The 56852-nt window shown below is 67.3% G+C and carries 54 protein-coding genes, 1 pseudogene and 1 riboswitch (2 of these 56 running past the window's edge); of the genes and pseudogenes, 26 read left to right on the plus strand and 29 right to left on the minus strand.

All coding sequences use genetic code 11. The features are described 5' to 3' along the window. From PY310_RS05560 to PY310_RS05575, 4 genes are all read right to left on the minus strand, one after another. Window positions 1–410 carry the 5' end (the start) of a 1,4-dihydroxy-2-naphthoyl-CoA synthase gene (locus PY310_RS05560; protein WP_275213273.1) on the minus strand. Its footprint begins 544 nt before the window's first position, so the window shows 410 of its 954 coding nt (coding positions 1–410); the start codon lies at window positions 408–410; its stop codon lies off the left edge, out of view. A gap of 21 nt (window positions 411–431) precedes the next feature. Further along, window positions 432–872 carry a VOC family protein gene (locus PY310_RS05565; RefSeq protein ID WP_275213274.1) on the minus strand — a complete coding sequence of 147 codons (441 nt, stop codon included), beginning with the start codon at window positions 870–872 and terminating at the stop codon, window positions 432–434. Between the two features lie 82 nt (window positions 873–954). Then, window positions 955–1716: a CPBP family intramembrane glutamic endopeptidase gene (locus PY310_RS05570; protein ID WP_275213275.1), complete on the minus strand. Its 762-nt coding sequence runs from the start codon at window positions 1714–1716 to the stop codon at window positions 955–957. A gap of 37 nt (window positions 1717–1753) precedes the next feature. Beyond that, the gene (locus PY310_RS05575; protein WP_275213475.1) at window positions 1754–3004 is read right to left on the minus strand and encodes an Nramp family divalent metal transporter; all 1251 of its coding nucleotides are present in this window, start codon (window positions 3002–3004) and stop codon (window positions 1754–1756) included. A gap of 54 nt (window positions 3005–3058) precedes the next feature. Here PY310_RS05575 and PY310_RS05580 point away from each other — a divergent pair, with 54 nt between their 5' ends. The 3 genes from PY310_RS05580 to PY310_RS05590 all read left to right on the plus strand — a co-directional run bounded on the left by PY310_RS05580 (window position 3059) and on the right by PY310_RS05590 (window position 6634). Next, window positions 3059–3256 (plus strand): hypothetical protein, encoded by a 198-nt coding sequence (locus PY310_RS05580; RefSeq protein WP_275213276.1) that lies wholly within the window; start codon window positions 3059–3061, stop codon window positions 3254–3256. Next, window positions 3253–4938 (plus strand): ABC-F family ATP-binding cassette domain-containing protein, encoded by a 1686-nt coding sequence (locus PY310_RS05585; RefSeq protein WP_275213278.1) that lies wholly within the window; start codon window positions 3253–3255, stop codon window positions 4936–4938. Before PY310_RS05580 ends, PY310_RS05585 begins: the two co-directional genes overlap by 4 nt. Before the next feature lie 235 nt (window positions 4939–5173). Beyond that, window positions 5174–6634: an amino acid permease gene (locus PY310_RS05590; RefSeq protein ID WP_275213279.1), complete on the plus strand. Its 1461-nt coding sequence runs from the start codon at window positions 5174–5176 to the stop codon at window positions 6632–6634. Between the two features lie 104 nt (window positions 6635–6738). On the opposite strand, the gene PY310_RS05595 is transcribed toward PY310_RS05590, so the two are convergent. Together PY310_RS05595 and PY310_RS05600 are read right to left on the minus strand one after the other, a co-directional pair. Next, complete coding sequence (locus tag PY310_RS05595) at window positions 6739–7476, minus strand: dienelactone hydrolase family protein (protein ID WP_275213281.1); 738 nt, start codon at window positions 7474–7476, stop codon at window positions 6739–6741. A 92-nt stretch (window positions 7477–7568) separates the two neighbouring features. Further along, window positions 7569–7745, minus strand: coding sequence for a CsbD family protein (locus tag PY310_RS05600; RefSeq protein ID WP_275213282.1), 177 nt, complete (start codon window positions 7743–7745; stop codon window positions 7569–7571). A 246-nt stretch (window positions 7746–7991) separates the two neighbouring features. On the opposite strand from PY310_RS05600, the gene PY310_RS05605 reads away from it, so the two are divergent. Beyond that, window positions 7992–8654 carry a pentapeptide repeat-containing protein gene (locus PY310_RS05605; RefSeq protein ID WP_275213283.1) on the plus strand — a complete coding sequence of 221 codons (663 nt, stop codon included), beginning with the start codon at window positions 7992–7994 and terminating at the stop codon, window positions 8652–8654. Between the two features lie 23 nt (window positions 8655–8677). Here PY310_RS05605 and PY310_RS05610 read toward each other — a convergent pair whose 3' ends face one another. Next, window positions 8678–8911: a DUF6480 family protein gene (locus PY310_RS05610; RefSeq protein WP_275213284.1), complete on the minus strand. Its 234-nt coding sequence runs from the start codon at window positions 8909–8911 to the stop codon at window positions 8678–8680. Between the two features lie 86 nt (window positions 8912–8997). Here PY310_RS05610 and PY310_RS05615 point away from each other — a divergent pair, with 86 nt between their 5' ends. Beyond that, complete coding sequence (locus PY310_RS05615; protein ID WP_275213285.1) at window positions 8998–9606, plus strand: GNAT family N-acetyltransferase; 609 nt, start codon at window positions 8998–9000, stop codon at window positions 9604–9606. Between the two features lie 28 nt (window positions 9607–9634). Here the strand turns inward: PY310_RS05615 and PY310_RS05620 are convergent, their stop codons facing one another. Beyond that, on the minus strand, window positions 9635–10486 hold the full coding sequence (locus tag PY310_RS05620) for an SGNH/GDSL hydrolase family protein (protein WP_275213286.1): 852 nt from the start codon (window positions 10484–10486) through the stop codon (window positions 9635–9637). Between the two features lie 179 nt (window positions 10487–10665). On the opposite strand from PY310_RS05620, the gene PY310_RS05625 reads away from it, so the two are divergent. From PY310_RS05625 to PY310_RS05635, 3 genes are all read left to right on the plus strand, one after another. Beyond that, entirely contained in the window at window positions 10666–11382 is a 717-nt protein-coding gene (locus PY310_RS05625; RefSeq protein ID WP_275213287.1) for a tyrosine-protein phosphatase, read from the plus strand. 104 nt (window positions 11383–11486) lie between these two features. Then, entirely contained in the window at window positions 11487–13664 is a 2178-nt protein-coding gene (locus PY310_RS05630; protein ID WP_275213288.1) for a S1 family peptidase, read from the plus strand. A gap of 63 nt (window positions 13665–13727) precedes the next feature. Beyond that, window positions 13728–14135, plus strand: a complete 408-nt coding sequence (locus tag PY310_RS05635; protein ID WP_275213289.1) for a VOC family protein — start codon at window positions 13728–13730, stop codon at window positions 14133–14135. A gap of 73 nt (window positions 14136–14208) precedes the next feature. Here PY310_RS05635 and PY310_RS05640 read toward each other — a convergent pair whose 3' ends face one another. Then, window positions 14209–14496 carry a hypothetical protein gene (locus tag PY310_RS05640; RefSeq protein ID WP_275213291.1) on the minus strand — a complete coding sequence of 96 codons (288 nt, stop codon included), beginning with the start codon at window positions 14494–14496 and terminating at the stop codon, window positions 14209–14211. A gap of 135 nt (window positions 14497–14631) precedes the next feature. Continuing rightward, on the minus strand, window positions 14632–15984 hold the full coding sequence (locus PY310_RS05645) for an MFS transporter (RefSeq protein ID WP_275213292.1): 1353 nt from the start codon (window positions 15982–15984) through the stop codon (window positions 14632–14634). Window positions 15985–16407: 423 nt separating this feature from the next. On the opposite strand from PY310_RS05645, the gene pta reads away from it, so the two are divergent. The 4 genes from pta (at window position 16408) to PY310_RS05665 (ending at window position 22494) form a co-directional block, all read left to right on the plus strand. Then, a complete protein-coding gene (gene pta / locus PY310_RS05650; RefSeq protein WP_275213293.1) occupies window positions 16408–18534 on the plus strand; it encodes a phosphate acetyltransferase in 2127 nt (708 codons plus the stop codon). Window positions 18535–18629: 95 nt separating this feature from the next. Next, complete coding sequence (locus PY310_RS05655; protein ID WP_275213294.1) at window positions 18630–21392, plus strand: winged helix-turn-helix domain-containing protein; 2763 nt, start codon at window positions 18630–18632, stop codon at window positions 21390–21392. A gap of 132 nt (window positions 21393–21524) precedes the next feature. Further along, on the plus strand, window positions 21525–22223 hold the full coding sequence (locus tag PY310_RS05660; protein WP_275213295.1) for a hypothetical protein: 699 nt from the start codon (window positions 21525–21527) through the stop codon (window positions 22221–22223). Further along, a complete protein-coding gene (locus PY310_RS05665; RefSeq protein WP_275213296.1) occupies window positions 22213–22494 on the plus strand; it encodes a hypothetical protein in 282 nt (93 codons plus the stop codon). The genes PY310_RS05660 and PY310_RS05665 overlap by 11 nt, the downstream gene beginning before the upstream one ends. Here PY310_RS05665 and PY310_RS05670 read toward each other — a convergent pair. After that, window positions 22491–22757: a hypothetical protein gene (locus PY310_RS05670; RefSeq protein WP_275213297.1), complete on the minus strand. Its 267-nt coding sequence runs from the start codon at window positions 22755–22757 to the stop codon at window positions 22491–22493. The two genes, PY310_RS05665 and PY310_RS05670, sit on opposite strands and share 4 nt — an antisense overlap. Before the next feature lie 148 nt (window positions 22758–22905). Between PY310_RS05670 and PY310_RS05675 the strand changes: the two genes are divergently transcribed. From PY310_RS05675 to PY310_RS05690, 4 genes are all read left to right on the plus strand, one after another. After that, complete coding sequence (locus tag PY310_RS05675; protein WP_275213299.1) at window positions 22906–23349, plus strand: hypothetical protein; 444 nt, start codon at window positions 22906–22908, stop codon at window positions 23347–23349. Continuing rightward, window positions 23346–23651, plus strand: coding sequence for a winged helix-turn-helix domain-containing protein (locus PY310_RS05680; RefSeq protein WP_275213300.1), 306 nt, complete (start codon window positions 23346–23348; stop codon window positions 23649–23651). Before PY310_RS05675 ends, PY310_RS05680 begins: the two co-directional genes overlap by 4 nt. 84 nt (window positions 23652–23735) lie before the next feature. Then, window positions 23736–24896 (plus strand): acetate kinase, encoded by a 1161-nt coding sequence (locus PY310_RS05685; RefSeq protein WP_275213301.1) that lies wholly within the window; start codon window positions 23736–23738, stop codon window positions 24894–24896. Between the two features lie 117 nt (window positions 24897–25013). Then, window positions 25014–26198 carry a metallophosphoesterase family protein gene (locus PY310_RS05690; RefSeq protein ID WP_275213302.1) on the plus strand — a complete coding sequence of 395 codons (1185 nt, stop codon included), beginning with the start codon at window positions 25014–25016 and terminating at the stop codon, window positions 26196–26198. A gap of 25 nt (window positions 26199–26223) precedes the next feature. Here PY310_RS05690 and PY310_RS05695 read toward each other — a convergent pair whose 3' ends face one another. The 4 genes from PY310_RS05695 to PY310_RS05710 form a co-directional block, all read right to left on the minus strand. Continuing rightward, on the minus strand, window positions 26224–26592 hold the full coding sequence (locus PY310_RS05695; protein ID WP_275213303.1) for a hypothetical protein: 369 nt from the start codon (window positions 26590–26592) through the stop codon (window positions 26224–26226). 13 nt (window positions 26593–26605) lie between these two features. After that, window positions 26606–28582, minus strand: coding sequence for an APC family permease (locus PY310_RS05700; RefSeq protein WP_275213305.1), 1977 nt, complete (start codon window positions 28580–28582; stop codon window positions 26606–26608). Between the two features lie 102 nt (window positions 28583–28684). Continuing rightward, window positions 28685–29368 carry a response regulator gene (locus tag PY310_RS05705; RefSeq protein ID WP_275213306.1) on the minus strand — a complete coding sequence of 228 codons (684 nt, stop codon included), beginning with the start codon at window positions 29366–29368 and terminating at the stop codon, window positions 28685–28687. Beyond that, window positions 29365–30990 carry a DUF4118 domain-containing protein gene (locus tag PY310_RS05710; RefSeq protein ID WP_275213307.1) on the minus strand — a complete coding sequence of 542 codons (1626 nt, stop codon included), beginning with the start codon at window positions 30988–30990 and terminating at the stop codon, window positions 29365–29367. The genes PY310_RS05705 and PY310_RS05710 overlap by 4 nt, the downstream gene beginning before the upstream one ends. A gap of 56 nt (window positions 30991–31046) precedes the next feature. On the opposite strand from PY310_RS05710, the gene PY310_RS05715 reads away from it, so the two are divergent. Then, window positions 31047–31598, plus strand: a complete 552-nt coding sequence (locus PY310_RS05715; RefSeq protein ID WP_275213308.1) for a GNAT family N-acetyltransferase — start codon at window positions 31047–31049, stop codon at window positions 31596–31598. A gap of 37 nt (window positions 31599–31635) precedes the next feature. Here PY310_RS05715 and PY310_RS05720 read toward each other — a convergent pair whose 3' ends face one another. The 5 genes from PY310_RS05720 to PY310_RS05740 form a co-directional block, all read right to left on the minus strand. Continuing rightward, window positions 31636–32835, minus strand: coding sequence for an NAD(P)/FAD-dependent oxidoreductase (locus tag PY310_RS05720; protein ID WP_275213309.1), 1200 nt, complete (start codon window positions 32833–32835; stop codon window positions 31636–31638). Window positions 32836–32839: 4 nt separating this feature from the next. Continuing rightward, window positions 32840–33046: a hypervirulence associated TUDOR domain-containing protein gene (locus PY310_RS05725; RefSeq protein WP_275213310.1), complete on the minus strand. Its 207-nt coding sequence runs from the start codon at window positions 33044–33046 to the stop codon at window positions 32840–32842. Window positions 33047–33206: 160 nt separating this feature from the next. Then, a complete protein-coding gene (locus PY310_RS05730; RefSeq protein WP_275213311.1) occupies window positions 33207–35636 on the minus strand; it encodes a zinc metalloprotease in 2430 nt (809 codons plus the stop codon). 6 nt (window positions 35637–35642) lie between these two features. Next, a complete protein-coding gene (locus PY310_RS05735; protein WP_275213312.1) occupies window positions 35643–36290 on the minus strand; it encodes a peptidoglycan-binding protein in 648 nt (215 codons plus the stop codon). Window positions 36291–36545: 255 nt separating this feature from the next. Then, complete coding sequence (locus PY310_RS05740; RefSeq protein ID WP_275213313.1) at window positions 36546–38789, minus strand: S9 family peptidase; 2244 nt, start codon at window positions 38787–38789, stop codon at window positions 36546–36548. Between the two features lie 619 nt (window positions 38790–39408). Between PY310_RS05740 and PY310_RS05745 the strand changes: the two genes are divergently transcribed. Next, complete coding sequence (locus PY310_RS05745) at window positions 39409–39831, plus strand: Hsp20/alpha crystallin family protein (RefSeq protein WP_275213314.1); 423 nt, start codon at window positions 39409–39411, stop codon at window positions 39829–39831. Between the two features lie 10 nt (window positions 39832–39841). Here PY310_RS05745 and PY310_RS05750 read toward each other — a convergent pair whose 3' ends face one another. Further along, a complete protein-coding gene (locus PY310_RS05750) occupies window positions 39842–40777 on the minus strand; it encodes an NAD(P)H-hydrate dehydratase (protein ID WP_275213315.1) in 936 nt (311 codons plus the stop codon). After that, window positions 40761–41537: a histidine phosphatase family protein gene (locus PY310_RS05755; RefSeq protein ID WP_275213316.1), complete on the minus strand. Its 777-nt coding sequence runs from the start codon at window positions 41535–41537 to the stop codon at window positions 40761–40763. Before PY310_RS05755 ends, PY310_RS05750 begins: the two co-directional genes overlap by 17 nt. Window positions 41538–41749: 212 nt before the next feature. Between PY310_RS05755 and PY310_RS05760 the strand changes: the two genes are divergently transcribed. Further along, on the plus strand, window positions 41750–42127 hold the full coding sequence (locus PY310_RS05760; protein WP_275213318.1) for a hypothetical protein: 378 nt from the start codon (window positions 41750–41752) through the stop codon (window positions 42125–42127). 581 nt (window positions 42128–42708) lie between these two features. On the opposite strand, the gene PY310_RS05765 is transcribed toward PY310_RS05760, so the two are convergent. The 7 genes from PY310_RS05765 to PY310_RS05795 all read right to left on the minus strand — a co-directional run bounded on the left by PY310_RS05765 (window position 42709) and on the right by PY310_RS05795 (window position 50850). Continuing rightward, entirely contained in the window at window positions 42709–44388 is a 1680-nt protein-coding gene (locus PY310_RS05765) for an alkaline phosphatase D family protein (RefSeq protein ID WP_275213319.1), read from the minus strand. A gap of 143 nt (window positions 44389–44531) precedes the next feature. Further along, entirely contained in the window at window positions 44532–45629 is a 1098-nt protein-coding gene (locus PY310_RS05770; protein ID WP_275213320.1) for an LCP family protein, read from the minus strand. Between the two features lie 131 nt (window positions 45630–45760). Continuing rightward, window positions 45761–46414, minus strand: coding sequence for an arsenate reductase/protein-tyrosine-phosphatase family protein (locus tag PY310_RS05775; protein ID WP_275213321.1), 654 nt, complete (start codon window positions 46412–46414; stop codon window positions 45761–45763). 115 nt (window positions 46415–46529) lie between these two features. Next, complete coding sequence (locus PY310_RS05780; RefSeq protein WP_342755734.1) at window positions 46530–47438, minus strand: F510_1955 family glycosylhydrolase; 909 nt, start codon at window positions 47436–47438, stop codon at window positions 46530–46532. Window positions 47439–47490: 52 nt separating this feature from the next. Further along, on the minus strand, window positions 47491–48117 hold the full coding sequence (locus PY310_RS05785; protein ID WP_275213323.1) for a DUF305 domain-containing protein: 627 nt from the start codon (window positions 48115–48117) through the stop codon (window positions 47491–47493). Between the two features lie 55 nt (window positions 48118–48172). Beyond that, a complete protein-coding gene (locus PY310_RS05790) occupies window positions 48173–48712 on the minus strand; it encodes a hypothetical protein (RefSeq protein ID WP_275213324.1) in 540 nt (179 codons plus the stop codon). Beyond that, window positions 48709–50850 (minus strand): heavy metal translocating P-type ATPase, encoded by a 2142-nt coding sequence (locus tag PY310_RS05795; protein WP_275213325.1) that lies wholly within the window; start codon window positions 50848–50850, stop codon window positions 48709–48711. The genes PY310_RS05790 and PY310_RS05795 overlap by 4 nt, the downstream gene beginning before the upstream one ends. A 326-nt stretch (window positions 50851–51176) precedes the next feature. Between PY310_RS05795 and PY310_RS05800 the strand changes: the two genes are divergently transcribed. The 7 genes and pseudogenes from PY310_RS05800 to gcvP all read left to right on the plus strand — a co-directional run. After that, window positions 51177–51893, plus strand: coding sequence for a PAS and ANTAR domain-containing protein (locus PY310_RS05800; protein ID WP_275213326.1), 717 nt, complete (start codon window positions 51177–51179; stop codon window positions 51891–51893). Between the two features lie 42 nt (window positions 51894–51935). Next, window positions 51936–52310, plus strand: coding sequence for an ArsR/SmtB family transcription factor (locus PY310_RS05805; protein ID WP_275213327.1), 375 nt, complete (start codon window positions 51936–51938; stop codon window positions 52308–52310). A 245-nt stretch (window positions 52311–52555) separates the two neighbouring features. Then, window positions 52556–53479, plus strand: a pseudogene (locus PY310_RS05810) (cation diffusion facilitator family transporter). A gap of 88 nt (window positions 53480–53567) precedes the next feature. After that, complete coding sequence (locus PY310_RS05815) at window positions 53568–54869, plus strand: alpha/beta hydrolase (RefSeq protein ID WP_275213328.1); 1302 nt, start codon at window positions 53568–53570, stop codon at window positions 54867–54869. Window positions 54870–54980: 111 nt separating this feature from the next. Further along, entirely contained in the window at window positions 54981–55565 is a 585-nt protein-coding gene (locus PY310_RS05820) for a histidine phosphatase family protein (RefSeq protein ID WP_275213329.1), read from the plus strand. A gap of 80 nt (window positions 55566–55645) precedes the next feature. Further along, the gene (locus tag PY310_RS05825; protein WP_275213330.1) at window positions 55646–56068 is read left to right on the plus strand and encodes a LapA family protein; all 423 of its coding nucleotides are present in this window, start codon (window positions 55646–55648) and stop codon (window positions 56066–56068) included. 188 nt (window positions 56069–56256) lie between these two features. Beyond that, window positions 56257–56354, plus strand: a riboswitch (glycine riboswitch). Between the two features lie 158 nt (window positions 56355–56512). Continuing rightward, on the plus strand, window positions 56513–56852 hold the start of the coding sequence (gene gcvP, locus PY310_RS05830; protein ID WP_275213331.1) for an aminomethyl-transferring glycine dehydrogenase. Its footprint extends 2522 nt past the window's final position; only the first 340 of its 2862 coding nucleotides appear in the window; its start codon is at window positions 56513–56515; its stop codon lies beyond the right edge, outside the window.

Genomic DNA, 56852 nt, shown 5'->3' on the forward strand with positions numbered 1-56852 from the left:
AGGCGGCCGGCGCGGGCGGGGTCAATGGTTTCCTGGGTCTCGCCGTCCGCATAGCGGTACCCGTCGCGTCCACGGATCCGCTGGTCCCCGCCGGAGCAGAAGGAGTGGCCGCCGTCCTTGGGGGAGGGCCCGTTGCCGGTGAGCAGGACCGTGGCCACGTCCGGCGTCATGCGGGCGTGGTCCATGGCACGGTAGAGCTCGTCCACCGTGCCGGGGCGGAACGCGTTCCGGACTTCGGGGCGGTTGAAGGCAATCCGGACGGTGGGCAGATCTTTCGCCACGGTGCCGTCCGCGGAGCGCTCCACCTGCCGGTGGTACGTCATGTCCTGGAAGTCATCAAAGCCGGAGACGCTGCGCCAGCGGGTGGGGTCAAAGACGTCGGACACCTTGGCGGGAATTTGGTTGCTCACCGGACAAGTCTAGTAATCGGGTCAGCTGATGCAGAACTCGTTGCCTTCGGGATCGGCCATGGTGTGCCATCCGTGCGGGCCTTCGTGGGCGGACCAGAGGAAGGTGGCCCCGCGGGCTTCCAGTTGCTTCCGGACCTCATCCTTGTCCAGGCCGTCCAGGCGGACGTCCCAATGGACACGGTTCTTGACGGTTTTTCCTTCCGGGACCGCCTGGAACAGGACCCGGTGGGCGGGTGCCTTTGCCTCGAGTTCCTCCGCCGGCCGGATGGCCTGTCCTGTCCGCCACACAAGTTTGCCGCGGTGGATGAGGGTTTCCTCTTCGGTGGCGTAGCCCTGGCTGATCATGGAGCGGATGAAGGCCTCATCCTGCGGTTCCACGGCCCAGCCCAGGGTTTCCGCCCACCAGTCGGCGAGCTCGTGCGGGTTCTTACTGTCCACCACCATCTGGATCTTCAGTCCCATGCCACCAACGTACGCGCGGCGGCTGGCCGGCGGCTAGGGGAGGGCGCCCCCTCCTCCCCGGGTTGCTTGGGTTGGCCAGGACTTAGGGCTGGGCCTGCTGGAGCTGCTCGAAGAGCTCCGGCGGGATGGCATAGATAAAAATGACTGCGAGGAGGTTCTTCGCCGCGTGCACAAAGTAGGAGAACATCAGGTTTTTCCCGGTCCACACATACACAAAGACCAGGGTGGCGCCCATGGCCAGATAGGGCAGCAGCGCCGGCAGTGTGATGGCCTCCTGGCCCACAATGTGCAGGGCGGCGAACAGCACCACGGACAGCGCGCAGCACACCCAGATGTTGACCCGGCGGCTGAGCTTGCCGATCAGCAGGTGCCGGAACATGTATTCCTCCACGAACGGGCCCACGATCACCACCACCGGCACCATCAGCCAGGCCGGGACCTGCTGCATCAGGTCCTGCAGCCCGGCCTGGTTCGCGGAGGTCTGCACCCCGCCGGCCGCCGCCACCACCAGCGCCGTCAGAATCATCATGGCAATGACGGCCGCGGGAACCATCATGAGGGTGAACCACGGCCGGGTGGCCAGCACCCGCAGGTCCCTGGCGATGACCCGCCGGGCGGCAATCACCGCCAGGATCCCCACCGATCCGTAGAAGAGCAGGTTCACCCCGTAGGACGCAGCCGCCGGGCTGGGAGCCAGCTGGCGCAGGAGCGGGGCGAGCAGTTCACCGGCGACAGCGAACAGTCCGGCCACGGCCACATACAGGCCGATGGTGCCGAAATCCAGGGGTGAAAACCGGTACAGCTCAGGCTGTGGAGCGGGTGGACGCCGGTGTGTGGTTGTCATGCATTCAGCTTAACTTCCGGGCAGGGATCCCGGACGGTCAGGTTTGACCCGCGATGGTGAGGGTGATCAGGACACAGTTCAGGACAACAATCAGCGCCGCACTGGTCCAGCCCGCCATCTTCAGCGGCAGGCTGTCCGCATGGATGCCCATGACGTCCCGTTTTCCGGTGAGCCGGATGAGCGGGATGAGGGCGAAGGGGATGCCGAAGCTGAGCAGGACCTGGCTCAGCACCAGGGCCAGGGTGGGCTCGATCCCGGCGCCGAGGACCACCAAGGCCGGCAGCAGGGTGATCACCCTCCGGGTCAGCAGGGGAACCCGGACCCTCAGCAGGCCGCCCATGATGGTGGCGCCGGCGTAGCAGCCCACCGAGGTTGAGGCCAGGCCCGAGGCCAGCAGCCCGATTGCGAACACCACCCCGATCACCGGGCCCAGCGCCGAGGTGACGGCGGCGTGGGCGCCGGCAATCGTGTCCGTGCCTTCAATGCCGCGCAGGCTTGAGGCTGCCAGCAGGAGCATGGCGATATTGACTATCCCGGCGAGCAGCAGGGCCCCGGCGACGTCGAAGCGGGTAGCCCTGATGAGCCGGGTCCGGACGGCAGGATCCTCGGAGAAGCCGTGCCTGTCCCGGGCCAGCGCCGAATGCAGGTAGATGGCATGCGGCATCACGGTTGCCCCGAGCATGCTGGCGGCGAGCAGGACAGTGTCCGTTCCTTCAAACCGGGGGATTAGGCCGTTCAACGCGCTTCCGGCGTCGGGCGGATTCACAAACAGCCCCGAGACAAAGCCGATGGCGATCACTCCCAGCAGGACCAGGATCGCGTACTCAAACGACTTCTGACCGCGTGAGGACTGCAGTGCCAGCAGCAGCATCGATGCCAGGCCGATGATGATGCCACCGGCCAACAGCGGCAGCCCGAAGAGCAGGTTCAGCGCCACGGCACCGCCAATGACTTCCGCCATGTCCGTCGCCCCCGCCACAACCTCGGCCTGGGCCCAGTACAGGCGGCGCCGGCGCTTCCCCAGGCGCCTGCCCATGATCTCGGGGAGGCTCATGCCCGTGGCCAGGCCCAGTTTGGCCGACTGGTACTGGACCAGGACCGCCATGGCGTTCGCCACCACCAGGACCCAGACCAGCAAGTAGCCGTAGCTGGCACCCGCCGTCAGGTTGGCGGCGACGTTCCCCGGGTCCACGTAGGCAATGGCGGCGACAAACGCCGGCCCCATCAGGAGCAGGCGCGACCATCGACGCCCTGCAGCGCGCCGTACCTGAAGAGTGGGTATAGCCATCATGGTCCTCATCATCGGGGCGAACTGATACCACCAAGATAGCCTAGTTTAGGCATGCCGAAAACATTTATTTCGGGAGTCCATATTGACCTGGTGCACCCGTTCAGGGCAGGCTGGACCGATGAAGTCCTGAACATGGCCCGGCACGGTCCGGACCGCCCCTCCCCACATCCAGCGCCGCCGTCGAGCTTCACCCGAACCTGTATCAGCTCCGGCGCCCCCACTGCGGAAAATCTCAAGGACTTCTCGTGACTGAACACCTCAATCTTTCGGCCGTTTCCCACGGGTACGGCGACCGGCTGCTGCTGGACGGCATCAGCCTGGTCATCACTGCGGGCGAGCACGTGGCAATCGTGGGTGAAAACGGGGCCGGGAAATCCACCCTGCTGCGGATCCTGGCAGGTCTTGAGACTCCCGAGAAAGGCACCGCCAGCAGCCACGGCCGGGTGGGCTACCTTGCCCAGACCCACGGACTGCCGGAATCCTTCACTGTCGGGGCCGCCATCGACGCGTCCCTGGCCTCACTCCGGGCGATCGAGGCGGAGCTGGACCGGCTCGAGGCCGGCCTGGCCGACGCCGAGGACGAGGAACTCGAGACCTACGGCCGGCTGCAGACCGAGTACCAGCTGCGCGAAGGCTATGCCGCCGAATCCAGGGTGGAAGCGGCGCTGGACCGGCTGGGACTGGGCGGCCTGGACCGAAACCGGCTCCTCGGCTCGCTCTCCGGCGGTGAACAGGAACGCGTGGCGCTGGCCTGCGTCCTGGCCGACCCCGCGGACATCCTGCTCCTGGACGAACCCACCAACCACCTGGACTCCCGCGGCACGGCATGGCTGGAGGACCGGCTGGCGGCGCACCGCGGCACCGTGGTGGTGGTCTCCCACGACCGTGTGCTGCTCAGGAAGGTAGCCGGAACCATTATCGAAGTGGACGCTGAGCGCCGTGCCGTCACCCGCTACGGCAACGGCTATGACGGGTACCTTCGGGAGAAGGCTGCAGAACGCGAGCGCTGGGTCCAGCAATACCACCAGTGGATGGATGCCATGGAGGCTGAACAGCGGCAGGCGGACACCGTGGCCGGGAAGATGGGGTACGCCCGCAAACGCGACGGCGACAAAATGGGTTTCGACTTCAAAGCCGGCACCTGGCAGAAGGCGGCCACCAGCAAGGTCCGTAACGCCCAGGAGCGGCTCCGCCGGCTTGAGGCCAGCCCGGTGGACCGGCCCCCGGTGCCGCTGCGCCTGAATGCGGACCTGGCGGTGGAGCCCGTGGAGACGGCTGCCTCCGCCGGCCTGATTGAGCCTGCGGCGGCCCTCTCCGTCCGCGCGGTGAGTGTGCCCGGCCGCCTGCAGCCGACGGATTTTGAAGCCTGGACAGGAGACAAGATCCTCATCACCGGGCCCAACGGCGCCGGCAAGTCGACGCTGCTGTCGGTGCTGGCCGGCATGCTGGAGCCCGCTCACGGGACCGTGATCCGCCCCGGGCGGATCGGCTACCTGCACCAGGAACTTGAACTGCCCGAGCGGCCCTCCCTCCGGCTGCTGCCGGCCTTCGCGGCGGGGCTGGGCGGCAACATCGACGAACACGCAGAGGCCCTCCTCCGCCTGGGCCTGTTCCGGACCAGCGAGTTCCACGTGCCTGTGGGCAGCCTGTCCGCGGGCCAGCAGCGCAGGCTCGCCCTCGCCCGCCTGCTGCTGGGCGGCTTCAGCACCCTGCTGGTGGACGAGCCCACCAACCATCTGGCGCCCGTGCTGGTGGAGCAACTCGAGGAAGCGCTCGCGGACTTCTCCGGGACCCTGGTGATGGTCAGCCACGACCGTGCCCTCCGCGACTGGTTTGCCCGGAATGCGAAGAAGAGCGAAAAATCCCGGACCGGCGAGGCCGGCCGGTGGATCCGGTACTCGATGGACGGCGGCCTGCTGGCCCGGGCCTGAAGGAGGCGGTCCATCTCCGCAGCCGAACCGCTCACCCCGTACAGCGGGGAGACCGGCATTTGGCGGAACATTATTCTGCACCTGAGGAAATGTGCCAGCAATAATTCAGCTTAAATCCTCCTGACTGTTGCTTGGGTCACGAACACGTAACGGCGCCTTGTAAGATTGGAAGGCCGCGCGGGCCCTCGATGCCGGGATCCTGTGCTGGCCATCCCCGACTCCTCAAGGAATTGCCGTGCCTCAAAGTACCCCCACAGAACTTAAGAGCCAGACGGCCGCACCCACCGCCGTCGACTCTTCCCTCAGCGCCGAGGGCTACAAAAAGACCCTGGGCCGGCGCCACGTCACCATGATCGCGATGGGCGGCGCAATCGGCGTCGGCCTCTTTATGGGCGCCGGCGGACGCCTTGCCTCCACCGGTCCCGCGCTGATCTTCTCCTACGCCATCGCCGGCGTGATCGCCTACCTGCTCATGCGTGCACTCGGCGAGCTCATCATGTACCGCCAGACCTCCGGCTCGTTCGTCAGCTACGCCGGGGAAATGTTCGGCAAAAAGGGCGCCTTCCTGTCCGGCTGGATGTACTTCATCAACTGGGCCATGACCGGCATTGCCGAACTGATCGCGATCGGCCTGTACTTCCAGTTCTTCTTCCCCAACGTCCCCGTGGAGTTGTCCGCCATCGCCGCGCTGGTGCTGCTGGTGGCCGTGAACCTGCTCAGCGTCAAAGCGTTCGGCGAGTTTGAATTCTGGGCGTCCTGCCTGAAGGTGGCGGCGATCGTCACTTTCCTCGCCGTGGGCACGTTCATGGTGGTCACCAACGCCAAGGTGGGCGCCGGCCACGCCTCGGTGAACAACCTCTTCCACGACGACGGCGGCATGTTCCCCAAGGGCGCCCTGGTCATGATCCTGGTGCTCAACGCCGTTATTTTCGCCTACAACGCGATCGAACTGGTGGGCATCACCGCCGGTGAAATGGAGAACCCCGAACGTGAGGTCCCCAAGGCCATCCGCGCCGTGGTGATCCGCATTGTGGTGTTCTACGTAGGTTCCGTCTCGCTGCTGGCCATGCTCCTGCCCTCGGACCAGTACCACGCAGGGACCTCACCGTTCGTGACCGTGTTCGGCCAGATGGGCCTGGCCTGGATGGGTGACGTGATGAACATGATCGTCATTACCGCGGCGCTGTCCTCCTGCAACACCGGCCTGTACTCCATTGGCCGGATCTTCCGCACCATGGCCAACAACGGGCACGCGCCGCAGTGGCTGACCAAAATGTCCTCACGGCACGTGCCCTACGCCGCGATCCTGGCCATCGCCGCCGTGTACCTCGTGGGCATCCTGCTGAACATTTGGCTGGGCGGCTCCCACGCGTTCGACCTGGCCCTGAACTCGGCCTCCATCGGCGTGATCTTCACCTGGGGATCGATTTTTGCGAGCCAGATCGCGCTGCGGAAGAAGAAGGGCAAAGTATCCTCCCTGCCCATGCCCGGCTCGCCCTGGACCAGCTGGGCGGGGCTCGTGGCGCTGCTCGCCATCACGGTGCTGATCGGTTTCGACACGATGACCAGTGAAACCGGCGAGGTCTTCATGCTGGGCCTGTGGACCCTGGCCACCATCCCCTTCTTCGCCCTGGTCCTCTGGCTGGGCTGGCAGAAGGTCAAGCACAACGAGCCAAAGAGCGAGCTCTTCAGCTAGGGCTTTCCTGCACTGAGCGCTCAAGCAGCCGGGCGCTCAAGCAGTACGACGGCGGCGGGTCACCCTTTCGGGGGCGGCCCGCCGTCGCCGTTAAACCCCGCCCGTTACGGAGCGTCCGGTGCGGACAGGTAGCGGGCGAAGTGGTCCTCGATCCGCTGCCAGGCCTCCGGTGCCGAGTCCGGGTCCGGTCCGACGCCCATCACGCGCATCAGCGGCCGGAGCACCGCCGGCCCTTCCTCGGTTTCGTTGAGGAATGAATGGCCGGCGGTGGGAAATTCCTTGACGCTGTTCTCAATGCCCAGGTTGTCCAAGGCCGTTTCAAGCTTGGCGGCCGCGCCCTTGAGGCCCTTGTCCTTCCCGCCGAAGTTGGCCACGATGGGGCAGGCCCCGCGAAGGGCACCCTCCAGATCGCGGGGCAGGCGTCCGTAGTTGACCGAGGCCGCGTCGAAGCCGTCGCGCGCCACCAGCAGGGCGAACCCGCCGCCCATGCAGAACCCGATCACGCCGGTTTTTCCCGTGGACAGCGGCGACGCGGCCAGCCAGGCCCGGGCGGTGGAAAGGTCGGTGAAGACCCGGCCGGTTCCCGTCATCATGCTGCGCATGGTGCTGACCAGGCAGCGCCGGGCGCCGCCGTCGGTGAACAGGTCCACCGCGAGCGTCAGGTATCCGGCCCGGGCCAGCCTGTCCGCATGGGCGCGGATCTGGTCATTGAGCCCGAACGCTTCGTGGATCATCAGGACGCCAGGGAACGGGCCCGCCCCCGAGGGGGTGGCCAGATAGCCGCCCAGTGCGGGCGAACCTCCGGCAGCGGCACTTTGGGCACTGAGGTCGACGTACGTCATGGGCCAAGAGTAGCCGCCGCCCGGGGGTAAAAGGGCAAAAGGAAGGCGGTGGATCCCCCATGAGGATCCACCGCCGACCAGTTCTTGAAGGACTAGTCCTTTTTGAAGGTGTCCTTGACGTCTTCGCCGACCTTCTTTGCGTCAGCCTTGACCTGGTCCGCCTGGCCTTCGGCCTTCAGACGGTCATTGTCGGTGGCGTTTCCGGCCGCTTCCTTGGCCTTGCCGCCCATGTTTTCCGCTTCGTTACTGATCTTGTCTCCGAGGCCCATCGCTGGCCGCCTTTCGTTCGCGTTGATCAAACAATGCGTTTTCACCATAACACAAAGCATGCTTATCATTTCAAGCCCCCGGTCCCTGCTGCCCGATGTCATGGTCCCCGGCTAGGCTCGATCCATGAATCACACAAAGAGCCGGACCCGGCGCACCCGTGCGCGTCACTCCCGTGCGCGCCACCCCCGTGCGCGTCCGGAGGCTTGGGCCGGCACCCCGGGCATTCCTCTGGCGGAAGCCCGCTAATGGCGTCCAAACTGCCCAAAATCGTGGGTCCCCGCCTCACGGAAGTCCGGCTGGAGGACCTGACCGAGGACGCCGCCCCGGATTTCCGCCGGGGTGAGAAGTACGACGGCGTCCGGTTCAGCCGGGTGGCTGCCGACGGGCTCGAACTGAGCGGCACCGATTTTGCCGAGTGTGAGTTCCAGGGCGTCTCGTTCAACGACACCCAGCTCCGCGGGGCAGGCTTCCGTGACTGCATCCTGTCCGAGCTGTATGCGCCGGTGTTCAGGGCCGCCCGTTCCACGTGGCGTGACGTGCATCTGAACAACCCGCGGCTTGGATCCGCTGAACTCTATGAGAGCGGCTTGCAGTCCGTGCGGATCGACGGCGGCAAGCTGGACTTCCTCAACCTGCGGGGATCCAAGCTGACGGACGTCCTGATCACCGATTGCATCATCAACGAACTGGATCTGGGGTCCGCCGCGGCAACTCGGGTGGTGCTGAAGAACTGCACCCTTGGGACGCTTGATCTCACCGGGGCACGGTTGAAGGACTTTGATGTCCGCGGCACCGATTTCCGGACCATCAGCGGCCTGGGGAGCCTGGCCGGCCTGGTGATCGATGACTACCAGCTGACACTGCTGGCCCCGCTCCTGGCCGGGCATCTGGGTATCCGGGTGGTGTAGGGGCCGGTCAGTCGCGGGTTTGGTCAGTCGAAGAAGCCCACGATGTAGCCGATGAAGAAGAGCAGGAACAGCAGCACGCCCGCGGCGATGGCCGAGATCCAAAAGATCTGCATTGCCTTTCCCGAGCCCCTCACCACGGGTTCGTGCGTGCCCGCCACCGAGCCTTCGCCCGGCGGTGTTTCACCGGGCGGAACGCCGCCGCCGGGTTCCAGGCCCGTGATCTTGTCGTCCTGCGGATCGGGGTTAGGTCCAGTCACAATAACTCCCTCGGCTCGGCATGGCGCTTCAGTCCTGGTTATTCCCTAGAGTAACCGCCGCCGGTTGGCGGGCCTAGGCTGATGCTGTGACTTTTCTTGAACCTCTCACCCTGACCGGCAGGCACGTCATCCTCGAGCCCTTGGCCCACGATCACCACGACGGGCTCGTGGAGGCGGCACGCGATGGTGAGCTGTGGAAGCTCTGGTACACCTCCGTTCCCGGGCCCGAGGAGATGACCGAGGAGATTGACCGTCGGCTGGCGGCGCAGGAGCAGGGTGCCATGCTGCCGTTCACCACCCGGCTCATCGATCCGGCCACGGGGGCTGCGGGCCGGATCATCGGCATGACCACCTACTGCAACATCGACGCCGCCACACCCCGCGTGGAGATCGGCTACACCTGGAATGCCGCCTCCGTTCACGGCACCGGCACCAACCCGGATTCGAAGCTGCTGCTGTTGAGCCATGCCTTCGACACCGTGGGCTGCGCGGCCGTGGAGTTCCGGACGCACTGGATTAACCACCAGTCCAGGGAGGCCATTGCCAGGCTCGGTGCGAAGCAGGACGGCGTGCTGAGAAGCCACCGCCGGACCAACGACGGGGTTCTCCGGGACACCGTGGTGTTTTCCATCCTGGAGCACGAGTGGCCCATGGTGCGGAACGGTCTCGAACACAGGCTCGCCAAGCACCCGTAGGGGTGCTTGGCGAGCTGGTTAAGAGTCGCTAGGGCGTATACGCGCCAGCGGCGCTCAGCGCGGTGAAGTAGGCCTGGTAGCCCTTAGCGTTCGGGTGGAAGTTATCACTAAGCACAGGGCTACCGAGATTTATCCACGGGTCAGGTGTCAAAACGCCATGCCCTGCGAAAGCCTTTCTGACGTCGACGTAGTCCACATTGATTCCGCCGCCGATGGCGGCGGTGGTGGCCGCGGCGGCGATGGTTCCGTCGAGGTTGTTGGCCAGTTCAGTGGCTTGGTAGGTGAACACAGCTAGTGCGTCGGTCCGCCCTCCCGCGATGGGATCGAAGAGATAGGGGTAGCCGGTCACGACAATCCGCGCGTTGGGAGCGGCAGCGTGCACGCTCTGGATCATCGAAAGCACGTCGGCGTACAGTTGCCCGCTGGTGAGCTGGGCTTCCGCGTAGGCGCTGGCAGCCTGACACGCCGGACCTGCCGCGGTACTTCCAAAGGCGACGGCCCCGCAATAGGAAACGAGATTCCCAAAACCGAGGTTGTTGCCGCCGGCAGTGATGGTCACGAGCCCGGTCTTCCTGTTCAGCTGGCCGAGCTGACTGTTCACCACGTCCTGGGTCGTCTTGCCGCTGCACGCAGCGTTGGAGGCGAACTTAACGGATTTGAGCTCGTCCGCAAGTTCGGAGTAGGCATTCTCACTCCGGAAACATCCGTCCAAGTACGGGCCGGCTCCCTGCCCGGCGGCGTAGGAGTCTCCCAGGGCAACGTAGTAATTGATTTTGGCCACGGCCTCGGCAGGGCCTGCTGCAAATCCCAGAACCATGGTCAGGGTGGCGAGGCCGGCTGCAAGAGCCGCGCGCCGCCGTCGTACTGTTGTTGTTGCCATCGGATTTCCCCTCAGAGTGATCAATTGGACGAGCGGCACAAGCGGGTAATGGTTACCGTACGCCCCATGCACCCCACCCGTCACTGGGGGGCTGTACTCGACTTTCCAGGTGCCCGACTACGCAGGGCTACGGGCATCGGCGCATGCAGCCGGAAGCGGCATTGTGGTTAGCTGTGCGAGTGGAGAAACGAGGGGATCCCGTGGGCTGGGACGGGGCGGCTAATGCCTGGCGCGTTGCCGGCGGCGTCTACCGCATGGGCCGGCGCGAGTGGCTCACCGAAGCCGGGTGGCAGCAGGCGTACGACGACGGCGTCCGCACCGTGGTGGATCTGCGTCACCCCCGCGAGGCGCTGCGCCGGGACACGGACCCGGTGGTTGCCGATCACGCGTTTGCCGGCATGAACATTGTCATCGCCCCCACTGAAGAACCCGATGATCCTCGGTTCACCGCCGTCTGCGGGCCCTACCTCAACGATCCGGCCCACTACCTGCATAATGTCAGGCTCTACCCGCAGAAAATTGTTGCCGTTTTCCGTGCCGTGGCTGCTGCCGCGGCAGGGGCGGTGGTCATTCACTGCGCGGCCGGGCGGGACCGCAGCGGTCTGGTGGCGGCCATGATCCAGGATCTTGCCGGCCACCCCGACCAGCGCATCGCCGACGGGTACGCACAGGCCGCCCGCGGAATCAACGAGCGCTACCGCACGCACGGTCCGCCGCACGCGCGCGAACGCTACCTGCCCGACGCCGATCTGGCGCCGCTGCTGGAAGAGCGGGGCCGGGCCGTGGTGACGTTCGTCCGCGAACTGGACAGCCGGGCATTCCTGCTGCAGAACGGGCTGTCCCCGCAAGAAATCGGTTCCATTGAGCACCTCGCCGCCGGGCAGGTACCCTTGTGACCTAAGTGGCCAGTGTGACAGATGGTGACGGTGCCATGAGAAAGAGGTACCGCTCATGGGCGCAGTGGGCGTAATTGGGCGGGACGAGCGGAACGGCTATCCGAATGAAACGAGTTTTTGCGGCAGGAACAGTGGCCGGCCTGGCTTTTGCCCTGGGATTCGGCGTTGTCCCGGCCGTGGCCGTCCCGGGAGCGGCCGTTTCGGAAACCACCACGTCCACCGTCAGCGTTCCCCCGGCTGACCGTCCCTCAGCCGGACCGTCCGATGTCGGCCTCTCGGAAGCGCTGCTTCATGATCTGGGCATGAGCCTTGCGGAGTTCAACGCCGCGGGGGAACTTGGCCGCCGGGCAGCCGACGCCCTCAAGACCCTGCAGGTGGTTCCCGGCTTTGTGGGCCTCAGCCTGAAGGACGGCGGAATCCTGGTCCGGGGTACCGGCCCCGCCCTTCAGTCCGCGGTGGATGAGCTAAACCAACCGGGCCCGTCAGCCTTTGTGCTGGTTGCGCCAACACCTGTTGAACCCGCCGCACAGACCTCTCCGGCGGCCGACGCCGCCCCGTCCACCTCGAAGGCCAGCGCCCCGTCCGAGGTTCAGCCCGAACCCGCTCCTTCCGCGCCGGAGCTGGTGGCAAAAAATATTGATCAGCTGTTTCAGGCCTACGTGAGCGATGTGGGGACCCGGGGCCTTCAGGCCGTGGCCTACACGGACGGCCACTTTGTGATCCGCACGGGTTCCGTGAATACGCCGGAATCTGACGTTCCCGCCACGTCCGGCGACCTGTCGTCCCCGGCGGGGACCGCCCGGGCACAGGCCAGCGCCGGCAAACTGACCCCTGCCCAGTTCGTGTCCCGCTACGCCAATGTCCGGCTTGAGAAGGGCGCTTCCGTCAAAACCGAGGACGATGTTCTCGGTGGCCAGGGCTATTTTCTCGACAATACGGCCAAGTGCTCCACGGGGTTCAGCGCGTTCGGTCCCAGAGGACTTCCGCTGGTCCTCACGGCCGGGCACTGCACTCAGGACGGTGCGGCCAAGCTCACCGGCCTTGAGCCGCTCAGCTGGGCTGCGGCTGGTGGCAGCACTACGCCGGTCCCGTGGCCGCTGCCTGCGCTGGCTCCGCTCGGCAATTTCGGGTTCAGCCAATTCGGCGGGCCGAACAACGCCGCGGCAACGGCGGGCGGATCCGTGGTGGGCACCGACATCGCAGTCGTCAAGGACATTGCCACCGGCCTCAATCCACAGCCGGCAGCCACAACCTGGGGAGCTGCCAGGACCCCGGATTCCGTCAAGATTGTAGGGACCAAAGCGCCTGTACAGGGCGATCCCGTGTGCCGGTCCGGACGGACAACAGGGTGGAAGTGCGGCGTCATTGATTCCATCGCGATCGTGATGATGCCGGGGTCCAAGAGTGTGCCGCCCGACTATGACAACGACCTGCGTCCCGTGCGCGCCTTTGACTCATCCTCCGTCACCTCGGCCGGCGGTGATTCCGGCGGCCCCTGGATCAGCGGCAACTATGCGGTGGGCACGCACACGGGAGCGGAGACTCTCGGGTCCACTCAGAAGCGGGCCATCGCGGCCACCCTCGAGGACTCCCTGGCCAGCATCCCCGGGGGAGCCCAGCTGGAAGTTTTCCTCAACAAGCCCACGGTCACCTCGCCTGCCCCGGGGGCAACGTTCGACGCCGGCCAAACCGTCACCGGCATGGTGGCGGCCGCTCCCGCCTCGGCAGTCGCGGCCGGCTCACAGGTCAAGGTCACCGTGGCGGGGAAAGCGCCCTTCCAGGTGCCCGTGAACGCCAAGGGGGCATGGTCCTTTACCGCCCCCACCGGTTCGGGGCCGCTGCGGTTCAAAGCCGAGACCGTCAACGGATTCAGTGCATCGGGAGCCGCGGAGTTCCAGTTCGCCGCAGTGCCTGTAACAGTTGTCCCGGCTATCCCGCCGGTGGCCCCGCCGGCCGCTGTTCCTCCTTCTGCAACACAGGCAGATCCGCCCGCCGTTGTTCCGCCGGCCGGGACTGCGCCGGTTCCGCCTGCCGCAACCCCGGCTGACCCGCCTGCCGCAACCCCTGCGGAGGTGCCCGCCGTGAAAGCGGCGCCGGCGCCCGCAGCCGGTGCCGCCGTCGTCGTCCTTCCACTGGGAGCCGAACAACCCGCAACCCTGGCCAGTACAGGGGCCTCCGGGCTCTTCCTGGCCGCCGGTCTGGCGGCAGCCGCCCTCGTCGTTGGCGGGGTTCTGTTGATGGTGCTCCGGCGCCGGAAGCGGGAGCGCCCAACCTCACGGTAACCCGCAAGTGATGGAGCAACGGGCGCGCCCAGGCGTAAGATCGTCCCCGTAGGAGGTGGCGAAATGAACCTAGCCTTGAACACAGCCACAACCATCCTGCCGGTAGATGATGTGGCGCGCGCCCATAGTTTTTACACTGAAAAATTGGGCCTCCCGCTCCGCGGAACGACAGAGGATGGAAGCGAGTTACTCGGTGCCGATGGCGGCCCGACGCTGCAGCTGAAGCCAGTCTCGGATGGCAAACATTCCGAGCACACCGCCCTCAGCTTTGAGGTGCGCGACATTGAGCGGACCGTTCAGGACATGGAAGCCAGAGGCGTCCGGTTCCAGGACTACAACCTGCCCAACCTGAAGACCGAAAACCATATCTGCACCACGGATTCCGAGAAGTGCGCCTGGTTCATGGACACCGAACACAACATCCTGTGCGTCCACGAAACCCTGCGGGCCGAGGCCGACTACCAGCTGTGAGGCGCCGCGCAGGTGCGGCGGGCCGGTCATCAGCCGGTGCAGGTGTCCCGGGTCTACCCGGGATTCCCCGTGCTCAGGCTTCCGCGCCGCCGTGGAGGCCGTCGTCGCTGCTGTCATCGGAGGGGCTGGTGCCGGTGTCGGTCAGGTCCATGTTGCCGCGCGCTTCCTCCATGGTGGGACCGCCACGCGGCACGCTGTAGGTGTCCGGGCGGATGCCGTGAATCTGTTCCTCGATCAGTGCCTGCTCCTCACTGAAACGGATGACGTTGGCCTCGTCACCGACGTCGCCGGGGCTGTCCTCCCTGAGGGTGGAGGGATCGGGAATGATGAACCCGGGGTCCGGCTCTTTGTGCTGACTCATGGCGGCCTTCCTTAGGTTGTGGCTGGCTCTGTCCCTCCACCGTAGCGCCCCGTGGTGCCGGAGAACACAAAAGCGGTGGACCACCCCGGGGTGGTCCACCGCTCTTCGTGACGGAGCTCGAGTGACGCAGCGCGGTTAGCTGGCGTTTTCCTCCAGCGTGAGGTCCCGGTCCCTGGTCTCGGGGGTCTTGATGGCCTGGAACAGGGAGATGCCCACGATGATCATCATGTAAACGGCAATGGGCCAGTAGGAATTGGTGGCCCAGGCCAGCAGGGCGGAGCAGATGATGGGCGCGATGCCGCCGCCGAAGATGGCGGAGAACTCACGGGCAATCGCCACGCCGGCGTAGCGGTACTTGGAACCGAACAGCTCCGCGTACATGGCCGACTGGGCCGCGATGCCGCCCTCCACGGCGAAGGTGAAGCCCACGGCGTAGACCAGGGCGATCAGCCAGACGTTGCCCGTGCTGGTGAGCCAGAACGCGGGGAAGGAGAACAGGAAGAGGAACGCGAGGATAAAGACGTTCACGGGCTTCCGGCCCCAGCGGTCGGTGGCCCGTCCGGCGATGAGGGCCGCGGGGATGGCGAACAGGCCGCCCATGGCCAGCATTTGGGGGATCAGGGTCTTATCGATGTTGACGACCGAGATCAGGAAGGTGCCCAGGAACGCCTGGTAGATATACGAGTGGGCGTGTGTGCCCATGTTGATGAGGAAGACCTGGCGGAGCGGACGGCGGCCCTTCTTGAGCACCTCGGAGACGGGGGAGGCCGCCTCCACGTGCTCCTTCTTCAGCTCGGCGAAGACCGGGGATTCCTTCATGTTGCGGCGGATCAGGTAAGCCGCGATTGTCACCAGGGCGCTGGAGAGGAACACCAGACGCCAGCCCCAGGACTCGAGGTCTTCGCGCGGCAACAGCTGGACCAGGATCCACGCGCCGGAACCAAAGACGGAGCCGACGGCGGCGCCCGCCCAGACGAGCGAGGTCATGGCACCGCGCTTGCCCTTGGGTGCAAATTCGGCGAGCAGCACCACGGCGCTGGCCATTTCGGCGCCGGCGCCGAAGCCCTGGATGAAGCGCAGGACGGTCAGCAGGATCGGAGCCAGGATGCCCACGGATTCGTAGGTGGGCAGCAGGCCCATGGCGAAGGTGGCGGTTCCCATCAGGGCCAGCGTGGCCACGAGGACGAACTTGCGCCCGATTTTGTCGCCGTAGCGGGAGAAGAACAGGCCGCCCATGGGCCGGGCGATGAAGCCGACGGCGTAGGCGCCGAAGCTGGCGATGAAGCCGACTGCGGGGGAGACGTTGGGGAAGAACAGGGTGTTGAAGATGATGGCGGTGCCAACACCGTAAACAACCATGTCGTAGTTTTCCAGCACGGTGCCAATGAAGCCGGCCCAGCCGGCGCGGCGCAGTTCGGTCTTGTTGACGGCCGCCGGGTGAAGCGCGCCGTGTGTCTGGGTGCCCGTAGGCGAGGGGCTTTGCGTCATTGCTTTTCCTGTTCTGAGACGGCGCCCACAGCTCCGTCGACGCGGGTATTACCGTATAGCAGGAAACCAGCTTTTGGCAATCGGTTGCCCAAAGTTGCGCAAAGTTGCCAAAGGAGGGGGCGGCGGCGGCGGGGAGCACTCCCGGCGCCGCCCGGCGCAGTCCCGCCGCCGCCCAGTGCAGTCCCGCCGCCGCCCCGCCCCCGACCCTGGCGACGCTCTCTCACTTAATGCGGGTTTTTCCCAAGCGCTCTCTCACTTTCCTCAAGAAAGTGAGCGAGCGTCCCCGGAAAACCGACATTAAGTGGGAGAGGATCCCCAGAAAACCCGCATTAAGTGAGAGAGCGTTGGGGCTGGGGGAGATCACCTGTGCACGCCCGAGGTGCAGGATGGTTGTACCTGCACCAGCACAGCAAAGGGCGGACCATGGCCAAAGGCATTTACGTCAGCGCAACCACTCCGGGCTCGGGAAAATCCCTGATCGCCCTGGGCCTCGCGGACACACTTCACCGGCACGCGGACCGGATCGGCTTCTTCAAGCCGGTGGTTCACGGCCCGGATGCGGCCGAAGACCCCATGGTGGCGCTGATGAAGGCGCGTTTCGGGCTCGACGACGACCGGTGCCGCGGGGGACTGACGTCCGGCGAGGTGCGCGCCCTGCTGGCCGACGGGAAACGGGCCGAGATTGATGCCCGCTGCGTGGAGATCTTTGCCGGGATCGCCCGGCACTGCGACGTGGTGATCGTGGAGGGGACGGACCTGACTGGTCAGGACGCCGCCGTCGAATTCGACCTCAACGCCCGGCTGGCCAACAACCTTTCCGCCCAGGTAGTGGCCGTGGTGGGGGCCAAGGGGCTCAGCGTGGCGGAAGCTGCGGCCGCCGTCGAAGTTGCCCGCAAGGAACTGATCGCGGAGAAGTGCTCGCTGCTGGCCATCATGGTGAACCGCGCCGACGCGACGTTAGTGGACAGGATCGCGGCCGAGGTGAAGGTGGGAGTCTCCGGCCGGCCGGTGTATGTCCTCCCCGAGTTGGAGGAGATCGCCCGGCCCACCACCGGCGAGGTGGCCACAGCGCTGGGTGTGCGGCAGATCGCCGGCCGTGCGGACATGGAACGCGACGTGAAGGACATCAAGGTCGCGGCCATGAACGTGGGCAACTTCCTGAACGTCCTGGATGAGGGCGCCCTGGTGATCGTCCCGGGGGACCGTGCGGACGTGATGGTGGCCTGCCTGGCGTCGTCGTTCTCGCCGGAATTTCCGGTGCCGTCTGCCCTGATCCTCACCGGCGGCCTCGCGCCGGACGCCAACATCTATCCGCTCCTGGCGCAGGCGCCGTTCCCGGTGTTTTCCGCCGGCGAGGACACCTACATGACGGCCAAGCGCGTCTCCGAAGTCCGCAGCGAGATCTGGTCCGGGCACCGCCGCAAGGTGGCCTCCGCCCTGGGCCTGTGGTCCAAGCGGGTGGACGAGGCAGAGCTTGTGGAACGCCTGCACCTGCCCCGCCTGGAACGGATGACCCCGCTGCGGTTCCTGCACGACCTCATCGAGCGGGCCCGCGCGCAGCGCCGGCACGTGGTGCTGCCGGAAGGGACGGACGTGCGCATCCTGCGCGCCGCGGAAATCCTGCACCGCCGCGACGTGTGCGACCTGACCCTGCTGGGCCCCGAACCGGATGTCCGGGAGCTTGCCGCGGCCAACGGCATCGACCTGTCCGGAATCAACATCGTGGACCCGGCCACCTCGGAGCTGCGCCAGAAGTTTGCCGAAAAGTACGCCGAACTGCGGGCGCACAAGGGCGTGGACCTGGCCAAGGCGCTGGAAATCATGCAGGACGGCAGCTACTTCGGGACCATGATGGTCCAGCTGGGCGTGGTGGACGGCATGGTCTCCGGCGCCGCGCACACCACCGCGCACACCATCCGGCCCGCGCTGGAGTTCGTGAAAACCCGCGACGGCGTCAAGATCGTCTCCTCGGTGTTCCTGATGCTCATGCCGGACCGGGTGCTGGTCTACGGCGACTGCGCCGTGAACCCGGACCCCAACGTCGAGCAGCTGGCGGACATTGCGCTGGCCTCGGCCGAGACCGCCGCGCAGTTCGGCGTGGAACCCCGGGTGGCCATGCTGTCCTACTCCACCGGCGGCTCCGGCTCCGGCGAGGCGGTGGACGAAGTCCGGCAGGCCACCGAACTGGTGCGCCAGCGCCGCCCGGATCTCGCCGTCGAAGGCCCCATCCAGTACGACGCCGCCGTGGACGCCGCCATCGCGGAGTCCAAAATGCCCGGCTCCACCGTGGCAGGGCAGGCAACCGTGTTCATCTTCCCGGACCTGAACACCGGCAACAACACGTACAAGGCGGTGCAGCAGAGCTCGGGGGCGGTCGCCGTCGGGCCCGTCCTGCAGGGGCTCCGGAAGCCGGTCAATGACCTCTCCCGCGGCTGCACGGTGGAGGACATCGTGAACACCGTGGCCATCACGGCCATCCAGGCGCAGGTTCCGGCGGACAGCAACGCGGGGTCACTTAAAGTCCCCTCCGCAGGTAACTTTGGGCGTTAAGTGACCCCGCGTTGGGGCGAGGGTTCAAACTCAAACGCCCGACGGCGGCACCTGGCTGAGTGCGGGCGTCGCCGCCCTGCGCGGGACGGATCCGGATGAAACGCTCGATGATTGCCACCAAGCTGTATGTTCCCGCGCCGCGCCGCGGATTTGTGGCACGCCCGCGGCTGCGGGAGAAGCTTCGCCGCGGCGCGGAGTCCGGGCTGCTGCTTGTGTCCGCCCCGGCGGGGTTCGGGAAGACCGCCCTGCTGGCGGACTGGCTGGGTGCGGCCGGTGAGGGCCGCCGCGTTGCCTGGCTTTCGCTGGAGCCCGCGGACAGCGAGCCGGCCACTTTTTGGACGTATGTTGCAGCGTCCCTGCAGGAGGCGGTGACCGGCGTCGGGGCAGGGGCGCTGGAGCTCCTCGGGACCTCCCCATCGGCCACCGAGCTGGTCATCACCTCCCTTGTGAACGACCTCGCTGAAGTGGCAGAGGACGTCTGGCTGGTGCTGGACGACTACCACGCCGTGGACAGCCAGGCAGTGCGCGCCGGCATGACCTACTTTGTGGAGCACCTGCCGCCGCACGTGCACGTGGTGCTGAGCACGCGCTCGGACCCTGACCTGCCGCTGTCCCGTTGGCGGGTGCGGGGTGATCTGGCCGAGATCCGCGCCGCTGACCTGCGGTTCACCCCGGAAGAGGCTGCCGCCTACTTCAAAGATGTTGCGGGGCTGGACCTGGACCCGGGGCAGGTGTCCACCCTGGAACAGCGGACGGAGGGCTGGATTGCCGCGCTCCAGCTGGCCGCACTTTCGCTCAGGGACCGCAACGACGCCGCCGGGTTCATTGAGCGCTTCGCCGGGAACGACCGGTACATCGTGGACTACCTGGTGGAGGAAGTCCTGGAGCATCAGCCGGAGTCGGTCCGCAGTTTCCTGCTGCACACCGCTGTCCTCGGCAGGCTCACCGGCCCGCTCTGCGACGCGGTGACCGGCCGCGAGGATGGAAGCGCCACACTGGTGGCCTTGGAACGCGCCAACCTTTTTGTCATCCCGCTGGATGACCGGCGCGAGTGGTACCGCTACCATCACCTCTTCGCCGACGTGCTGCGCGGACGCCTGCTCGGTCAAGAGCCCGGCCGGATTCCAGTGCTGCATGAACGCGCCAGCCACTGGTACGAGTCGCACGGCCACCTTGAGGACTCCATCCGGCACGCGCTCGCCGGCAAGGACTTTGACCGGGCCGGGCACCTGGTGGAGCTGGCCGTGCCGGTGCTGCGGCGTAGCCGCCAGGATGCCGTCCTGTTTGGCTGGCTCAGGGAACTGCCGGACGCTGTCATCCGCCGGAGCCCGGTGCTGAGCGTGTTTTATGGCGGCATGCTGATGAGTGCAGGCGAGCTCGGGGGTGCGGAGCAGCGGTTTGACGACGCCGACCGTGGGCTGGCCGACGCGGCCTCCGCCGAACCGGCGCACCGCCCTGCAACCGACGAGGAGCTGATGCTCCCGGCCACGATTGCCATCTACCGGGCCTCGCTCGCGCAGGCCAGGGGCGATGTGGCAGGCACCGCCGCCCACGCCCGGAACGCCTTGGCGTTGGCGGGTCCCGGCCACCACCTTGCGCGGGGTGCCGCGGGCGCCTTCCTCGGCCTTGCCGCATGGGCGGAGGGCGACGTGCGCCGTGCCTTGGAGACGTTCACGCAGGCTGTTGCGAGCCTGCGCGCAGCCGGGAACCTGCTGGACGAGCTCAGCAGCACGGTCATCCTGTCGGACATGTGGCAGGCTGCCGGCCGGCCGGGCGAAGCGCGGCGGATCTGCGAGGCTGCGCTGCACGAGGCGAACACCCGCGGCGACGCCCTGGCCCGGGCGGGCGCGGAACTGCACGTGGCCCTGAGCGAACTGTGCCGCCAGTCCGGTGACCCGGGCGGCGCCATCAGGCACCTCGACGCCGCCGCGGCCTTCGTGGAACGGGGGCCCATGACCGAAAGCCGCTACCGGTGGTTTGTGGCCAAGGGCCTGGTTGCCCAGGACGAGGGCGATCCAGGCCGCGCCCTTACATACCTGGACCAGGCCGAGCAGCTTTTCCGGCCCGGGTTCTTCCCCGCAGTGCGCCCCGTCCCGGCCATCAAGGCCCGCGTCCGGATCCGCCAGGGTGACCTCGCCGCGGCCGCCGCCTGGGCGCGTGCCGCCGGGGTTACGGCCGCTGACAAAGCCGGCTACCTGCACGAGTACAGCCACCTCACCCTGGTCCGGCTGCTCATCGCGCAGCAGCGGAAGCAGCCGAACACCCCCGTTGCCGCGGGTGCGCTTGACCTGCTGGACCGGTTGCTCGCGGACGCGGCCCCATCCGGCCGTGCGGGCAGCGTGGTGGAAATCCGCCTGCTCCAGGCCCTCGCGCATGATGCGCTGGGCGACACCCCGCGCGCACAGGAGGCGCTGGCGTCTGCGCTCACCGGGGTGCCCGAGCCGGAGCAGTACGTGCGGCTGTTCCTCGACGAAGGGCCGCCCATGCTGGCGCTGCTGCGCGGGGCTGTGCGTGAGTCTGGTGATGCTGCAATGGACGACGGCGGGGCTGCCGCCCACGCGCGGCGTCTGCTCGCCCTGGCTGCGCCCCCGCACCCGTTAGCCTCGGGTTGGGTACCATCGCGCCCGGAGCCGTCGCGCCCAGGTGAGGAGCCCCCGTCGGACGTTGACCCGCTGAGCGAGCGGGAACTGCAGGTTCTGAGGCTCCTCGACAGTGAACTGAGCGGGCCGGAGATCGCCCGCGCACTGTTCATTTCGCACAACACGCTGCGCACGCACACCAAACACATCTTCACCAAGCTCGGCGTCAGCAGCCGCCGGGCGGCCGTCCGCCGCGGACGTGACCGCGGCCTGCTCTAACCGGTCGGCCGGTCATAGCAGGTTCACCCTGTCAGTCACATCATGGGGTGACGCGCGCTCACCCCGCCGCTCCTTACCTTGGAATCAGCCGGCAGCATCCGCCGCCGCACCATACAAGCCAGGGAGCCCCACATGTCCATTACCACCACCAAGCTCACCCGCTGGGCCGGCCTGTCCGCGGCCGCCGCGGGCCTGCTGTTCATCGGCGTGCAGATCAACCACCCGCACCTGGACGCGGCATTCGCCACCACCACCGAATACACGGTCCGCCAAAGCCTGAAAGTGCTCATGGCCGGCCTGTCGCTCATCGGCATCACCGGGATGTACCTGCGCCAGGTGGCCCGGGCCGGAGTGCTCGGGCTTGTGGGCTACCTCGTGTTCGGTGCCGGCTACCTCATCATGCTCGGCATGGAGCTCATCGGAGCCGTGGTCCTGCCGACCCTCGCCCGCACGGAACCCGGCTACGTCAACGACGTTTTCGCTACCGTCATGGGCGACCCCGTGGCCGGCGATATCGGCCTGATGTTCGGCCTGAACCTCGCATCCGCCGTCACGTTCCTCGGCGGCGGACTCCTCTTCGGCATCGCACTGTTCCGCGCCAGGGTGCTCGCGCGTTGGGCTGCGGCACTGCTCGCCGTGGGGGCCGTGGCAACCCTGGCCCTCCCGCTGCTGCCGCAGGTCAACGACAGGCTGTTCGCGCTTCCCATCGGCGTGGCGCTGATCGGCCTGGGGTACTCGCTGTGGAGCGGGCTGCGGACGACGGCGGACCGGGACAGTGCGGGGGCCGTCGTAACGCCGGTGAAGCCGGTCCAGCCGGAAAGTGCGAAGTGATTCCGGGGGCGGCGCCCCGTGCGAGGGCATGATGAGCGCCATCCCCAATCAGCAAGTGCCCGCCCGGTACGACATCCGTATCGGCGGGCACCTGGACCAGCACTGGTCGGCCTGGTTCGACGGCCTCGTGGTGACTCCGGAAGCTGACGGCACCACAGAACTGAGCGGATTCGTGGCCGATCAGGCCGCCCTGCACGGGGTGCTCACAAGGATCCGGGACCTGGGGCTCGTCCTCATCTCCGTGCAGGCCGTGGAGAGTGGAGGGCCCTAGCTGTTCTCCGGCTTGGCGACGCTCTCCGGGTCCTCCTCTTTGGCCGGCTCATCGGACAGGCCCTCAGGCGTAAGGTCCAGATCCTGCGGATTCTCCGGCTGTTCCGGGGCCTCGCCCACTTCCGCGGCCTTGGGCTTTCCGGTGTCGTCCAGGGCCGGGTTGGCACCTTCGACGGTGGTGGGGTCCTTGGTGCCTGACCCGGTGGTGCTGGGTTCCTCGGCGGTGGTGTCTGAGTTGTCGGGCTGAGTGGTGTCGTTCGGCATGGAAGTCCCTCTCTGCGTAGTGCAACGTGTCCACCGACTCTATGCAGGCCCGGGCCGCCGGCGCAATGGGGTTAGGAAAGTACTTGACTCAATGGAAAGTACTTTCCTATAATTGGCGCATTGGAAACCGCCACGGAAAGGCAACACCATGGACGAGGCAACCCGAAACCCCACCCCTGCCGAGGCGCACGAGCTCCTGGCGAAGGCGCAGTCAATCAGTGCCACCTCCGTCAACGCTGCCGCGTGGCCCGTTGCCATGGTCTTCACCAGCCTCGCCATCCTGGGCTCCATGCTCATGGTCGGCATGCACATCGTGTCCCACACCGGTTACGGGGCTCCCATCCTCGCTACCGCCGTCGGAATCTGGGCCGCGGCCACGGCCTGCATCTGGCCCATGTTCCAGACGTCCACCAAAGCCGGGTACACCAAGCGGTTCCTGACGTCTTTGATTGCCTACATGGTCCTGTACGGCGTCGCACTGGGGGCGGGAGTCAGCCTCTTCCGCGACGGAAACCTCTGGTATTACGCAAGCGCCGCCGTCGTACTCGCAGGAGTGGGCCTGACAGGTGCCTTTCGCGAGTTGCGGGCATGAGTACGGCCGCGGATCATCCACGCCACCGGCTCAACGACCTCATCCACGCGCCCGTCCGGTTCTCCATCATGGCCGCTCTCGCGGGTGCAGAGTCGATGGACTTCAAGGACCTGCGGGACACCATCCAGGTCAGCGACTCCGTCCTCAGCAAGCAGTTAGCCGTCCTCGAAAAAGCCGGCTATGTAAAGATCCGCAAAAGCTTTGCGGGTAAGATGCCGCGCACCTCGGCGAGCGTGACTGCCGGCGGGCGCACAGCGTGGGAGGAACATCTGCAGACCCTCCGGGACATCGCGGGAGGCTGACATCACCTTCGGAGGTGCCGCCTAACCCGCGCCGCCCCCACCTATAGTGGCAATAACCACGCCAGCAAGGCTCAGGAGGCCCGCATGCTTGTGCTCGTCATCAATTCCGGCTCTTCCTCGCTCAAGTACCAGGTGCGCGATGTCGCCGCCGGCAGTGTGCTGGCCGAGGGGCTGATCGAGAAGATCGGCATGGGCACCGGCGGTGGCGGGGACGGCGAGATTGAGGGTCCGCGGGACCATGCGGAGGCGCTGGAGCAGGTGGATGCGGCCATCCATGCGGAGCTCCCCGACCTGAAGCTGGGAGCCGTGGGTCACCGGGTGGTGCACGGCGGCGAGCGGTTCGGCGAACCGGTCCTGATCGATAACGAGATCACCCGCGCCATCGAGCGCCTGAACCCGCTGGCCCCGCTGCACAACCCCGCCAACGTGCTGGGGATCCGTGCCATCAGCAGGAAGTGGCCGGACCTGCCGCAGGTTGCCGTGTTCGACACCGCCTTTCACCGCAGCCTCCCCGAGCACGCGTGGCGGTACGCCGTCCCCGACGAGCTGTACACCAACCACGGCATCCGCCGCTACGGCTTCCACGGCACCTCCCATGAATACGTCACGCACCGCGCCGCCGGGCTGCTGGATCTTCCAGTGGACGAGTTCGACGGCGTCATCGCCCACCTGGGCAACGGCGCCTCCGTCACGGCCATCCGGGGCGGCAAATCCGTGGACACCTCCATGGGCTTCACGCCGCTGGAGGGGCTGGTGATGGGCACCCGCTCGGGCGACGTTGACCCCTCCATCCTGGTGTTCCTCGGCCGGGCAGGCTGGACCCCGGAGGACATCGACACCATGCTGAACCGCGAATCCGGGCTCAAGGGCCTGGCCGGCAACAACGACATGCGCTCCGTGGTGGAGGCCTCGGAGGCGGGCAACGCCAAGGCATCCATGGCGCTCGCGGTCGCGTCCTACCGGCTGTCCAAGTACATCGGCGGCTATCACGTGGCCGTCGGCGGCGCGAAGGCGCTCGTTTTTACAGCGGGCATCGGCGAGAACTCGCACCAGTTCCGCGCCCTGGTCGCGGACAAACTGGGCGCCTTGGGCATAGCGCTCGACGCCGGCCTGAACAGCCAGCGTTCCAAGGAACCGCGCGTGATTTCCACACCGGAGTCGGCCATTCCTGTCCTGGTGGTGCCCACCGACGAGGAAAGGGCCATCGCGGAGGCGACTGCCGCCGTCGTACAGCCCGCAGACTGAGCGCACGCGGAATACCGTAAGTTCACTGTCAGTTCCGGGGCCGGATGCTTGGTTCCCCTATCGTCTGCGGGGTAAGGCGGCACCAAAACCGGCCCGCCACCGCAACGAGAGGGACCAGTGAATTCACGCATCAACCAGCCCACACTCAGCAGGCGAGCGGCCTTGGCAGCAGCCGGAACGCTCGGGGCGCTGGGACTTACGGTGTCCGCTGCAGGCGCCGGCAAAGCCGCCCCCGGTGGGAAGGTGCCGAAGCCCACGCTGGCGTTCCGCCCGGACGGCAGGTTCAAAGTGGTGCAGTTCAACGACACCCAGGATGACGAGCAGACGGACCGGCGAACCATCGAGCTGATGGACCGCACCCTGGATGCGGAGAAGCCGGATTTCGTGGTGATCAACGGCGATGTGATCAACGGCGGCTGTGACACGGAATTGGACGTCAAGCAGGCACTCAACCACGTGGTCAAACCCATGGAAAGCCGCAAAATTCCGTGGGCCGTAACCTTTGGCAACCACGATGAGGACTCTGCGCAGAAAACCGGGATGACAGAGGCCAGGATGCTGCAGTTTCTGCAGAGCTACGCCTACAACGTCAACGCCGACTCGGTGCCGGGCCTGACCGGAACCTCCAACTCGCAGCTACTCGTCCAGTCCTCACGCTCGAAGGACCCTGCATTTGGCCTGTGGCTGATCGACACCGGCCGGTACGCGCCGGACGCCATCAACGGCCAGAACTTCGAAGGCTACCCGGACTGGGACTGGGTACGCATGGACCAGGTCACGTGGTACCGCAACCAGTCGATCGCCACGGAACAGAAATACGGAAGAAAAGTACCCTCCCTCATGTGGGGCCACATCGCCCTGCACGAGCACCGGAACATGTGGTTCGCCAGCATCGACTCACGGACGGACGCGGACCACGCACGCGCCGTCGCCAAGCACAGCATCGTCGGCGAGCGCAACGAGGATGAGTGCCCCGGTCCCTTCAACTCGGGCCTTTTCAATGTCTTTCTGGAGCGTGGGGATGTCCGCGGATACTTTGTGGGGCACGACCACGTCAACACCTACGTGGGTGACTACTACGGCGTGCAGCTCGGCTACGGTCCCGGAACGGGATTCGGCGCTTATGGGCTGGACGGTGCGGAGCGGAACCGGCTCCGTGGGGCCCGCGTCTTCGAACTTGACGAGAGCCATCCGGGTATCTACAAGGACACCCGGCTGGTCTTCGCGAAGGACTTTGGCATTGACCTGACAGCGAACGACCAGCCCATCGTTCCGGTCCCGCTGGACCAGGCCCAGAGCTGACCGCAACCCCATCCGCTGCTCCGGCTTAGCCGGGGCGGGGGATGCGGGCTGCCACGTCCGCGGCGTCCTCCAGGCTGACCGGAGCGTCCTGCCGGAAGGCGGCGTCGGCGTCGACTTGGAGCACGTCCGCGGCCAGGACCCGCACGTGGACGAGCTCGTCGTGGGTCGCGGTGCAGGCGAGCACGTCCCCGCGCACGTGGGTGTGGCGGGTGTCCGTCCCGGGGGTCTCCTGGAAAATGACCCACCACGGGTCGCCGTCGGCATCCTTGAACAGGATGCCGCCACGGGGCAGATACGCGGAGCCGTCCACGCCGCGGCCCTGGAAATCCGCCACTTCCTCGGGTGGAGCTGCGAACCTGACCCCGCCCGCTCCGCCTGCCTCACGCCAGTTCATGGTCCGGCGCCCGTCAGCCGACGTGGACCCAGGGGCGGTTGGTGACCTCGGGCACGGCCTCCCGCAGCACTTCCCTGGTGACCGGTGCGATCTCACCCTCGCCGAGGAACAGGAAGCGCAGGAGGTTGGTCACCGGATTCCCTTCGGTCCAGCGGAAATAGATGTGCGGCATCAGCCCGGTCACGTCCCGGATGTGGAGCAGCACCGAAGCGATGGTGTTCGGCACCACGGGGCCGTGGACCTCCAGGATCCGGTAGCCGTGCCGTTCCACGCCGTGGACCTGCAGCTCGGTTTCGAAGTCCGAGGAGTCGTCCACGATGACCTCGAGGAACAGGGCCTGGTGGTTCAGGGGAAGATGGCTGACCTCGATCGCCGAGGTGAGCTTGTCCTCGTACGCCTGGGCGCTGGTCCGGAGCGGTTCGTGGGAAATGATGGTCAGGGGGCCCTCCACCACCTCAGACATGAATTCCAGCGCCTGCCGGTCCATGTGCACGTGGGTGGCATGCAGCTCGAAGGAGCGGCGGACCCGGGACAGCAGGGAGATGATGATGATCCCGGCGATAAAGACGGCCGCGATCCGGATGCCTTCGGGGCGCTCGAAGATGTTGGCGATGGTGGTGTAGATGAACACCACCGCGATGACGCCAAACCCGACCGTGCGTTTGCGCTGCCGGCCGCGCCGGGCGGAGAGCGTGACCGCCACTGCGGCAGAGGTCATTAGCACCAGCACACCGGTGGCGTACGCACCGCCCTGGGCATCGACGTCGGCCTTGAACAGGAAGGTGATGAGGAACCCGATCAGGGTGAACACCAGGACCAGCGGGCGGACCGCCTTGGCCCAGGCCGGGGCCATGCCGTAGCGCGGCAGGTACCGGGGGACCAGGTTCAGCAGCCCGGCCATGGCGGACGCGCCGGCGAACCAGAGGATGGCGATGGTGCTGATGTCGTACACGGTGCCGAAGCCGACGCCCAGGTACTGGTGCGCCAGAAAGGCCAGGGCCCGGCCGTTGGCCTGTCCGCCGGGCTGGAATTCCTGCTGCGGGATCAGCACCACGGTGATGAAGGACGTGGTGACCAGGAACGCGCTCATGATCACCGCAGCAGTGGTCAGGAGCCGCCGGGCCCCCTTGATCCGGCCCGCGGGGTTCGCCTCGGTGTCGGTCTCCGCGCCGCGGATCTGCGGCATGACGGCCACCCCGGTTTCAAAACCCGACAGGCCCAGCGCCAGCTTCGGGAACACCAGCAGCGCGATTCCGATCACCATGAACGGGTTGCCGTGGGACGTGGTCAGCGCCTGCCACCAGTCGCCGATGGCAACGGTGTGGGTGAACACCTCCGCCAGGGTCAGGACAACCACGATCGCGTTCAGCCCCAGGTACAGGGCCACCAGGACAACCGCGACGCCGATGGCCTCCTTGAACCCGCGCAGGAACACGGCGGCGAGCAGAGCCAGCAGGAACAGCGTGACCGCGATGTTCTGCCCCGCCAGCCAGCCCGGGGCCAGCGGGTTCTGGATCAGGTGGGCCGTGGCGTCGGCCGCGGACAGGGTCATGGTGATCATGAAGTCCGTCGCCGCGAAGCCGAGGAGGATCAGGACGAAGAGTTTGCCGCCCCAGCGCGGAAGGAGCCGCTCCAGCATGGCGATGGAACCTTCGCCGCGGTGGCTTTCCCCGGCCACCCTCCGGTACACCGGCAAGGCTCCGAGCAGCGTGACCAGGACCAGCACGATGGTGGCCAGCGGGGAAATCACGCCTGCAGCCAGGGCCGCGATGGCCGGCTGGTAGCCGAGGGTGGAGAAGTAGTCCACACCGGTCAGGCACATGACCTGCCACCAGCTGTGCTTCTTCTCGTGGGCGGTGGTCACCCCGCCCGGGCCCTGATGCGCACCCTTGCTGTCCTGCAGCCCGAAGAGCAGCCAATTACGCAGGGCGGTCTTGCCGTGCGGACGCGGGGCCGACGGGTCTGTCGGGGTCCTGCTCAAGGTGGTCATGGAGTCCTTTCCGGGCGGCACTTGCGCGCCCGAGATCACACTCCGAAGCTAACACCGGCGAAAATTGCCACCCCGCGAAAGAACGAATTATTGACGAATCCTTTACGGCTCGAAGCGGTACCCCATGCCGGCTTCGGTGAGCAGGTGCCGGGGCCGGGCGGGGTCGGCTTCGAGCTTGCGGCGCAGCTGGCCCATGTAGACCCGCAGGTAGTGGGTCTCGTTGCCGTAACCCGGGCCCCAGATCTTCGCCAGCATCTGCTGCTGCGTGATGAGCCGCCCCGGGTTCCGGACCAACAGCTGCAGGATGCCCCACTCCCGCGGGGTTAGCCGCACCGGTGCGCCGTCGCGGGTCACCTTTTGGCTGGCCAGGTCCACCTGGAAGTCCCCGACGTCGATGTTCCCGGGCTGTTCGCCGCCGTCGGAGGAACCGAGCCGCCGTTCGGCCACCCGCAGCCGCGCCAGGAGCTCGTCCAGCCCGAACGGTTTGGTGACGTAGTCATCGGCCCCCGCGTCGAGGGCCCTGACCTTGTCCACGGATCCGTGCCGGGCGGACAGCACGATGATCGGTGTGTTGCTGGTGCGGCGGATCCTGGTGATGACGTCCACGCCATTGATGTCCGGCAGGCCCAGGTCCAGCACGATGATGTCCGGCCGGCTGTTCTCGGCATGCAGGAGGGCGGCGGCTCCGTCCAGTGCCGTGAGCACGCTGTACCCCTCGGCATGCAGGTTGACCTGCAGTGCGCGCAGGAGCTGGGCTTCATCATCGACGACGAGCACCGTCCTCATCGCCGGCCCGCCTCTGTGGAGCGTCCGTCAGCCCGGGACGTGAGGTGCGCGTTCTCGGGTCCGCTGGAGAGGGGCAGGCGGATGACCATCGTCAGGCCCCCGCCGGGGGTCGGCTCTGCGGCGAGCTGGCCGCCCATGGCTTCGGTGAAACCCTTCGCGACGGCGAGGCCCAGGCCGATGCCCAGGCCATCCGGGGCGTCGTCGAGCCGCTGGAAGGGTTCGAACATGCTCACGACATTGGCGGCGGGAACCCCCTGGCCGTGATCGACGATCCTCAGTTCACCGCACGGACGGCCCTCCAGGGTGGCCGCTGCGGTTCCGCTCGCGGGCCCCACGATGACCACGTCCGAGCCGGGCGCGTATTTCAGGGCGTTTTCCGCAATGTTGGCGATGACCCGCTCCAGCATCCCCAGGTCAGCGTCGATAAGCGGAAGGTTCGGGGCGAGATCGACCCTGATGGCGCCGTCGGGAATTCCCCGGAGAGCCTCTTCGATCGCATCCCGCCACGTCACCGGCGCGGTGAGGGGCGCAGCGGATCCGCTCGAAATCCTGGACATGTCCAGAAGGTTGCCCACCAGGGATTCGAGCCGGTCTGAATACGACTCGATGGTCTCCAGCATTTCGGCCTGGACCTCCGCCGGGAGCCGCTTGTTCTGCCGCCGCAGGGCCGTGACGGCGAGCTTGATGCCCGCCAGCGGTGTCCGCAGGTCGTGGCTGACGGCGCGCAGGATGGAGGTCCGGATGCTGTTGCCCTCGGCCAGCTTGGCGGTCTCGCTCAGTTGGTGCTGCAGCGACTGGCGCTGGCGCAGCAGGAGGAGATGGGACCCGTAGGCGGTCAGCAGGCGCCGGTCTCCCGGGGACAGGGCCCTGCCGGTGACCACCAGCGCCGTTGCCGGGTTCGCAAGTTCGACGGCACCGGCAGCGGGATCCTCGGAGCCGGGCGGCGGGGGAGGCGCCTCGCCGGAATACGCCTGAAGGGCCCAGCCTCCGCTGTACTCGGGCTGCTGGTTCTCTGTCTGCCGGTTCTCTGTCTGCCGGTTGTCCGGCTGCTGGCCGTCCGGCCGGGTGTAGAGCCCGGCGGACCGGACCTGGAAAGTATCCCGGACTTTGGCGAGGAAAGCCGCCACGGTGTCGTCCTGGATCAGCGCGTCCCGGGCCAGGTCAGCGAGGGTTGCCGCCTCGGACCGTGCCCGGGCGGCCTCGCGGGCGCGCCGGGCCGAGAGACCCACCAGCAGGGACACGGCAATGGCCGAGCCGAGGAAGACCAGCAGCGCGAAAATGTTCTGCGGATCCTTGACGCTGAACGTCCCCACCGGTTCCGTTTCGAAGTAGTTGAGCAGCAGGGAATCCAGCAGCGCAGCCACCACCGCCGGCCACAAGCCGCCGATGAAGGCCACCGCCATGACGCCGGTCAGATGGACCAGCACATGGGTGGCGAGATTCAGATCCGGGGCGAGGGAAAGAACCAGGGTGGCGAGTGCCGGAAGGAGCACGGCGAGGATAAAGCCGGCCGTCGTGCGGGCACGGCCGAGGGTCAGCGGGGCTCGTTTGCGCGGCAGGGCGATGGTTCTGCCCGCGCCGCGGGCCCCGCCCGGAAGAATGCGATGAATTCCCTTTGCCACAGTGACAGTCTGTCAGCTTTGATCGAGCTGAGGGCGCATGGCGTAGCCTTCACTCCATGCCGGAAATTACCCTGCCCCTCCGAACGGAACGGTTGGTCCTGCGCCGCTTCGAGGGCCGCGACCTGGACACCTTCCACGCCTACCACTCCCTCCCGGAAACCGCCCGTTTCCTGCCCGGGCCGGCGAAAAGCTACACCAAGTCAATGGAGTCCGTGGGCAAGTACGCCAACTTCAGCTTTGACAAGGAGGGCGACTGGATCTGCCTGGCCATCGAGGCGGCGGATGGTCCGGGACTCCTGGGCGAAGTGGTACTTAAGTGGGTGCCGGGCCGCGGGCAGGCCGAAGTGGGCTGGACCCTGGCTCCGGAGGCGCGCGGACAGGGCTACGGAAGCGAAGCGGCAGCGGCCGTACTGGACCTGGGATTCGGCGAGCTGGCTTTCCACCGGATCGAGGCGCGGCTCGATGCCCTCAACACCGCATCGGCCGCCCTGTGTGAGCGACTCGGCATGCGACTCGAAGCCCGGCACGTGGACAAGTGGCACTACAAGGGCGAGTGGGCCACCGAGCTGGTCTACGCGATTTTGGCTGACGAGTGGCACAGCCGGTGAAGGCCCGCCACACGTCCGCCCGGGTGAAGGCCCGCGGCTACGCCCGGCCCTTGAGGATCAGGTTCCAGTAGACCTGGGGGAACACGTCGCGGTCCACCACCCATGACGCCCGGCTTTCCTTCCACGTGGGCACCTTGGGGATGGTGGGTTTGGGCCGGTAGTCGGCGTCGAACTCGGCGAACACCACCGTGGAGCGGGAGACGGTGAACGGACACACTGCGTAGCCGTCGTACTTTTGGGTCGGGGGCGTCCCCTTGCGGGCTGCCACGAGGTTCTTGGCCAGCACCTTGGTCTGCTTGCGCAGCGCGCCGCCGCACTTGGAATTGGTGGTTGCGGCGGCGTCCCCCAGGGACCAGACGTTGGGGTAGCGGACGTGCTGCAGGGTTGCCGGGTCCACCTGCACAAACCCGCCGCCGTCGCCCGGGGCGGGCAAATCGGTGGCCTTTAGCCAGTCCGGGGCAGACTGCGGCGGGACCGCGTTGAGGACGTCGTAGGGGATCTCCTCGGTGGTGCCTGCCGCGTTGTCCCGGACCAGTGCGGTCCGTCCGAGGGCGTCCACGGCCGTGAGTTCGCTGTTGAGGCGCAGCTCGATGCCGTACTCGGCGATCTTCCGGTTGAGTTCGTCGTCGACACCCGGCACGCCGTACACGGTGGGATAGGGCTGGACCATGATCACCCGGATGTCATCGAGGACTCCATGGTCCTGCCAGTAATCGCAGGCCAGGTACATAGGCTTCTGGGCCGCGCCGGCGCACTTGGCCGGTCCGGAAGGCATGGTGAACACCGCGGTGCCGGCCTTGAGGCTGCTGAGCAGCGTCCAGGTTTTGGGGGCAAGATCGAACTCGTAGTGGGACGATCCGAAGGGCGAATGGACTGCAGCTTCGAGGCCCGGAACCTTGTCCCAGTCCAGCTGCAGTCCCGGGCAGACCACCAAGTGGCTGTAGGTGACCTGGTCGCCGGAGTTCAGTGTCACCGTGTTGGCCGCGGCGTTGATCACCCAGGCCCCGTCCCGGATCCAGGCGACCCCCGGCGGAGTGACGGAGGCCTGCGGCCGGATGGCCTCCGCCGCTTTGGCCTTCCCGCCCGCAATGTGCGAAAAGAGCGGCTGATACAGGTGGTGGTCTTTGGGTTCGACGACGGCGATGTCGGTGACGCCGTACCGGCGCAGCCGTGCCGCCAGGGAAATCCCCGCGTTGCCGCCGCCGACGATGAGCACCTCGTGATGCGCGTCAGCCATGGCCTCAGCCCTTCTCGGTCAGGGCCGCGGCTTTGTGGGCCGCGCGGGCACCGGTCTTGGCGGACTCCACAACGTACTGCGGTTCTGCTTCGCTGGCCCGGTGCGTGTGTCCGTCCAGTTCAAAGTCGCTGGTCTTCTTTTCCACGATTTTGCCGTGCGTGGGCCCCTGGGGCGTGTTCCATTCCACGGAGGTTCCTTTGCGTAGCGACATGTCTGCTCCTTCGGCCCGGGCGGAAAACAAGCTGCACCCAATGGTAAGCATGGTTAGTATTCCCGGTCACCGGCCCGGGCCCCCCTGATTGAGCAGGGGTGGGGGCGAAGGTGCCATCCGCTGCTCCGTAACGGCCCTTCTGGGTCCGGTGGAGGGCCCGTTACGGAGCAGTCGATGGTGTTGTTTCTCCAGCTGGGGGTGCGGCTTCGCCGCTGTCCGCCGTCGGCGGTGCCTCAGCAGGTGCCTCGGCAGGTGCGTCGGCCGTGGGAACGGACGACGGCGGCGTGTCACCTGCCGGCGGCTGCGTCACTTGCGCCGTGGGCGGCGGAGCGGCCGGTGCGGTGGCGGCGCCACTGCTGGTTGGGACCGTCGCCGGTGACGTGGAACGGGGGGAGGGCTGCGTGGTGGAGCCCGTTGTCGGCGGGGGCGTGGCAGCTGCGGCGCCGGCCCTGGTGGCGCTGGGGTCGGCCTTGATGATGCCGGTGATCTGTTCCTTGTACGCCGCCAGCCTGCCCTGGATCTCGCTGAGCGGCACATTCCGGATGTTCTTCCCGTAGACGGCAATCTCGGCCCATAGCGCATTCAGCCGTGCCATGCTGTCTTCGCCCAGCGGCCCGTCCAGGGTGAGGACCAGCTGGCTCGCCAGGGCGTACGTGAGGCACTCCAGACAGTTGTAGTTCGCAGCAGCAGACAGGTTTTCGGGGACGATGACGTCCGCCTGGCCCACAATGAGCACCACCTGGAACCCCACCGCCACCGCCGAGCAGCCCGAGCAGCTGGCAAAGGCGTAAGCCTCATTGGTGGTATCCACGGCTTGGCCGTCCTCCGCCCAGACCAGGGCGAACGCCACGCTGTACTTCGCCGAACCGTCGGTGGTGTTCACCGCCAGCGCCTGATTACCGTCGGCCTCAGGAGCCGCGGGCTGGTCGAAGGGGAACACCCAGGAAGGGGCGCTCGCATCCCGTGACCCCGGCCCTGACCCTGTCTCCGTTGCGGAGCCTGCGGGCACCAAGACCATGCTGAGCTGCGGGTTTTCCCGCGTGGGCAGCTCCGCTTTGGCAGGCCACAGGGCCACTGTGCTGCCCGACCGCCCCTCCTGCAGCACGGCACTGGACGGCGGAAATACGGACGTGGTGGCGTCAGCCAGCGTCCCGCGTTCGTATGCCTGGACCGGACGGTAGGTGCCGCCGTCGGGCCACCACGCCCAGGCGAGGCCGGCTACCACGGCAGCAGAGGCCACTGCTGCGGCACAGCGCTGCAGCGCCTTGCCGCTGGTCTTTTGCCAAAGGCCCGTGGCGAGTTGCCGCGCGAGGCGCAGCACAATGTAGAGCGTGCCCAGCACCGGAAGCGCCACGGCGGCAATGGCCACCACACGCACGGCCGCATCGGCGAGATCTCCTGCGGTGGCGCTGGCGGAAAGCAGCGCCTGTTGCCGGAGCACGCTGTCCCACGCGGTGGCCAGCAACCGCGGCAGGGCGAGCACCATCATCACCATGCTGAAGAGCAGCAACGGCACGGTCACCAGGACCCAGAGCGTCACCACGGCGCGTGCCCACGGCTTGAGGACCCGGCTCTCCGGCCTGCCCCAATTCCCGGGGAGGAGGCCCAGAAGGGTCGGCTTGATGCGCTGGAAGAGGTCCGGGACGCCCACTGTGTCGGCCAGGATGTGGTAACCGTCGTAGCGTACTAAGGGCATCAGCTGCCGGACCATCTGGAGGATCTGTGTGACCACCACCAGTAGCAGGGCGTCGAAACCGGTTGCCCACCAGATGCCCATGATGGCCACCGCCACGATCGCATTGAAGTACAGCCCGCCAAGGTCTGTGCGGAGCCGGCCGCCGCGGCCCAGCCGGTAGGAGTCGGTGACGTCGGTGAAGAACGCCGGCCAGATCAGGTACAGGCCCGCCCCCATGGCTCCGGGCGTGGCGCCGCCCTTGCGGGCTGCGGCGGCGTGGCCGAACTCGTGGAAACCGGCCGAGAGGATGGTGATCGCGAAAATCAGCAGGAGCAAGGCGGGGTTGGCGAATGCCGCATGCGTGGCCGAGCCGAGGCCTTTGACCATCAGCACCCACCAGCAGGCGGCCAGGAACGCGGCCGTCACCGCCACCACAATCAGCGGGTTGAACAGTGCGGCGAACGGCGCAGTGAGCCTGCGGGTGCGCTCCGGATCGGTCACCGTATACCGGAACCTCATGCCCAGCAGCGGGTCCGCCTTGCGCACCTCCGGCTGGGAGCCGTCCGCGAGCCTGAGCAGGCCCATGGGCAGGAGCTGGGAATCCATCAGCGTGCGGATGTTCTCCGGGCTGACCAGCCGTCCCGACCTGGCGCTGACGTGCCGGGCCATCTCCTCTGTGTCGCGGCTGCCGTCGGCGGCTTCCAGCACCAGGTAGAGCAGCGGGGTCAGCTGCAGGGTCTGGCCGTCGGCGCGGCGGACCAGGGAGGGTGCCTCACGGTAACCTGATCCTTCCGACCGGCCCAAGAGCTGGACGCCTTCGGCCCGGGAAGGAACGGGTGCCCGGTGCCCGGTGACGAGGGCAGAGGACGACGGCGGACCCGCCTGTCCGGGCGGGCCGCCGTGCGCTGTGGTCATTTTTGCTTACTGTTCGAGGTTGGACTGCTGATCGGCGGAAGCGTTGGCTTCGCCGTCGATGTGCTGGCTAATCATGGCGTCCTGGTCAGCCACGGCAAAGGACTGGCTGTCGATGGAGCCGATGTTCGCTGCCACGGCGGCATCGATGGGAGCGGCCACGTTGGCGTTGGCTGCCACGGCGCCGTTGATGGGCGCGGCAATGTCGGCGTCGGCCGCGAGGTCCACGTTGACGTTGAGGAGGTCCCCGTCCAGGGCCGCGGCGGGATCACCGGGCAGCGCACCGACGTCGGGCAATGATTCGTCAGGCGCGGTTGCGGCAGGGGCCGCTGCCGCCTCTTCAGCGCCGGTGCCCTGGCTGATGGTGCTGTCCTGGGCGGAATCAGCATTCGCGTCCGCCGTGATGCCCTGGTCGATAATGACGCCCTGGTCCGCAAGGGCCTGGGCGTCTGAGCCGAAGGAGAGAATGTTGGCCGAGGCGGCGGCGTCAATCGGTGCCGCCACGTTGGCGTTGGCGGCTACGGCCAGATCGATGGGGGCCGCAGCGTTAATGCCGAGATCCAGGTCAGCGTTCAGGTCCAGGACGGAGGCAACTTCCTTGTCCGGCAGGGCGGTGGTCTGTTCCAGCATCAGTTCATCGTCAGTCAGGGGACGCATTTCCGGGTTCATACTCAGGCAACCTCCAGTACGGCGCGGGTTGGTCCACCCCCAGCGGGCAGCCCGACGCCAGACAATAGTAAGCATGATTATCTTCTGTCGCCATCGATTGCTCCGAAACGCAGCACATCGATGACGCCAGTTGGAGGCGGACGATGGCGGCAGACCGGTTTACCCGGCCTCCTCCGGAGCCGGTGCGGCTGGCAGCCGGATCGAAAGCACCCTCAGCCCCGAACGCCGCCGCGTGCCAGATGCCTACTTCAGGCCGGCGCCCGGGAGCAGCTCCGTGGCGCCGAGCGAATCGGCGATGAATGCGTAGTCCCAGGCCCGCTCGCGCCATTGGACGTACCGGCCGGAGGCGCCGCCGTGGCCGCCGTCCATCTCGATCTTCATCACGATGGGCTCGCTGCCGGTGGTCTTGTTCCGCAGCTCCTGGACCCACTTGGCCGGCTCTACGTAGAGGACGCGGGTGTCGTTGAAGGATGTCACCGCGGCGATCTTCGGGTAGGCCACCTCCCGCACGTTCTCGTACGGCGAGTAGGAGTTCATGTACGCGTACACCTCAGGGTCCGTGATGGGGTTGCCCCATTCCTCCCATTCCAGGGCGGACAGCGGAAGTTCCGGATCCAGGATGGACGTCAACGGGTCCACGAACGGCACCTGTGCCACCACCGCGGCGTACTTTTCCGGCGCCAGGTTGGCCACGGCGCCCATCAGCAGGCCGCCCGCGGAGCCGCCCATGGCCGCAATCCGTGAGGGGTCCACCCAGCCCGAGTTCGCGAGCCAGTCGGTGGCGGCCACGAAGTCCGTGAACGTGTTCTTTTTGGTCAGCTTCTTGCCGTCCTCGTACCAGTGCCGGCCCAGCTCGCCGCCGCCGCGGATATGGGCGATAACAAACACCACCCCCCGGTCCAGCAAGGACAACCGCGCGATGCCGAATCCGGGGTCCATGCTCAGCTCATACGAGCCGTACCCGTAAACCAGGCCCGCCGCCGTCGAATCCTGTTTGATGCTCTTGTGCCGCAGGACGGAGAGCGGGATCCGGGTGCCGTCCGGCGCGTCCGCCCATTCCCTGGTGGCCACGTAATCGGCAGCGGAGTAGCCGCCCAGCACGGGGCTTTCCTTGCGGAGCAGCAGCTCGCCGGCGGGTTTGTCCGGCGTGGGCAGGACAAAGTCGTACACGCGCGACGGCGTGAAATAGGACGTGTAGCCCAGCCGGATCACCGGCGCCTCATAGTCAGATCCTCCCACACCGGCCGTGTACAGCTCCTCGTCGAAGGCGGGCTCCACGGGCGCCTCCTGCGCGGGGGTGCCGAGGCCGGAAAGCCCCATCACCTGCACCCGTTCGATGGTGTCCTTCCGGACGGAGACGATCAGGTGCGTGGAGGTGACGCCCGCACCGTTGACGCGGACGTCGTCGGAATGTTCGACGACGGTGCTCCAGTGCTGCTCGGCGAGCGGCTTGGTGAGCTCGGCCGGGTCAACCAGGGAGACCATGGAGTTCACGGCGTTCCGGTTGTGCGTGATGAGGATGCGCTCCTGCTTTTCGTCGTCGGCGCCCTCGAGGAGGAAGGGTTCGGCCTCGTACAGGACGCGTTCGTCGCGGGAAATCACGGTGGTGATCGCCGCCGTCGGGTCATCGAAGCGCAACAGGCGCGTCTCGCTGTACTCGGAGCAGCCGATGCCCAGCACGAGGTAGCGCCTGTCCGAGGAGAGCTCAAAGCCCAGCCACATGGCGACGTCGTCCTCCTGGTAAATCACCTCGTCCTCGGTGACGGGCGTGCCCAGGACGTGGGCTTTCACCTGGTACGGGCGCCACGAATCGTCCACCACCGTGTAAAAGATCCGGGTGCCGTCGGGGGAGAAGCTAACGCCGTAGAAAACGTTCTCGATGACGTCCGGCAGGAGCTCGCCGGTCCGCAGGTCCTTGATGTGCAGGGTGAAGCGTTCATCGCCGGCGTTGTCCACGGCGTAGGCGAAGAGGTTGCCGTCCACGGTCACGGCCGAGCCGCCCACGGAGAAGAACGGCTGACCCTCGGCCTCCACGTTGCCGTCCAGCAGCACTTCCTCACCCGGGATTTCGACGCCGGCCTCCACCGCCGGGGGAGTCCAGTCCGCCACGCGGATGCCGGTGTCCTGGGCCCGGACGCGGCACTGGATGCCGTATTCCTTGCCCTCCGCCGAGCGGCTGAAATACCACCAGCCGTCCTTGCGGTTCGGAACAGACAAGTCTGTCTCCTGCGTGCGGCCCTTGATTTCCTGGAAGATGGCCTCGCGCAGCGGCTCCTGGTGCGCGGTGACGGCCTCCTGGTAGGCGTTCTCGGCCTTCAGGTGCTCCACAACCTCCGGGGACTCCTTGTCGCGCAGCCACTCATAGTGGTCCACGAAGGTATCGCCGTGGTGGGTCCGCACATGGGGGACCTTCTTGGCGACCGGCGGCCTGGGGGCGGCGGAATCGGGGGCGGAACCGGCGGAATCCTGCAGCGGAGTCTGAGTCATTCCTTCAATATAGAGACCCCCGCAGACAAAGGGCACGCCCGTTCGCTACCGGGGTAGCGCCAACCCCCGCTTCCCCCTGCCCGCTTCGCCTCCCCCCGGACGCTCTCTCACTTAATGTGGGTTTTCCCGAAACCCTCTCTCACTTAACGTGGGTTTTTCCGAAACCCTCTCTCACCCGACCCGGCCCTGCCCGGGGTCCCCTTCGGCCCTGCGCCCAGGTGTCTGGGAACGGACAAAAGTTACCCGCGGGGACCCCTTGAACAGCCCATTATGCGGGTGCTAAAACGGCATTACCGGGAGGATCCGAACGCGTGGTTTTTCATCTGCCTCTTGAGGGCGATTCGCCGTTTGGGCACGCCACAGCGCTAGATCGCGCATCGGCAGTTGCGGGTGACCCTCCCGATACGGTGACCCCCGGCCTCGCCGGGGGTCATCCGCATGTGCGGCTACCGTGCGATGAGGCCGGTCGGCGGCTGACCAGCCGGAGAGCAACTCCCGCCTCAGCTGGCCCTCAGGGCGGGCTTGCGCACGAATAAGTCTAGGTGCTATAAAAAATCTATATCAGCCACTACAGATCGGCTGGTTCACTTGTGAGTCACCTATGACGAGGAGGAAAGTCATGTTGATGCGTACCGATCCCTTCCGCGAACTGGACAGGCTGACCCGCCAGGTCCTCGGAACCAGTGCGCACCCTGCTGCCATGCCCATGGACGCCTGGCGGGATGACCATGAATTTATCGTGGCGTTCGACCTGCCCGGAGTCAGCCTGGACTCCGTGGACATCGACGTGGAACGGAATGTCCTGACCGTCAAGGCCCAGCGCCCCGAACCTGCCGGGAAGGACGTGGAGATGCTCGCCTCCGAACGCCCGCGCGGCACCTTCAGTCGTCAGTTGATCCTCGGTGACACGCTGGACGTTGACCAGGTGAAGGCAGCTTACGACGGCGGTGTGCTCACCTTGCGCATACCGGTCGCCGAGAAGGCCAAGCCACGGAAGATCGAGATCGAAACGAAGGAGCCGCAGCACCAGATTGCCTCGTAGCTGGCCAAGGTCAGGTGGCAAGCTCCAGCATGAGCGCCGGCAGTTCATCCGTCAGCTCGCGGGCAAGGAAGCCGAGCGGTCCCAGCCTGCTCGCGAGCCTGTCGGCGGCGGCCGCATGAAGGTGGGTTCCCCAGCAGGCCGCTTGGGCGTCGCTGGCGCCGCGTGCACGGAGCCCGGCGATGGCCCCGGCCAGCACGTCCCCGCTCCCGGACGTGCCCAGGCCGCCGTAGCCGGTGGTGATTTCCCAGAGCCCGGGACCGTCCGGGGCCTGCCCGTCGGGTGGCCGGGCAATGAATCCCTGGCAGCTGACCACCGCCTGGTACTGCCGGGCAATCTCGCGCACGGCAGATTCCGGCCGGTCCATCTCCCGACCCAGCAGGATCCCCGCCTCCCTCGGGTTCGGGGTGAGGATCAGCCGCCCGTGCCAGGGCTGCAGATCCTCCATCAACCTGGGCAGGCAGCCCAGCGCGAATGCGTCCAGAACGATGGTGGCACCGCCGGTGCCGGAACCCGCGCCGGTGCTGCCGCCGTCGGCATCCCTTTTCAGCAGGGTCCTGAGCAGCTCCTCCGTGCGGTCCGCGTCATCCAGGCCCGGCCCAATCAGAACAGCGTCGGCACTCTCAAGATCCGCGTAAACGGGGTCCAGCCCGGTGCCCCGCACGGAGCCGTCCCGGGTTTCCGGCAGGCCGATGACGCCGGCCTCCGGGAAGCTGACAGCCAGCTGTGCGGCCACCGATTCGGCGACGGCCAGCGTGAGCCTCCCGGTCCCGGCCCGGAGCGCCGCGATTCCGGCCAGCAGGACGGCGCCCGGCGTGGCCCTGGCACCGCCGATCACCGTCACGGCGCCGCGGGAGTACTTGTCCTCCCCGGCCGACGGCAACGGCCAGCCGCGCAGCAGCGATGGTGTTACCGGGATCGCCCCGGCCGAGCTACCGGGGGCGGACATCGGCATCCCCGGCGTGTTCGGTGACCTCGACGCCCTGCGCGGTGAGGTGGTCCGCCACGTTGAAGCTTTCCAGCGTCCATGGACCATTCCCCTCGGGCCGGACGTACCGGGTGATGGACGCGTTCAGGACCGAGGTGCTGGCGGCCAGGTCCAGGAGTTCGGCCTCGGTCATCCCTTCCAGGACATACCGCACCAGAAGAATCAGGGCGTCGTGGCACACGAGCATCACCCGTTGCCCGCTGCCCAGGCTGTTGAGTTCGCCCAGGACGGAGCGCAGCCGCAGCACAACATCAGCCCAGGACTCGCCGCCGGGCGGACGGTAGTAGAACTTGCCCAGCCACCGACGGCGCTCGGCCTCTTCCGGGAGCCGCCGTTCCACGCCCTGCCGGGTGAGCATGTCCAGGATGCCGAGTTCACGGTCGCGGAGCCGCTCGTCCGTGCGGACTTTGACGGGCCAGCCGGCGGTCTCCACGGCAATCTCGGCCGTCTGAAACGCCCGCAGGTAAGGGGAGGACACCACGGCGTCGGGCCGGAGATCCTCCGCGATCGTAGCCAAGGCCCGCCCCAATGCGAGCGACTGCTCCTGCCCTGTGGAGGAAAGGGTCACGTCGGGGTCGCGGGCCGGCACATTGATCACGTCGGCACCGGCCTGGCTGGCCTCGGTAGCTGCCAGGTTGCCTTCACTTTCGCCATGCCGGACCAGGATGAGCTCCACGGCTCCGGCCTCCCGCACCGCCTGCGTCAAGCCGCTGTTTTCCAAGACCAACCACCTCATCGCCGTGGGTTTCTGCCGGTGCAAACCACTACTGGGGGCGTACCCAGTTTCGTGCCCGGATAACGCTGAATGTGGCTTGCCACAGAGTCATTCACCGGACCTTGACAGGGCGTCATTACCGCGCGGTAATTGTAAGCACACTTCGTAAATTGGGGTCGATCATGAGAAACCTGATACCGAGAGGCACTCTCCGCAAAATGCTGTTGCCGCCCACTTTTGGGCTGCACCTGACCGGGCCCGCAGACTTCACCGTGCTCTCGGTGGAGGTCTGGAGCACCTGCCTGGTGGTGAACCTCCATGTTGAATCCTCGGCCGACAAAGCAGTCCCCGAGATCGCCATCGAGGACCACTGGGGCACCGAATACACCCTCCGGGACTCCGCCAGCCTGGGCTCGCGGAACCTGCAGGTGTTCACGCCGTCCGTGCCGCCCGGCACCAGGAGCCTGACCATCCGGTCCACCGACGCCGCCGAGCCCCGCCTCGTGGTGACCTTCGCCGTCCCCGTAATGCACGACGACGACGAGCTGGACCGGGCATCGGCCTACCAACCGCACCGCCTCCGCCGCCCCGCATAGGTTCTGCGCGTACGCGCACCGCGGCATCCCCGGACCGCGCCGCACTCACCGCGCCCTCCTGCCCCAACGCTCTCTCACTTAATGCGGGCTTTTAAGGGACGCTCTATCACTTACCGGTGCGCCGGCGTCGGGCACTGAGAGAGCGTTTGGAATATATCCACATTAAGTGAGCGAGCGTTGGGGAATTTGCCACATTAAGTGAGAGAGCGTCCCGGGTACGGGGCAGGGGCGAGACGGGGCGGGACGGGGGGACGGGGGACGGAGGGCGGGCGTATCCTGATCACGCAAAGGCGCATCCGCCCAGCGTGAGAGGGGAAGCTTAATGACCATCCCGCCAGTGCACGAACCCGAGCCGTTTCCGCCGGAGCCCGGACCCGACCCGTTTACTCCGGACCCCACCCAACCAGGCCACCCGGGACCCGCCAGGCCCAGCCCCGTCCCGACGCCTGAACCGCCCGGGCCACTGCCCATCCCGGATCCGGGGCCCACGCCCCTGCACCCGGACCCCACCCGGAGCTGACACAGATGGCCCCCGGCTTCGAGCCGGGGGCCCTCTCCGTCCATGTCAGCGGAACAACGGGCTACCGCTCCGGCGTCAGCACCTTGGAAAACACCGTGGCGCCGTTGGCGTCGCGGAGGCTGGCCGTGAACGTGTTGTCCTCGCCGAGCTGGACGTGCCCGAAGAACTGGCTTTCGCCGTCGCGCGGGGACTGATTCACTGTCCGGCCGGCCTTGGCGAACACCACCTCCGGCCCGAACGTGGCGTCCATGGCGTTGGGACCAAACGAGCCGGCGGCGATGGGACCGGCCACGAACTCCCAGAACGGGTCGAAGTCGGTGAAGGCAGCCCGTTCGGGGGAGTAGTGGTGGGCTGCGCAGTAGTGCACGTCGGCGGTCAGCCACACCACGTTCTTCACCCGGTTCCGCTTGAACGCGCTGAGCACGCCGGCGATCTCCAGCTCACGGCCCAGCGGGGCGCCCGGATCGCGGTTGGACACGCTCTCCTCGTTGACCGGGCCGTCCGGGACCACGATGCCCAGCGGCAGGTCGGCCGCGATGACCTTCCAGGTTGCCTTGGACTTCGACACTTCGCGGATCAGCCAGTCCGCCTGCTCCTGGCCCAGGATGTGCGTGGCGTACGCTTCTTTCCCGTCCGTGTTGGGGGACTTGAACGTGCGCATGTCCAGGCAGAAGATGTCCAGCTGCGGGCCGCGGGTGATCTTCCGGTAGATGCGCGCCGGCTGGTACTGCCCGTCGTCGTCGAACGATCCCGGCCGCCACAGCGCCGAACTGTCCGCGATGGGCATGTTCTCCTGCCACGCCTGCCGGCCGCGGGCGGCGAGGGTGTTGACGTCGCGGACGGTGTAGCGGGCGTCGTCGATGATCTGGCCCGGGTACCAGTTGTTGTGGGTCTCGTGGTCATCCCACTGGGCGATCACCGGGACGTCCGCGAACATGGCCCGCATGTTGGCGTCCAGTGAGTTGTAACGGTGCCGGCCGTGGAATTCGGTGAGGGTTTCGGCCACCTTGGACACTTCCTCCGTGACCAGGTTCCGCCAGATCTGGCCGTCCGGTTCCACGACCGTTTCGGCGATCGGCCCGTCGGCGTAGATGGTGTCGCCGGAGTGGATGAAGAAGTCCGGGCGGGTGTTGTGCATGGCCCGGTAGCCGCGCATCCCGCCGACTTCCTCGTTGATGCCCCAGCCCTGGCCGGCGGTGTCGCCGGTCCAGACAAAACTTTGAACGGACGACGCCGAACCGCCGGCCTGGGAGCCTCCGTTGCCGTTGGTGCCGCTCTTGAAAGTCCCGGCGTCCGGTGCCGTACGGAAGGTGCCGCTGATGGTCTCGCCCGCGGCGCCGTCCTCGTCCTCGAAGCTGATGTCGAGGGCGAACCGGGTGTTGGCGGGCAGGCGGCCTGCGTGGATCTTGGCAGTGAAGTCGGAGGCCTGGGTGGCGCGGGGGCCACGGACGGTCCGCTCAAAGGCGCCCCGCCCGCCCACTGTGGCGCCGCCGTCGTCCACGGCCCGGAGGGTGGCCAGCATCCGGCCGGGACCCGAGGCGCGCGACCAGAGGACAGCGGAATCGGCGGTGACATCACCGGTGGCGATCCCGCTGGGGAGGGTGAGCCGGTTGCGGACCAGCGGAATGCCCGACGGCGTGGGGCCGGCGGGTGCGGCGGCCCGGGCGGTGGCGGGTGCGGCCGCGAGTGCTGCGGCGAGGACGGATCCCTTGACGATGGTGCGGCGTGAAAGTTCAGTCATGCCTCCACCCTTCATGCCGCGGGCACACGCACCCCTACCCGCAGGTAAACGCCGAATGTGCCGCACCGGAACAGCTCCCGCGGCCGGGCGGCTCCGGCGGCTGGCCGGCGTCCGGGGCTGGCCGGCTCCCGGGCAACCCCACATCAGTGGGCCGATATATACTCCGGCAGGCGCCCTTCGCGCATGGCGGCGGCCACCTGCGCGATGCCGTCGTAGTCGGGGAGAATCACCGAGGCCCCGCCGGCAGCGGTGCCCGGGCCGGCGGTCGGCAGCGTGAGGGACACGTAGCTGTCGGGGTTGATCCCGCGCATCGCATAGGCCAGGACGGCCACGCCCACCGGGTCGAAGCCCTGGTCCACGGTGAGGTAGTTCCCGGCGAGGTTCACCAGGGCACGCAGGGCCGTGACGTCGCGGAGCACGCCGTTGCCGGTCAGGCGGGCGAGGACGGCGCGGAGGAAGGTCTGCTGGTTGCGGACCCGCTGGTAGTCGCCGTCACCGAAGGCATAGCGTTCCCGGACGAACTCCAGCGCCGCCTGGCCGTCGAGGTGGTTGATGCCCTTGGTAAAAACGTGCTGGGTTTCGTGTGTGGACTGGAACGGCAGGGCCACGTCCACGTCGATGCCGCCGAGTTCGTCCGTGAGTGACCTGAACCCGTTGAAGTCCAGCATGATGGTGTGGTCGATGCGGGTGGCCATCAGGTTCTCCACCGTTTTGGCCACCAGGGGGATGCCGCCCACCAGCAGGCTGTCGTTGATCTTGGAGGCGCCGTAGCCGGGGATGGTCACGTACAGGTCCCGCATGATGGAGACCACGTGCACGCTCCGTCGGTCCGCCGGGACGTGGACCAGCATGATGCTGTCGGCCCGCTGGTCCTGGTACGCGCCGGTGGTCTGCGTGATGGCCGCCTGTTCCCGGGCATTGCCGCGGCTGTCGCTGCCGATCAGCAGGATGTTCATGGGCACTGCCCTGAGTTCGGCGATGGGTTCGGGCGTGGGGGTGGGCGCCGTTGTTGAGGGCGTCCCGGACGGGGTGGGTGTAGCGGTCTCGGTGGGTTTGGGTGCGCCGGCGATCTGCGCGGGCGGCCGGTTGAAGACAAGGGCGGATACAGCCACCAGGACCACCAGCACAACCGACAGGACGGCCGCGACGATGCGGCGGAGCCGCAACTCCCTGAGGGCGGCGGCTTCGTTGCTGTCCGCGCCCGGGCCAATTCGATCAGGACCGCCGGGGGTACTCACCATGACTTAGTGTCCGCCCCCGGGGCCGGTTCCCGCCATAGCCTGCGGGTTGTCTTTTTCCCATCACCTGGCTTGAACGCGGTGCAGGTCCCTGGCGTGCGGCGGGTTTTGGACGCACGACGCCGGCAGCCGGGTTAAGCGGGCACGTTCAGCCGGGCGTGGCGCAGCACAGAGATGATCGCCGGCGCGAGTTCGTCTTCCATTTGGCGGTAGACCTCGGGGCCGCGGCGGTAGGGGTCGATGATGTCGTTCTCCGCGGAATCCGCCGGGAGGGACAGGTGCCGCACGGACGCGGCCCGGGCGGGCAGCCCACGCCAGAAGGCGGTGTTGGCACTGAGGGGATCGCCGCCGTCGGCCGTTTCCACGGGCACCGGTTGGCCGCCGGCGCGGCCGTCCAGGACATCGAGCATCCGCGCGAACTCGCGGATGGTGAAGGTGCGCTTGAGCAGGGAGGCGTCCAGCTGCAGCACCTCGCCGCGGTGGCCGGAAGTCATGGTGAGCACCAGGTCCACGCTGCGCAGGATCTTGCCGGTCAGCTGGCGGGACACAAACCCGTCCGGGTTCCCGCCGAACGTGCGGACGATGTCCCCCGAGAGGGGCTGCATGGGATCGCCCACCATGGCCCGGGTCCCCGCGCTGGACACCTCAAATCCGCCCGGAAACACCTGGTCCAACCCTGCCTGCAGCAGCCGTTCGGCCACCGGGGAACGGCAGATGTTGCCCGTGCAGACGGTCAGGATTTTCACCGGGGCGGCGTCGGGGGAGGGGGCAGGTGCGGGGGATTCCACGGAACTTCTCTTTCCAGCCGGGGCACCGGACCGGGTACGGCCGGGCATCTTTCAACTTAACACGTGTGGCCCCGCGATGCCCGGCGCCCCTCCTCAACGCCGGTCCCCGACCGGGTTAGTCGGCTGCCCGGGGCCCGAATGTGGCGCCGCCATCGGTGGAGAGCACCACTTCGTTGGATGTGGCGACCCATACCCGGGTGTCGGCCTCCGGGCCCTCCACGGCCGCTATCGCCTGGACTTGCCCGTCAATCCGTCCCTTCGCTGACCAGGTGGCCCCGCCGTCGGCTGAAGAGTGGACGGCGCCGCCCGGTTCCACGCCGATTGCCTTGGCGGGGCTGGCGAACGTGACGTACTGGATGATGGGGGCGGCCGGGACCAGGGCCCAGGTCCTGCCGCCGTCGGTGGAGCGCTGCAACCCATCCTGTGTGGTCGCGAGGACCGTGTCACTGGTGGGGTCCGCGGCCAGCGCTGCAGGAGCGAACCCGGCCGACTGCACGGACCAGGTCTTCCCGTCAGGGCTGGTGCGCAGGGTGCCGTCGAAGGCCACGAGCCCGGACTTGGCCGCGGTCAGCGCGTGGAAGTCCGATTCGCCCTGGCGCGACAGCGGCTCCCAGGACTTGCCGCCGTCGGTGGATTTGATCAGGCCGAGAGGGTTGGGCAGGTCTGAACCTGGCCCGGGGTGGCCGGAGGCGAACAGGACGCCCTGCTCCGCGCCGGCGGTGAAGCCCATGAGGTCGTTGGTGCCGCCGAGTTTGGTGGCCGGCTGGGTGGTGACATCGAAGAGGCCCTCGTGGGTGGCCAGGAGAATCTGGTCCGTCTCACGGTTCACGCTCAGGCCGTGGACGTGGCTGCCGGGCAGCCCCGACGCGGAGGTGGCCGGGGCAGGAATGCCCGAACTGCCCGGCGAAGCGGGTGCGCAGGCGGAGACGGCGAGGAGGAGGGCGGCGGCAGCGGCCGTTGAGACGTACCGGGGGCGGGCGAAGGCATGCAGGGGCAAGGGAAACTCCAGATGGTGGAACGGCAAGGGGTAACGGTGGGACGCCGGCCTGGACGGGCCGGCGCCCCGGGGCTGCTGGCTAGAGTTTGGCGAGCAACGCCCTCATTTCGGTGATCTCGGTTGACTGTGAGGCCACGATGTCCCGGCACAGCTGGATGGTGGCGGGGTACTTGCCGGCGCGGATCTCCTGGTTGGCCATGTCGATGGCGCCTTCGTGGTGGCCGATCATCTCCTCGAGGAACTGCCGGACGGCGTCGGTCCCTTGGGCTGACTTCAGCCTGTCAATCCCGGCGGCGTCCACCATGCCTCCCATCGCGTGGCCGGGTGCGTTGGTGCCGTTCATCATTCCGGTGGGCTGGTTCCAGGCCTCCAGCCAGCCTTGCATGGTCTTGATTTCCGGCGCCTGCGCCGCCTTGATCTTGGTGGCGAGGGCGGTGACGTCGGCCGGGATGCCTTGCTTGGCGAGGAGGATGTCGCTCATCTCCACCGCCTGGGCATGGTGCGGGATCATCATTTGGGCGAACATGATGTCCGCCTGGTTATGGTCGTCGTCGGCGTCGGGCATCATGCCGGACATGGGACCTGAGCTGCCGTGCATGCCGGACATGGGAGTCCCGGCGGGCGTGGACGTGGTTGCGCAGCCGGCCAGGCCGAGGGACGCTGCCAGGGCGGCGGCGATTGAGATGGTTTGGAATTTCGAGGTCATGGAAGGGTCCTTCAAACGTTGGGAACTGGTGGTGGTGTGGTGACGCAGTTCCGGTTTACGTCCGGCTGATGGACAGTTCGCAGGGTGTTGGGCTCGAGGGAGTGTGGGCATACGCGACGGCCGGACCGGTGCGGGTTCCGGGTGCCGCCGCGACATCCAGGCGGCTTTCGAGGGGCGGGAACACCGTCAGCGCGCCGGCCTTGGCCGACGGTACACAGGCGGCGCCGGTCTCCTGAACGCGGTGGCAGGACCCTGCGCAGGAGGTGGCCCCGGCAGCGTCCGCGTGCACGGCGCCCTTAGTGTGTACGGCGTCCGGGGGCACGGCGTGCAGGTGCCCTGCCGCGGCGTGTTCAGCGCCGGCGTCGAGCACGTTCGCGTAGACCGCTTGAGCGTGGCCGTCACTTACCGGCACCGCTGCGGCGTGCTGGCCGTGGGCGGCGTGATTGCCGGTCATCACGTGCATGCCGAAGAGCCCGGCGATGATTGCGAGCACCGCCGCTGCCAGGGCGCCACGCTGCAGGAGCGTTTGGGAAAAGCCCGCATTAAATGAGAGAGCGTTGGGGAAAAACCCACGGTAAGTGAGAGAGCGTTTCATTGGACCTCGGCGGGGTTGAGCTTGATGCGCCGCAGCAGCTGGGCGTTGAGTGCCACCACAATGGTGGAAACGGACATCAGCACCGCGCCGGCGGCGGGGGAGAGCACCACGCCGGCGAAGGCCAGGACGCCGGCGGCCAGCGGCACAGCCAGGATGTTGTAGCCGGTGGCCCACACCAGGTTCTGCCACATCTTGCGGTAGCTGGCCCGGGAGAGGTCCAGCATGGACAGCACCGCCCGGGGATCGTTCCCGGCCAGGACCACGCCCGCTGATTCCATGGCAACGTCGGTTCCGGCGCCGATGGCGATTCCCACTTCAGCCCGGGCGAGCGCGGGGGAATCGTTGACGCCGTCGCCCACCATGGCCACCTTGAGCCCTCGGGACTGCAGCTCCGCCACCTTCTTGTCCTTGTCCGCGGGCAGGACCTCCGCGAACACCTCGTCGATGTGCAGCTCCTCCGCCACGGCGCGGGCCACCTGGTGCGCATCGCCGGTGATCATGCCCACCTTGACGCCGCGGTTCTGCAGGGCGGCCACGGCCTGCCGCGACTCGGCCCGGACGGCATCTTCCAGGCTCACGGCACCCAGCACCTGGCCGCCGTCGATCACGTGCAGCACGGCGGCGCCGCGGTCCATCCAGGCCTGGGTGGACCGCGCCAGGGATTCAGGGACGACGACGCCGAGCTCGCGCAGGAGCGCGGGTCCGCCGACGTGGACCATGCGTCCGTCCACGCTGGCACGGACGCCGCGTCCGGTGAGCGAGCTGAAGTCACTGGCGGCAGGCAGCGTGAGGTTCCGCTGGTTCGCGGCCCGGACGATGGCGCGGGCAGTGGGATGTTCGCTGTCGGATTCCACGGCGGCGGCCAGGGCCAGCAGGCGGTCGTTGTCCCCGCCGGGCGCCACGGCGATGTCCTTGAGGTCGGGTTCGCCGGTGGTCAGGGTGCCGGTTTTGTCGAACATCACCACGTCGATGGTGCGCATGCGTTCGAGCGCCATGCGGTTCTTGATCAGCACACCGGCCCGGGCTGCCTGTTCGGTGGAGATGGCGATCACCAGCGGAATCGCCAGGCCCAGGGCGTGCGGGCAGGCAATCACCAGGACGGTGACGGTGCGGGTGACGGCCTCGGGCACACTGCCCAGCAGGGTCCAGACGATGAACGTGATGACGCCGGCGCCGGCCGCGAAGTAAAACAGGAAGGCCGCGGCGCGGTCGGCCAGGGCCTGGGCCTTCGAGGACGAGGCCTGGGCTTCCGCCACGAGGCGCTGGATCCCGGCCAGGGCCGTATTGTCGCCCACGGCGGTCACCTGGACGCGGACGCTGTTGTCCGTGGCCACGGTTCCGGCCACCACGGCGTCGCCCACGGTCCGGGGCACGGTCCTGGATTCGCCTGTGATCATGGATTCGTCGAATTCGGCCTGGCCGTCCACCACGGTTCCGTCGGCCGGCATCCGGGCCCCGGAGCGGACCAGGACAATGTCGCCTTCCCGCAGTTCGGAGACGGGCACTGTCTCCGTGACGCCGTCCGTGATGCGGTCCGCCTCATCGGGCAGCAGCGCGGCGAGGGCATCCAGCGCGCCCTGGGCCGAGCCGAGGGCGCGCATTTCAATCCAGTGACCCAGGAGCATGATGGCCACCAGCAGGGCCAGTTCCCACCAGAAGTCCAGGTCGAAACCGCCGATTCCCAGGCTGGTGATCCAGGACGCGGCAAACGCCACGCTGATTGCCATGGCGATCAGCAGCATCATGCCCGGCTGGCGGTCCTTCAGTTCCTGGACGCCGCCCCGCAGGAACGGCTGGCCGCCGTAGAAGAAGATGACTGTGCCCAGCACGGCGGGGATCCAGGCTGAGCCCGGGAACTCCGGCGGCATGTAGCCCAGCAGGTGGCCCACCATGGGGCTGAAGTACACCACGGGCAGCGCGAGGACCAGGGTGAGCCAGAAGCGGTTCTTGAACATGGCCGTGCTGTGGCCGGCGTGCTGGCCGTGGGTGTGGACGGTATGTTCGTCGTTGTGGGGGCCGGGCGCGCCGTGGTGCGAGTGGACCGGGGCATCAGGCTGGGTGTGGACGTGCGCCGGTGCATCGTCCTGGCCCTGCACGCCGAGCTGGCCGGCGGGATGCTGGTGGTTGTGGTGTTCCATGTCAGTTTCCATTCCTTGGCGAGGAAGTGATGGGCGCTGGGGTTGAACGGCTGTGACGGCGGTGCGGGGCATCGCCTGGACATACCACTTCACTGACAACACTTCCGAACATACCCCTAGGGGGTATTAGAGTCAAGCGGTTCCGGGTCGCCGGGGGTGGCTGAAGTGTGGCGCAGGCCCCCTATTTCGGGCTTTCTCGCTGGCCTGAAGGCGGCGTCATACCGAACGAACGGAGCCGCCGGGAGTGCATATACCTGCATGGTAGTGGCAAGATTGCAGGAGCGCGGCCGCCAATGGCGACGGCTGGAGAATTTTGGAGGTACCCCATGGCTCGGCTCAACAGCCCCATGACTTATTCGAGTGCACTTGGTGCCGAACAATGCCTGGCGGGCACGTTCCGCGTGGAGTTGCCGGCACAGACGGCGGAGTGGTCCGACGGCATGTACCAGGTCCACGGCTACCAGCGCGGCGAGGTTGTTCCCACCTTGGCCCTGATGTACTCCCACAAGCACCCGGAGGACAGGCCCTGGTGCAAGGACATCGGGGAGAAGATCAGCACGGCCGGCGGCTACTTCTGCACGTATCACCGGATCATCGACGCCCAGGGCCGCGTCCGCCACGTCCTCACCTCGGGCGACGCGATCCGGGATGGCGAAGGAAACATCACGGCGGTGGAAGGCGTCACGCTGGACCTGACCTCCACGCTGCGTCGTGAGACGGAGCAGACAGCACGCGACGCCGTGGTTGCCGCCACGTCAACGCGGACCGTCATTGACCTGGCCCGGGGCATGCTGATGGGAAAGCTCCTGATCGGTTCCGATGATGCGTTCCAGCTTCTCGTCAGCGACAGCAGCCGCCGCAACATCAAACTGGCTTTGGTGGCCGCGGAGTTGGTGGCACTGGCCGAACGCCCGGACGGCGCCGCTGGCCTGGAAGAGGCCGTCCAGCGCATGCTGGCGTGGCCGAAAGCGGCCCCGGCGGCCGCGGCGGCCGCGGGGGCCGCGGGGGCCGCGCGAAGCGATGTGAACGCAAACCGCCCTTAATGGCATTTGGCGCAGCAGGTCCTGCTGTGTCATTATCTGCGTATGAATGCAGATATGAAGACTTCCGTGCTGGCGCCGGACAGTCAGTACGTGGAGCTGGCCGTGGAAGTCTTTGCCATGCTGGCCGATGCCACCCGCGTACGGATGATCCTGGCCCTCCGCGACGGCGAGCTTCCGGTCAACGCGCTCGCAGAGATCGCCGAAAAATCCCCGGCCTCGGTATCGCAGCACCTGGCCAAGATGCGGCTGGCCCGGCTGGTGGCCACCCGCCAGGAGGGCACTAAGGTCTTCTACCGGCTGCAAAACGCCCACGTCTGGCAGTTGGTGGCTGACGCGATCCATCAGGCGGAGCACTCCCTGGGGACTGCCCCCAACCATGGCATGGCCCCCCATGCTCCGCGGGAGGCCGGCGAATGAGCCCCGAGCAGGCCGGTACGGGCAGTCGCCAGCATCTGCACCCGGAAACGCACGACGGCGGCCCTCACCACCCGGAGGACGCGCACCACGGCCACGATCACCATGGCGTCGATCACCATCACGATCACCCTGGCGCTGACCACCACCACGATCACCCCCACGAAGATCATGACCATCACCACGATCACAGCCACGACGATCATGGCCATCACCACGCCACGGGCTTCAAAGGCTGGCTTCACGAGGTGTTCGTCCCGCACTCGCACGATTCCGCCGACTCGGTGGATGACGCGCTCGAGAGCAGCGCGCAGGGCATCCGGGCCGTCAAGATCTCGATGGTTGGCCTCGGCGCCACCTCAGTGTTCCAGCTGGCCATCGTCCTGATCAGCGGATCCGTGGCGCTGCTGGCGGACACGGTCCACAACTTCTCCGATGCCCTCACGGCGGTCCCGCTGTGGATCGCGTTCATGCTCGGACGCAGGCCCGCCTCCCGGACCTTCACCTACGGCCTGGGCTAGGCCGAGGACCTGGCCGGCCTGTTCATCGTGGCCATGATCGCCCTTTCAGCGGTGGTTGCCGCCGTCGAATCCATCCGCCGTTTCTTTGAGCCGCAGCCCGTGCACAACCTCGGCTGGGTGCTGGCGGCAGGGCTGGTGGGCTTTGCCGGCAATGAGCTCGTGGCCATCTACCGGATCCGGGTGGGCCGCCGGATCGGCTCGGCGGCGCTGCTGGCGGACGGCATCCACGCCCGGACGGACGGGTTCACCTAGCTGGCCGTGGTGGCGGGCGTCGTCGGCATCTGGCTGGGCTTCCCGCTGGCGGATCCCATCGTGGGCCTGGTCATTTCGGTGGCCATCGGCGTCCTGCTGTGGGGCACCGTCCGCGACGTCGGCCGCCGGCTGCTGGACGGCGTCGATCCTTCCCTAACGGACCGGTTGGCCGCCCTGGTCGCGGAGACTGCCCCGGCCGGAAGCTCCTCGCGGCTGCGGTGGAGCGGCCACCGCCTGTACGCGGAAATCACGGTCCCGGCCGCCGCCGGCACGCACCTGGGGGAGTTCGCCGCCGTCGCACATGAGCTGGAAGCGAAGGCGCGCGGTTCCCTGCGCAACCTCGGTTCGGTCACCGTTGTGCCGGCAGTGGGAAGCGATCCTGCCAGTGATGCCCGCTGAGCTGCTGCTCTCTGCTGGTGCCAGTCGATTTACTTTTGACCGGCCGGGTATCATCGGCCGGGTGAGCGGCACCCCGACGATTCACTAGGTGGATTCATCCCTTCTGGCCCTCAATATCGTTGAAGGCCCACTGATTGTGGTTTGCTACGTGCTCAGTGCTGTCTGCGGCGCGGTCCTTCTGCTGCGCCGGCCGCGGCGTGCGGCGGTGGTTACCTGGCTGGCAGGAGCTGCGGGCGCCTTGGTGGGGGCCGTGGTCCTCTTGGTTGCGGAGCGCCTCCTGCACGCTTTCGGCGGCCCCCTGGGGTGGCATGTCCGGATCTGGGTCCTGCTGTTCTTCGCCGGGCTGGGGGTCTGCGGGGCCAATCTGCGCAAGTCACGTCCCTGGCGGAAGGTTCTGGCCTGCGTGGGGGCCCTGCTGTTTGCCCTCACCGCGACGCTGGGAATCAACGCGTTCTACGGACTGCACCCCACAGTGGCCTCATTCCTTGGCATTTCCCTTGCGCCGAAGGTGGACCTGGAGCCCGTGCAGCCTCACACTCCGGCCCCGCGCCAGGCGGCTCTGTGGGAGAGCTGGAAGCCGCCGGCGGAGCTGCCGGCCGAAGGCACCACCGCCCAGGTTGTCATTCCGCCGACGATTTCCGGCTTTGCATCCCGGCCGGCCGGGCTTTACCTGCCCCCGGCGGCCCAGGTTCCCAACCCGCCCGCCCTCCCGCTGGTGGTGCTGATGATGGGCCAGCCGGGAGATCCGGACCCCCAGTATGTGGCCGCTGTCCTGAACTCCTACGCCTCCCAGCATGACGGCCTGGCACCGATCGTCGTCGTGGCCGACCAGCTGGGCGACCCTTTTGTTGACAACCTCTGCCTGGACACGCCCCTCCACGGCCGGCCGGAGACGTTCATTAACCGCGACGTCGTGGACTGGGCGCGTCACCACCTGAACATCATCGACGACCGCAAATACTGGACCATCGCCGGATACTCCCACGGTGGCCAGTGCGCCATTTCCTTTGCCGCGAAATACCCCTCGACCTGGGGCAATGTGCTGGATATCTCCGGTGAGGAATACCCGGGGGCGGAAGAGCCCGAGGCCAACCTTCGCGAAGTGTTCGGCGGGAACCAGGCAGCCTACGACGCAGTCAAGCCCCTCAACATCATGAAGCAGCGGACCTATCCCGACATGGACGCGATCTTCACCGCGTCCACGGATGACCCCGTCTACCTGGACGCGTCCCGCCGTCTGGGGGCGGCCGCCGCGGCCGCGGGAATGACCGTAACCAACTACGAGGTTCCCAACGGCGGCCACGTCATCGGGGCGCTGAACGGCGGCCTCAACAAGGGGTTCGAAGTGCTCTATCCGCGGCTCGGACTCTCGCGGCCGGGGGCGCCGTAGCCCGGGCTCCTTCGGGGTTGGCAGGACGGGCGCTGCCCCGGCACGCCCGCCGTCGTTGCCGGCACGCCCGCCGTTGCCGGTCACGCCCCGCCGTCGGGGACAATGGAAGGCATGACCCTCACGACGTTCGCCCTCGTCCGCCACGGCCAGACCGACTGGAACGCCGAGCGCCGGCTCCAGGGTGCCACCGACATTCCCTTGAACGACGTCGGCCGCGGGCAGGCGCGCGATGCCGTGGCCAACCTTTCCGGCCACGACTGGGACACCGTGGTGTCTTCACCGCTCAGCCGGGCCGCTGAAACGGCGAACCTGATTGCGGAGGGGCTCGGGCTCAGCGTGGCCCGGCACGTCCCGGAGCTCACCGAGCGCAGCTTCGGGCTGGCGGAGGGCATGCAGGCGGGCCCCGAACTGGAGGCCCTGCGCATTCCCGGTGGTTTCCAGGGCGCCGAAAGCGAGGACGACGCCGCCGTCCGCGGGCTGAATGCGCTCGAAGCCCTGGCCGAGGAATTCAGAGGCCAGCGTGTCCTGGTGGTGGCCCACGGCACACTCCTGCGGGTCAGCCTCAGCCGCGCCATCGGCCGGAGCCTGCACAGCATCGACAACGCCGTGCTCAACCTGGCCCACCACCACGTGAACGACGGCTGGCGCCTGGAGTTCTACAACGGCGAGCGGCTGGCCGCCGACGCCCCGGCCTGACCGCATTTCGCATCGATGAGCCTTCCGGGCCACCGGCCCGGTTGCCCGTCAAAGCCCCCGCGGAGGGGGACAATGGCGCTATGAGCTCAGAAGAACCGCTGCAACCGTCAGACGTTCCTCCCACCCCCACGTCCCGGCCCGCGGACCAGCCCGCTTCAGCATCCCAGCCCGCCGTCCGGCCTGCCACGCCCGCTTCCCCAGTCACGCCGGCCCCTCCAGGTCAGCGGAACGCGGCTGACGGCACCCGCACCACGCGGGCGGCGGTCATCTGGAGCGCGGTGGCGGTCAGTCTCGTGGTGCTGGTGCTCCTGATCATTTTCTTCATCCAGAACCAGGACATGGTCGCCGTCAGGTTCCTTGTCTGGGAGGGCAGCCTCTCGCAGGGGGTGGCCTTCTTCATAGCTGCCGTCGGCGGCGGAATCCTGGTGGCCATCGCCGGGGGAGCGCGCATCCTGCAGCTGCGGCACAACGAACGGCGCCGGCGCAAGGGCACCGACGCTTAGCCAAGAGCGGACTTCTTACACCAGCGCGGGGTCACTCCACGCCCGATAAACCCTAAATATTGGGCGGGAAGTGACCCCGCGTTGGTTTGGTGCGGGGTTGTGACAGCCGTCGCGGTGCGGAGAATTGCGAGCGGCACCGGGACAGGATAAGCTGTGAGGCGTGTCACGGAATTCTGTGGCATGGCTTTTGATCTGCGGCGGGAGAGTCCTGCCAGTACGTTAAGCAGGCGCCGTAGGAGCAAATCCTCTCCGGGAATCTCTCAGGCCCACGTACCGCCGCGGTTAGGCAACTCTGGAAAGTAGTCCGGCAACGGGCTCACCGACGGTGCAAGCATCACCCGTAAAAGCAGGTGGCGCGGAAACTCTCAGGTCCAATACAGAGCGGGGAGGAACCCGAATCAATGTGGCGTACCCAGCACGCCACCTGAATTATGGAGTTCCTTCATGACAGTCCAGTCGTCCCCCACCACCTTTGCCGATCGGCATATCGGTGCGCGCAGCCAGTCGCACATTGAAACCATGCTCAAGGCCGTCGGCTACGACACCGTAGACGGCCTCGTGGACGTTGCCGTCCCGGATTCCATCCGCCAGGCCAAGCCGCTTGCCCTCAAGGACGCCCTCAGTGAGGTTGAAGTCCTGGCCGAGCTGCGCAAGCTCGCCGGCAAGAACAAGACCGCCGTCCAGATGATCGGCCAGGGCTACTACGACACCGTCACGCCCGCCGTGATCCGCCGCAACATCCTCGAAGCTCCGGCCTGGTACACCGCCTACACCCCGTACCAGC

It is taken from the genome of Pseudarthrobacter naphthalenicus (genome assembly GCF_029076445.1).
GTDB classification, from domain to species: domain Bacteria; phylum Actinomycetota; class Actinomycetes; order Actinomycetales; family Micrococcaceae; genus Arthrobacter; species Arthrobacter naphthalenicus.

Excerpts from the sequence above, each read along its gene's own strand:
- PY310_RS05700 (WP_275213305.1), bottom strand. The coding sequence starts at position 28,582 with ATGACCACCTTGAGCAGGACCCCGACAGACCCGTCGGCCCCGCGTCCG.
- PY310_RS05750 (WP_275213315.1), bottom strand. The coding sequence starts at position 40,777 with ATGTCCGCCCCCGGTAGCTCGGCCGGGGCGATCCCGGTAACACCATCG.
- PY310_RS05735 (WP_275213312.1), bottom strand. The coding sequence starts at position 36,290 with ATGCGTCCCCTGACTGACGATGAACTGATGCTGGAACAGACCACCGCC.
- PY310_RS05705 (WP_275213306.1), bottom strand. The coding sequence starts at position 29,368 with ATGAGGACGGTGCTCGTCGTCGATGATGAAGCCCAGCTCCTGCGCGCA.
- PY310_RS05695 (WP_275213303.1), bottom strand. The coding sequence starts at position 26,592 with ATGAACTGGCGTGAGGCAGGCGGAGCGGGCGGGGTCAGGTTCGCAGCT.
- PY310_RS05645 (WP_275213292.1), bottom strand. The coding sequence starts at position 15,984 with ATGACGCAAAGCCCCTCGCCTACGGGCACCCAGACACACGGCGCGCTT.
- PY310_RS05660 (WP_275213295.1), top strand. The coding sequence starts at position 21,525 with ATGTCCATTACCACCACCAAGCTCACCCGCTGGGCCGGCCTGTCCGCG.
- PY310_RS05820 (WP_275213329.1), top strand. The coding sequence starts at position 54,981 with ATGACCCTCACGACGTTCGCCCTCGTCCGCCACGGCCAGACCGACTGG.
- PY310_RS05675 (WP_275213299.1), top strand. The coding sequence starts at position 22,906 with ATGGACGAGGCAACCCGAAACCCCACCCCTGCCGAGGCGCACGAGCTC.
- PY310_RS05685 (WP_275213301.1), top strand. The coding sequence starts at position 23,736 with ATGCTTGTGCTCGTCATCAATTCCGGCTCTTCCTCGCTCAAGTACCAG.
- PY310_RS05760 (WP_275213318.1), top strand. The coding sequence starts at position 41,750 with ATGCTGTTGCCGCCCACTTTTGGGCTGCACCTGACCGGGCCCGCAGAC.
- PY310_RS05715 (WP_275213308.1), top strand. The coding sequence starts at position 31,047 with ATGCCGGAAATTACCCTGCCCCTCCGAACGGAACGGTTGGTCCTGCGC.
- PY310_RS05565 (WP_275213274.1), bottom strand. The coding sequence starts at position 872 with ATGGGACTGAAGATCCAGATGGTGGTGGACAGTAAGAACCCGCACGAG.
- PY310_RS05630 (WP_275213288.1), top strand. The coding sequence starts at position 11,487 with ATGAAACGAGTTTTTGCGGCAGGAACAGTGGCCGGCCTGGCTTTTGCC.
- PY310_RS05795 (WP_275213325.1), bottom strand. The coding sequence starts at position 50,850 with ATGGAACACCACAACCACCAGCATCCCGCCGGCCAGCTCGGCGTGCAG.
- PY310_RS05600 (WP_275213282.1), bottom strand. The coding sequence starts at position 7,745 with ATGGGCCTCGGAGACAAGATCAGTAACGAAGCGGAAAACATGGGCGGC.
- PY310_RS05790 (WP_275213324.1), bottom strand. The coding sequence starts at position 48,712 with ATGAAACGCTCTCTCACTTACCGTGGGTTTTTCCCCAACGCTCTCTCA.
- PY310_RS05580 (WP_275213276.1), top strand. The coding sequence starts at position 3,059 with ATGCCGAAAACATTTATTTCGGGAGTCCATATTGACCTGGTGCACCCG.
- PY310_RS05805 (WP_275213327.1), top strand. The coding sequence starts at position 51,936 with ATGAATGCAGATATGAAGACTTCCGTGCTGGCGCCGGACAGTCAGTAC.
- PY310_RS05595 (WP_275213281.1), bottom strand. The coding sequence starts at position 7,476 with ATGACGTACGTCGACCTCAGTGCCCAAAGTGCCGCTGCCGGAGGTTCG.
- PY310_RS05725 (WP_275213310.1), bottom strand. The coding sequence starts at position 33,046 with ATGTCGCTACGCAAAGGAACCTCCGTGGAATGGAACACGCCCCAGGGG.
- PY310_RS05575 (WP_275213475.1), bottom strand. The coding sequence starts at position 3,004 with ATGGCTATACCCACTCTTCAGGTACGGCGCGCTGCAGGGCGTCGATGG.
- PY310_RS05800 (WP_275213326.1), top strand. The coding sequence starts at position 51,177 with ATGGCTCGGCTCAACAGCCCCATGACTTATTCGAGTGCACTTGGTGCC.
- PY310_RS05770 (WP_275213320.1), bottom strand. The coding sequence starts at position 45,629 with ATGGTGAGTACCCCCGGCGGTCCTGATCGAATTGGCCCGGGCGCGGAC.
- PY310_RS05745 (WP_275213314.1), top strand. The coding sequence starts at position 39,409 with ATGTTGATGCGTACCGATCCCTTCCGCGAACTGGACAGGCTGACCCGC.
- PY310_RS05620 (WP_275213286.1), bottom strand. The coding sequence starts at position 10,486 with ATGGCAACAACAACAGTACGACGGCGGCGCGCGGCTCTTGCAGCCGGC.
- PY310_RS05765 (WP_275213319.1), bottom strand. The coding sequence starts at position 44,388 with ATGACTGAACTTTCACGCCGCACCATCGTCAAGGGATCCGTCCTCGCC.
- PY310_RS05670 (WP_275213297.1), bottom strand. The coding sequence starts at position 22,757 with ATGCCGAACGACACCACTCAGCCCGACAACTCAGACACCACCGCCGAG.
- PY310_RS05605 (WP_275213283.1), top strand. The coding sequence starts at position 7,992 with ATGGCGTCCAAACTGCCCAAAATCGTGGGTCCCCGCCTCACGGAAGTC.
- PY310_RS05640 (WP_275213291.1), bottom strand. The coding sequence starts at position 14,496 with ATGAGTCAGCACAAAGAGCCGGACCCCGGGTTCATCATTCCCGATCCC.
- PY310_RS05680 (WP_275213300.1), top strand. The coding sequence starts at position 23,346 with ATGAGTACGGCCGCGGATCATCCACGCCACCGGCTCAACGACCTCATC.
- PY310_RS05655 (WP_275213294.1), top strand. The coding sequence starts at position 18,630 with ATGAAACGCTCGATGATTGCCACCAAGCTGTATGTTCCCGCGCCGCGC.
- PY310_RS05825 (WP_275213330.1), top strand. The coding sequence starts at position 55,646 with ATGAGCTCAGAAGAACCGCTGCAACCGTCAGACGTTCCTCCCACCCCC.
- PY310_RS05720 (WP_275213309.1), bottom strand. The coding sequence starts at position 32,835 with ATGGCTGACGCGCATCACGAGGTGCTCATCGTCGGCGGCGGCAACGCG.
- PY310_RS05570 (WP_275213275.1), bottom strand. The coding sequence starts at position 1,716 with ATGACAACCACACACCGGCGTCCACCCGCTCCACAGCCTGAGCTGTAC.
- PY310_RS05635 (WP_275213289.1), top strand. The coding sequence starts at position 13,728 with ATGAACCTAGCCTTGAACACAGCCACAACCATCCTGCCGGTAGATGAT.
- pta (WP_275213293.1), top strand. The coding sequence starts at position 16,408 with ATGGCCAAAGGCATTTACGTCAGCGCAACCACTCCGGGCTCGGGAAAA.
- PY310_RS05730 (WP_275213311.1), bottom strand. The coding sequence starts at position 35,636 with ATGACCACAGCGCACGGCGGCCCGCCCGGACAGGCGGGTCCGCCGTCG.
- PY310_RS05740 (WP_275213313.1), bottom strand. The coding sequence starts at position 38,789 with ATGACTCAGACTCCGCTGCAGGATTCCGCCGGTTCCGCCCCCGATTCC.
- PY310_RS05785 (WP_275213323.1), bottom strand. The coding sequence starts at position 48,117 with ATGACCTCGAAATTCCAAACCATCTCAATCGCCGCCGCCCTGGCAGCG.